This is a genomic window from Oceanibaculum sp., assembly GCF_022449305.1.
In the GTDB taxonomy this organism is placed as follows: domain Bacteria; phylum Pseudomonadota; class Alphaproteobacteria; order Oceanibaculales; family Oceanibaculaceae; genus Oceanibaculum; species Oceanibaculum indicum.
In genome coordinates, this window is the sequence record NZ_JAKUSO010000025.1 from 1 (window position 1) to 44,837 (window position 44,837).

The following is a 44,837-nucleotide window of genomic DNA, read 5'->3' on the forward strand; positions in this document are numbered from 1 at the left end:
TGACGCGCACGCCGGGCGGTTCCTCCGGCGGTTCGGCGGCATCGCTGGCTGCCGGCTTCTGCGGCATTGAGGCGGGCAGCGACATCGGCGCCTCGATCCGCAACCCGGCGCATTATTGCGGTGTCTTCGGGCACAAGCCGACCTATGGCATCTGCCCGCCGCGCGGTCAGGCGCTGCCGGGCCGGGTCTCGGCCTCCGATATCTCGGTGATCGGCCCGATGGCGCGCAGCGCCGCCGACCTTGCCCTCGGCCTGGATGCGATGGCCGGGCCGGACGATATCGAAGGGGCGGGCTACAAGCTGACCCTGCCGGCGCCGAAGAAGAAGAACCTGAAGGACTACAAGGTCGCCCTGATGCTGACCGACCGCAATGCGGAGGTCGATAAGAGCGTGCAGGACCGGCTGCTGGCGCTGGCGGATTTCCTGCGCAAGGAAGGGGCGACGGTGGACGAGCGTGCGCGCCCGGACATCGATACCGACGAGGCGATGGCAATCTATGTCGCACTGCTGCGCGGGGCGACCTCCGGCCGGCAGACGGCGGAACAGTACAAGGCGAACCTGGCGCTGGCGGAGAAGCTCGACCCGAAGGATGAAAGCTATGCCGCCCGCATGCTGCGCGCCGTGACCATGCCGCACAAGGACTGGCTGGCCTTTAACGAGCGCCGCCACCAGCTGCGGCTGAAATGGGCGGAATTCTTCACCCAGTACGATCTGCTGCTGTGCCCGACCGCGACCACGGCGGCCTTCAAGCAGAACCAGAAGGGCGAGCGCTGGGAGCGCATGATCCCGGTGAACGGCAAGGACCAGCCCTCGACCGACCAGCTGTTCTGGGCCGGCTATACCGGTGCCTTCTACCTGCCCTCGACCATGGCGCCGATCGGTCTGACGCCGGAGGGCCTGCCGGTCGGCGTGCAGATCGTCGGCCCGCAATATGGCGACCGCACCTGCATCGCCTTCGCCGGGATGATCGAGAAGGGCTATGGCGGCTTTATTGCGCCGCCCGCCTACGCGGCATAAGAACACGCATTCTTTTGCGCGGAAGTGTCGCGGATACAAGAAAAGGCTTGACCAAGCCGGGCTGAAAAATGCTCCACTCTTGAACCGCGCTGCGAAAGGGTGATTCGCGGCGCTTTGATCCATGACCAGCAGCCGAGAAGAGACGCGATGACACAGGTTAAGAGGGGCAAGGGCTTCCTGAACACACCGGGGCCGACCAATGTGCCGGACCGCGTGCTGAATGCGATGCACACCCCGGCCGTGGATCTGAACGATCCCCGCCTGCTCGACACTGTCGCGTCCTGCTTCGAGGATATGCGGACGGTCTTCCGCACCAGGGAAGGCCGTATCTTCATGTACATCACCAACGGCCACGGCGCCTGGGAAGCAGCGCTGGTCAACGTGCTGAGCCCCGGCGACAAGCTGCTGGTGCCGGAAACCGGCAATTTCTCCGCCGGCTGGCGCGATGTGGCGACCGCCTATGGCGCCGAGATCGAGGAGATTCCGAACGACTGGCGCAAGGCCATCCAGCCGTCGCAGATCGCCGAGCGTCTGGCCGCCGACAAGGACAAGAAGATCAAGGCCGTGCTGCTGGTCCATACCGACACTGCCGTCGGCATCACTGCCGATGTGAAGGCGGTGCGGGAGGCCATGGACAAGGTCGGCCATCCGGCGCTGCTGATGGTCGATACCATCGCCTCGCTGGGGACGGTCGATTTCCGCATGGACGACTGGGGCGTGGACGTGGCTGTCGCCGCCTCGCAGAAGGGGCTTATGATGCCGCCGGGCCTGGGCTTCGTGGCCGCCGGCCCGCGCGCCATCGAGGCGCACCGGAAGGCGACCGCGCCGCGCCGTTACTGGGACTGGGGTGCCAGGCTGGAGCCGGAAAGCTATCGCCGGTTCTGCGGCACCGCGCCGGAGCATCACATGTTCGGCATGCGCGCGGCGCTCGACATGCTGCTGGAGGAGGGGCTGGAGAATGCCTTCCGCCGCCACCAGATGCTGGCCGACGCCACCCGCGCGGCCATCGAGGTTTGGAGCAAGGCCAATGTGCTGTCCTTTAATGCGGTCAATCCGGCTGAGCGCTCGAACGGTGTGACCACCATCCTGGTCGCCGATGGCTTTGACGGGGCCGCGATCCGCGAGGTTGCCCGCGAGGTCTTCCAGACCGGTCTCGGTGGCGGCCTAGGCAAGCTGCAGGGCAAGGCGTTCCGCATCGGCCATATGGGCGACATGAACGAGCCGATGCTGCTGGGCGCGCTCTCGGCGGTCGAGGCGTCGCTGTCCTATCTCGACATCCCCTACGAGCGCGGCGGCGTCGATGCGGCGATCCGCAGCATCGCCGCGTCGCGCAAGCGGATGGATCAGGCCTCGTCGCCGATCACCCTGGTCAAGCCGGGTGCAAAGCCGGCGGCGTAGGTCATCGTCAGGTCGCCGACCGAATCGGGACTTTTCTCGAAAACCTGCGTGCCGATGAAATGATCGACCCTCTCGCCATCCTGGGCGAGGGGGCAGATCAGCCGCTGGGTGCGGCCCTTGGCAACCTCCAGGGCGCCAATGAAGACCGATTCGGACAGCAATGGCAGGCGCGCGATCCTTGCCTGTTCGTACAGGCCGGTGATGTAGCGCGCATAGTCCTTGTTGGGGTTCAACTCGTCCACATAGGCGCCGGTCAGGTCGAGGCCGGCGGCCTTGGCAAGGCCGGTGCCGCACAGGCGGAAGCGCAGCCGCCCCCCGTCCAGTTCGACGATGCTGACATAGGGCAGCAGCTTCGGCCCCAGCTCCAGCGGATCGAAATCCTGCCGGCGGGGCAGGGCGCCGCCGTGCCGGTCCCGCTGCGCACGCCAAAGGCGCAGCAGCCTGCGGATTGTGGGCCGCATCTCTGTCTCGGCCTTGGCGTTACCCGTTTGATCCGTCACTGACACTCCTTTGCTTAAAAGCCAGCGTAAAGACATAGGTGGCGAAGCGAAAGAAAAAGGCCCGGCAGAGACTGCCGGGCCTTCGCGTTGAGGGGTTGCGTGCCGGTCAGGCGGCGTTCACATCCCGCAGGAAGCCGCTGACTTCCCGCTGCAGCGTGCCGGCCTTGTCGCCCAGCTCGACCGAGGAGGTCAGCACCTCGTTGGCCGAGGCACCAGTGACCTGCGCGGCGGAGCTGACGCTGCCGATGTTGCTCGACACCTCGTTGGCGCCGGCGGCGGCCTGCTCGACATTGCGGGCGATCTCCGAGGTGGCGGCCTGCTGTTCCTCGACGGCGGCAGCGACCATCGTGGTGATGCCGTTCATCTCGTTGATGCGCTCACCGATCCGGCGGATCGCCTCGACAGCCGAGTTTGTCGTGGCCTGGATCGAACCGATCTGGCTGCCGATATCCTCGGTCGCGCGGGCGGTCTGGCTGGCCAGGCTCTTCACCTCGGAGGCCACGACCGCGAAGCCCTTGCCGGCATCGCCGGCCCGTGCGGCCTCGATGGTGGCGTTCAGCGCCAGCAGGTTGGTCTGCTCGGCGATGTCGTTGATCATGCTGATCACCTCGCCGATGCGGTTGGCGGCTTCCGCCAGTTCCTGCACCACATTGTTGGTCTGCTCGGCTTCCTTGGCGGCCTCGGTCGCCAGGGTCGTGGACTGCGACACCTGCCGGCTGATCTCGGCGATGGAGTTGGCCAGCTCTTCCGCAGCGGCGGAGACGGCGTTCACATTCTGCGAGGCCTGCTCGGCGGCGGCAGCCACGGAGGTGGCGCGTTCGGTGGTCTCGACCGCGGTGTCGCTCATCGAGCGGGCGGTCGCCTGCATGCTCTCGGCGGAGTGCGAGACGTTCTCCAGCAGCGCTTCCACGCTGGTGCGGAAGCTGTTGGTCAGCTGCTCGATGCGGGCGGCACGGGCATTCCGCTCCTCCTGCTCGCGGGCAGCAGCGGCGGCCATCTCCTCATTGCGGATCAGATTGTCCTTGAAGACCTGAACCGCCTCGGCCATCTCGCCGACCTCGTCCTTGCGGCCGACCGCCGGAATCTCGATGGTCTTGTCGCCACCGGCCAGACGGGTCATGGCGTCGGTCATGCGGCTGATCGGGGTGACGATGCCACGGGACAGCATCAGGGCCAGCGTGATCGCCACCGCGAGGGCGATAACACCGCCAATGATGATGGCTGTATAGGTGGTCGAGATCGCGGCATATTCGATTTCGACGGCGCGTGTAACCTGCGCCTGCTCGGTCTGCGACATCTCTTCCTTCAGGGCGCGGATGCCATCGATGAAGCGCTTGCCGGCGCCGACCGCTTCCAGGGTGCGGGCATCCTCAATGGTATCGACGTCGCGCATGGCCGCGATCTGGCGTGAGGCGACGGTATCGATCCAGTCCTTATGAAGGGTGGTTAGCTTTTCCAGCCTTTCACGCTGCTTGGGATCGTCGTCCACAACGAGGTCAGCCTTGAGGGCCTCAATAGCAGCAGCATAGCGTTTCGTACCGTTTTCATAAGGAGCGAGATAGGCAGGATCGCCGCTGATCAGATAGCCGCGGATACCGCTCTGCTGGTCAACGATGGCGGCAGCCATGTCATTGATATCATCGAGCATCTTGTTGGCATGCTCGGCGTCACGGATGGCGCTCTGAACGACCGACACCTGCCAGAAGGCCACGGCGCTGACCGCGAACATGATGGCGACGATGACCGCGAAGGCGAGGGGCAGCTTCGCGGAAATTCGAAGATTGTTCAGCATGGGAAGTGTTCCTTCGCTACTAGGCGGGTTCAGCGAGCGGCCTGCTGGCGGCGCATCGCCAGCATGTCGAGATCGACTTCGACGGTGATCGCACCGACAGGCTTGCCGTCGGCCGGGTCCTTGATGGCTAGGTTCACCTGCTGCAGGCGGTGGCCGGTATCCTTCTCGACCGCGACCTTGTCGGGGAACACCGCATCCGGGCCGACCAGGAAGGTCTTCTGGTACTTCGCCTCGTCGCCCTGCCAGTAGTCGCTAGTGATGCTGCTCTGGCCGACATTCAGGCCCTTGTTGTCCATCACGAACATTTCGACGAACAACCCGCGGGACTCCGCCATCTTGCGGACCAGATAGCTCGACAGCGGCGACCCCAGAACCTGGGCGATCAGCGGCTGGTCATCCGACTTGCGCTGTTCGACCCATTTCTTGTCCAGCGCATCGATATCGGCCTGGGTCAGCGTCTTGTGGCGCTCATTCTGCGCCTTGATCGAGATCAGCACCGTCGAATGGCTGGCGATCTCGCGCATCTGTTCGATCAGAGCGTCATCGACCTGGGCCGGCGCGACATCGGAGGCGTGCGCCACGCCCAGGAAGGGGGCGGTAAAGAGGAAAGTCGCGGTAAGGGTCGCGGCAATGCGGGATGTCATCGGTACATGCTCCTGTATGCTTGCGCGTCTGCGCATGGCCGGAACATGCTCCCAAAAAATTAATAAAACCTTTCTTCAAAGTTAATCAGATATTACGCATGCCATTGAATATATGGAGAAATTGCAAATGCGAATTCATGTCATCAGAAATGACTCAAATTTTCCATAAACTTAGGACTGATATTGGAATCATTTTGGCGCGGAAATAATTACCGCGACACTGAAAAATAGCCGAAAATTTTTTGCGTATTTCGGTAAGGCGCGGATCAGTCCGCCGCATTCGCCCGCGAGACGGTGGCCGGCAGATAGGTTTCCAGGCTGGCCTTTACTTCAACAAGACGCGGGCCAGTCGCCTGGACCGCCTCGCGCAGCACAGGGCGGATATCCTCCTCGCGCTCGATGCTGTAGCCGGCGGCGCCATAGGCCCGTGCCAGCGCCGCGAAGTCGGGGTTCACCAGATCGGTGGCGACCACGCGCCCCGGATAGTGCCGTTCCTGATGGATGCGGATGGAGGCATAGCTGCTGTTGTTCGACAGCAGGATCAGCAGCGGCAGCTGGCGCGCCACAGCCGTCATGAACTCCGAACCGGTCATCATGAAGCCGCCATCGCCGACCAGGCAGATCACCTGCCGCCCGGGATGGCGCAGGGCGGCGGCGACCGCGCCAGGCACGCCATAGCCCATGGCGCCGGAGATCGGCGCCAGCAGGCGCTGCGGATGGCGGAAGGGGACATGGCGATAGACATGGCTGGACAGCGTGCCGGCATCGGCGACGACGATGCCGTCTTCCTCCAGCACCTCGTTCAGCGCATGGACGACATTGCCGAACACCACACCGTCCGGCGCCGCCTTCACGGTCCAGGTTGCATAGTCCTCGTAGAGCGCGCGAACCATACCCGACCAGTCGCGCGCGGGCAGAGCCGTACCGTCTGCCAGTGCCTCCGCCAGCGCCTTTGGCGAGGCCGCGATACCGACATCGGCGATGAAATGCTGGCCGATGATGCGGGAATCGTCATGGCAATGCACCAGCGCCTGACGAGGACGCGGGTAGTCCGGGAAGCTGTAATTCTGCGTGGTGATGTCGCCCAGCCTTGTGCCCAGCGCCAGAATCAGGTCGCTGTCCTGGAAGGCAGCGATCTGCTGCTTCGGGTTGGCGAGGCCCAGATCGCCAGCATAGAGCGGATGCGCGTTGGGGAACAGATCCTGCCGGCGGAAGCTGACCGCGACCGGCACGTTCCAGCGTTCGGCGAAGGCCAGCAGCGCCTCGCGCCCGCCCGGCACATCCAGTCCGCCGCCGGCGATGATCAGCGGGCGCTGTGCCTTTTCCAGCAGGGCGCGGACTTCCGCCACATCGCCCGGCGCCGGAACAGACGGGCGGCGCTGCTGTACCACGCCGGCCGGCATCGGCGCTTCCGGGAACTGCAGATCTTCCGGCACCACCAGCACGACCGGGCCCGGCGTGCCGCTGGTGGCGATACGCACCGCCTTGGCGGTCAGCTCTGGCACCTGCTCGGCGTCGATGGCCTCGGCCACCCATTTGGCGATGCCTCCATACATGCGGCCATAGTCGATTTCCTGGAACGCCTCGCGCCGCAGATCCTTCTTCTCGATCTGGCCGACGATCAGGATCAGCGGCACCGCGTCCTGCTCCGCCGTGTGCAGGGCAATCGCGGCGTTGGTGGCGCCGGGGCCGCGGCTGACCAGCAGCACGCCCGGCCGGGCGGTCAGCCTTGCATCGGCGACCGCCATGAAGCCGGCGCTGGCCTCGTGCCGGGCCGTCACCACATCGATGGGGGAGTCGTGCAGCGCGTCCATGATGCCAAGGAAGCTTTCGCCCGGCACGCAGAACACCCGGTCGATGCCGTTGCGGTGCAGAATTTCGACAAGGGCCTGGGCGGCGTTCGGCATGGGGGCATTCCTGCGCTGCTGTAAGTGTATCCAGATGTGTACAGAATGGCTAAAGCCTCACCCTGTTATGGGCAAGACCCATATGGGGAAGCCTGTCATGCAGGAAAGGGGGCATGCCTTGCACCGGCCGCCTGTTGACCGTGCCAGCCAGGACGGGTAATTATATTTCCATGATGTATCCGGTCCGGAGCAACGCGATTCGAATTATCGCCCCGGCGTCTGTCGAGACGCCGGGTGTCGTCGAGTCGCGTTCTGTTACCGTTTTTGAGGGTACATCCCATGTCTGTTTCGCCCATGTCAGTTTCGAGCGTTCTTTCGACTGATCTTTCTGCTGGCGCCGACCATCCGGCTGCCGGTGATCCCGTCCTCGCCCATTTCCGTCTGACCGCCCTGGCCGACCCGAACATGCTGTCGCGCCTGTTGGAGCATTTCGCCAAACGCAGCCTGGTGCCGGAGCGCTGGCTGAGCCAGCGCGTGGACGATACTGACGGCGACCTGTTGCAGGTGGAGGCGGAATGCCATCTGCGCGACGCCGATACGGCCCAGTATGTCGGCCGCTGCCTCGCGCAGATTCCCGGCGTCACCGGCTGCGTGGTCCTGACCGGCTGAGGGCTTCCTCAGCCGGCATTACGCTGGCGGCGCCAGGCGATGGCGACCGCCGCCAGGATCAGCAACCCGCCAAGCCCGGTGCGGAACCAGCCCTCCATCATCAGCAGCGGCAGGCCGATGGCGGCCATGAAGGCCGCTCCGTAATAGCGGCTCCAGGCATGGCCCTTCTCCCGTGCGCGCTGGTACAGCGGGAAGCAGATCGAGAACACCGCCATCACCGTGAAGAACAGCGCCCAGGGGCGGGTGACGAACAGGGTCAGATCGTCGCTGGTGGATAGCGCGCGTGAAAGGTTCAGTTCCGCCACCGGCCCCAGCACCACGCCCAGCACCATCGGCGTCAGCGGGAAGCCGCGCTGCTGCATGACGAAGCCCAGTATGCCGAACATCAGCAGCGTCCAGATGTCGGAGATCACGTTGCTCAGCGTGAACACGCCGATGGCGCAATAAGCCAGGATGACGACGCCCAGAATGTAGAGCGGTACCCGCGTGACCAGCATGAAGATGCGCAGGCAGCCGGAGGTCAGCGCCAGCGTCATGAAGTTCGCCAGGAAATAGGCGACCATGATGGCGTAGGCCAGCTGCGGCTGGGTGGAGATGAAGGTGGGGCTGGGTGCGATATTGTGGATGGTCAGCGCGCCCAGCATCACTGCCGTCACCGCGTCGCCGGGGATGCCGAGCGCCATCATCATGATGAGCGCGCCACCCGCCGTGGCGTTGTTCGAGGCTTCGGAGGCGATCACGCCTTCGGGAATGCCGGTGCCGAATTTCTCGGGATGCTTCGAGGCCTTCTTTTCCTGGTCATAGGCCAGGATGTTCGAGATCGAACTGCCGGCCGCCGGCAACAGCCCGATGAACAGGCCGATGGCGGAGGACCGGACCACCGTGAGCCAGTGCCGGAAATTGAGGCGGATGGATTCCAGATGCTCCATGCGCACGGCGGCATGCCTGCCGGACAGCATCGGTTTCCGGGCAGCCTCCGTATCCTGCATGTCGGACAGCAGCTGGCTGAAGGCGCACAGCCCGCTCAGCACGGGCAGGAAGTCGAAGCCCGCGCGCCAGCTCTCGATGCCGAAGGTCAGTCGTTCGGCGCCGTTGATCGCATCCTCGCCGACGGCGGCAAGCACCATGCCGAACACGCCGGCGATCAGCCCCTTGACCAGCGCGCCGTCCGACAGGCTGGCGGCGATGGTCAGCGCGAAGCAGACCAGGGTGAAGAAGTCCCAGGGGCCGAATTCCAGCCCGATGGCGGCCAGCGTTGGCGCCATGACGACCAGAACGATGGCCGACAGGATGCCGGCCAGGAAGGACGACCACAATCCAAGCCCCAGCGCCAGGCCGGGCCGGCCGGCGCGCGACATCGGGAAGCCGTCGAAGGTCGTCGATATGGCGGATGGTGTGCCGGGAATACCGATCAGCGCCGAGGCGAACATGCCGCCGGTCAGGCCGCCAACATAGACGCCCAGCATGGTGGACAAGCCCTCGACGGAACTCATCCCGAAGGTGAAGGGCAGAGTCAGCACCACCGCCATGGTGATGGTGAAGCCGGGGATCGAGCCTGCAATCAGGCCGCAGGCCACGCCGGCAGCCATCAGCCCCAGATTATGCAGGGCGAAGACAGCCTCGAAGGCGGAGAACAGATTCTCGAAGATCATCGTTCAGCCCCTGCCTTACCGGAACAGCTCGCCGACGGGCATGGCGACGCCAAGCCCGTAGCGGAAGATCGCCCACATGCCGCCAACGGCGACGATGGAGATGATTGCGTGCAGCAGCAGGCTGCGCGGGTCGCGCCGGCCGATGATGCCCTGCGTCAGGAAGACGAACAGCGCGCCGCTGACCAGCATGCCGAGATAGGGCAGGGCCAGCAGGAACAGGAAGAACATGCCGAAGCAGGTGATCGCACTGCTGTAGCCTTTCAGCCAGGCGCGCAGGCTGCGGCGTTCGCCCTCTGCGGGCGGCGTGGCGACCGACTGCACCAGATAGATCATCACCAGGACGAACATGAGCGTCAGCGCGAAACGCGGCCAGACGTCCGAGCCCATGGTGGAGAAGGGAATTTCGCGGATGTAGAAGGTCTGCCAGAAGAAGGCTCCGCAGACGAGCAGCAGCACGATGGCGGTGATCGTGTCGCGGTTGAGGCGGTTCATGGGCGCACCGATAGAAGGGGAATAGCCGCAGGCGGGCCGCGGATATCCGCAGCCCGCCCCGTTGTCTAGATACTGCCGGGAAGGCCGGTTTACGGCTTCTTGTACATCCCGATCTTGATCGCCAGCCTTTCATGCTCGGCGAAGCTCGACTTCAGGAAGGCGGCATAGTCGGCGGCATTCTTGTACATGACGACCGAGCTGGCGCCGGTGATCGCCTTGGTCAGCGACGGGTCCATGGCGGCCTTCTCGAACACGCCTTCCCAGAAGCGGATGATCTCCGGCGGGGTGCCCTTCGGCGCCATGACGCCGCGCGCCAGGCCGTAGGTTACCGGGACGCCCTGCTCCTTCAGGGTGGGGATGTCGGCGACCTGCTCGTCGCGCTTCTCCGTGGCGATGCCGAGCGCCTTCAGCGAGCCCTCGGAGATATACTGCTTGGCGGTCAGGATGTTGGTCTCGCCAAGCATCACGTTGCCGGCCAGCAGGGCAGTGTTGCGCTCGCGCGTGCCTTCGTAGGAGACGTAGCGGAACTCGGCGCCGGTCGCGTCCTCGACCAGCAGGAAGATGAAATGGCTGGTCGAGCCCAGGGTGACACCGGCGGTGATGCTCTTGGGCTCCTTCTTCGCGGCGTCGATCATCTCCTTCATAGTGGCGTAGGGGGCCTTGGCGTAGGCACCAATGATCGACGGGGTGTAGGTCACCAGCGAGATCGGCTCGAACGCGTCATAAGTGTAATCGACGCGGCCGGTCAGGAAGCTGGTGATGACGCTTTCATGGATTGCCACCAGGGTGCAGCCGTCGGGCTTCGCCTTGCGGGCCTCGCCGGAACCGCGGTTGCCGCCCTGGCCGCCGATGTTTACGACCTGCAGCTCGGGCTTCACGCCGCTCTTGTTGATCGCATCGACGAAGGTGCGGAACACGATGTCGGTATCGCCGCCAGCACCCCAGGGCACGATCAGCTGCGCGGTCGAGCAATCGGGCGCTGCCGCGCGGCTTTCGCCGGGGAAGAACGCCGTTGCGGCCATCAGAGCCGCGGCAGCGGTGGAGAGAAGTGTGCGCTTATACATATTCGGACCCCCTTGTTGTGTCCTTTTGGTTTATCGGACCGGATGAAGCGCCTTCGATGCCCGCGCGCCGCAGGGGCGCTTGGACACTCTGCAATTCCTCTTGTTCGTTTCCGCGGGAGCGGGTTGTTTTTATAGTTCTGGACAAACTTCCGGGCAGGAAAGTAAGGCATTGTTACTAGTTTTGCCAGCCATGCCCTGACGGCACCGGCATCAAACGCCCGACCACAGAACAGGAAGAGGTTTTCATGTCCGTTTCAAGCGCTCCCCTGCGTGTTGCCGTTGGCGGTTTCGGGGCCATCGGCTTCGCCCTGGCGAAGGCCCTGGATGACGGCATCGACGGGCTGGCGCTGGCGGCGGTCTCCGCCCGCGACAAGAAGAAGGCGGCCGAGAAGATGGAAGGTTTCCGGGCGCCGGTCCCGGTGGTCGATCTGGAGGCGCTGGCGGAACTTGCGGATATCGTCGTGGAGTGCGCGCCCTCCACCGTGTTCCGTTCCATTGGTGAGCCGGCGCTGAAGGCAGGCCGCATCTTCGTGCCACTCAGCGTCGGTCAGCTGCTGGTGCATGACGATCTGAAGGACATCGCCATCGCCCATGGCGGCCGCATCATCGTGCCGACCGGTGCGCTGATCGGGCTGGATGCGGTGCGCGCCGCCGCCGAGGGCAACATTGAGAGCGTGACCATGGTGACGCGCAAGCCGCCGCGCGGACTGATGGGCGCGCCCTATCTGGCGCAGAACAACATCTCGCTGGAAGGGCTGAACGAGGCGAAGCTGATCTTCGACGGCTCCGCCCGCGATGGCGCCAAGGGGTTCCCGGCCAATGTGAATGTTGCTGCCGCGCTCAGCCTCGCCGGCATCGGGCCGGACCGCACGCGGCTGCAGATCTGGGCCGACCCGGCGGTGACGCGCAACACCCACCGCATCGAGGTGGAGGCAGACAGCGCACGCTTTGCCATGAGCATCGAGAATGTGCCATCCGAGGAGAATCCGAAAACCGGCAAGATCACCGCGCTCAGCGCCATTGCCTGCCTGCGCGGGCTGGTCGCGCCGATGCGGGTCGGCACCTGAGCCCCCGGCCCAAATCCCCAGCCTGAAGAAAATTTCACTTTGCTGATGTTTTTTGTTTGACAGGCAGGCGCGGAAAGAGCATTTATTCTGATAGCTGGCATTTTACGCAATCAAAACGAAGGCGTGGCTAGCATATCGGCTAACCCTTAGAAAAAGGAATTTGATCATGGCCGCAGGTAATAACTCCATCAATACCAATGTCGGCGCTCTCGTCGCCCTGCAGAATCTGAACAGCATCAACAGCCGTTTGGATACGACGCAGAACCGTGTTTCGACCGGTTTCAAGGTGACTGGCGCTGTCGATGACGCTTCCAGCTTCTCGATCGCTCAGGGTCTGCGCGGCGAGATGAAGGCCTACGGTGCCGTCTCTCAGGGCCTCGCCAATGCGCGCGGTGTCATGAAGGTTGCCGAAGCCGGCGCCACGGCGGTGTCCGATCTGGTCGGCGACATCAAGAAGAAGGTCGTTGAGCTGGCGAACGCCGCCATCACGACGGCACAGCGCTCGATCCTGACTTCTGACTTCAATCAGCTGGTCGATCAGGCCCGTGCCTTCCTGAACCAGGCGACGTTTCAGGGCAACAACCTGCTGAACTCCGGCGCGGCGACGACCAACGTCATCTCGGACATCGATGGTTCGACCATCGAGCTGCGTCCGAATGACCTGATCGGCGATCTGGACACCTTCTCGGGTGCCGCGGACGTCAGCAGCGCCTCGGCGGCGACCTCGACGCTGGATGCGCTGGCCACCTTCGAGTCGGCGGTCAACACGGCGCTCGGCAACATCGGTGCCGATACCCGTAAGCTGAACTTCCAGGACGATTTCATCGGCAAGATCGCTGATGCCGTGGAAGTGGGCCTCGGGTCTATCGTCGATGCCGACCTGGCAAAGGAATCGGCAAGGCTGCAGGCCCTGCAGATCCAGCAGCAGCTGGCTTCGCAGTCCCTCAGCATTGCCAACCAGCGCCCGTCGGTGCTGCTCAGCCTGTTCCGTTAATCACGGAAACCGGTTTTACCGGAAGGGCGGGACCGCAAGGTCCCGCCCTTTTTCTTTGTCTGTTGTTCCGTCCGCCGCGTTTCATTCTCGCCGGCGGCTTCTGCCTTGTTGCGAGAAGCGTTTACGGCTTGGGAAAGGCTGCTGCTAACTGCCTGCGGTACCGGGCAGTTTTGTGCATGGCCGGCCAGCGACTAGGAACTTCTTGCCGGGACAATCCTGCGCGGTTTCATTCGTTGGCCTAAAGCGTCAAAAGAAATTGTTTAAAAACAAATAGTTATGTTGATTTTCTGTTATGGCACGCCGGTTGCTCTGGAATGCCCGTAGTCATCTACGGACAGGAGCCTCGCTATGCCAGCAGGTCAGAATTCGATCAATACGAATGTCGGCGCGCTTGTCGCGCTGCAGAACATGAACAGCATCAACAGCCGCCTGGATCAGACACAGAACCGTGTCTCGACCGGTTTCAAGGTCACGGGTGCGGTCGATGATGCCTCCAGCTTCTCCATCGCCCAGGGTCTGCGCGGTGAGCTGAAGGCCTACAGCGCCGTCTCCCAGGGCCTTGCCCAGGCGCGCGGCGTGATGACCGTTGCCGAGGCGGGCGCCACGTCGGTGTCTAACCTTGTCGGCGACATCAAGAAGAAGGTCGTCGAGCTGGCGAACGCCGCTATCACGACGGCGCAGCGCTCGATCCTGACGGCTGACTTCGATCAGCTGGTCGATCAGGTCCGCGCCTTCCTGAACCAGGCGACCTTCCAGGGCACCAACCTGCTGAACTCAGGTGCGGCCACGGTCAATGTCATCTCCGATATTGACGGTTCGACCATCGAGCTGCGGCCGAACGACCTGATTGGCGATCTGGACACCTTCTCGGGTGCCGCGGACGTCAGCGACGCCTCGGCGGCGACCTCGACGCTGGATGCGCTGGCCACCTTCGAATCGGCGGTGAACACGGCGCTGGGCAATATCGGTGCGGATACACGCAAGCTGAACTTCCAGGACGATTTCATCGGCAAGATTTCCGATGCCGTGGAAGTGGGCCTGGGGTCCATCGTCGATGCTGACCTTGCGAAGGAATCGGCGAAGTTGCAGGCCCTGCAGATCCAGCAGCAGCTGGCTTCGCAGTCGCTCAGCATCGCCAACCAGCGGCCGTCGATCCTGCTCAGCCTGTTCCAGTAACGCCAGTTCTGGTAAGGTAAAGGCCGGGATTGGACGATCCCGTGCTTTTTTCAAGTGGCGCAAGCGGCCAAACCCGAGGATGTGGACATGGCACTGAAAATCAATGTCAAGCCTGGCGAAAAAATCGTCATCAATGGCGCGGTCATCACCATGGGTGAGGGGGCGAGTTACATCGTGCTGCAGAACCAGGCGACCTTCCTGCGCGAGAAGGACATCATGCAACCGGAGGAAGCGAATACGCCGGTCCGGCGAATTTACTTCTCCTTAATGCTTATGTACTTAGATCAGGAAAATTACCAAAGCTACTACAACGAGTATATGGATCGGATGATCGAACTGCTGCGCACGACAACGCTGCCGCAGGTCCGCGATACGCTGATGGTGATTTTCCGGGATGTTCAGGAAAAGCGATTCTTCCAGGCCATGAAAGCCTGCAAGGCACTGATGAAGTTCGAGGAAGAGCTGTTGAAATCCTTCGGCGGCGAGGTCGAACCATCGGACCTGGAAATGGCTGTAAAGCCGACGTGAGAAAGGTGAATACTATGGTAGGGAATTACGGCGCTTATCAGCGCGCGAACTCCGTGACGGAAAATCCGCGCGCCCTCGAATATCGTCTGCTCGGCATGGTGACGGCGGCAATGATCGAGGCGGAAAAGAAGCCCGATGCTGCGCGCTTTCCGGCACGGGTCGATGCGGCCTACTGGAACAAGCAGATCTGGGATCATCTGATGGTCGATCTGACCCATGATGAGAACAAGCTGCCGAAGGAGCTGAGGGTCTCCCTGGTCAATATCGGCGTCTGGGTGAACAAGGAAGTCCGCAGCGTCATGGACCGCAAGACGGATTGCAGCACGCTGATCGAGATCAACCAGATCATCATGCAGGGCCTGAAGCCGCCGGCGACGGGCGTCGATGATGAAAAGGGCGCGACAGCGTCTTCCATGCCGGCTCCGACATCCTCCTCGGCAAGCCCGCAGCGTATGCCGGAAGAGGCGCTGGCAGCGGCCGTTCCCGCCAATACGCCGATCCGCGGCTATGGCACCAGCCAGGGCGGCAAGGCCTACGGGATGTCTATCCGCTCCTAGACGATGCCCCCGCGCTGGCTGTAAGCTGGTATGCAATACCGGCTGGCCAGTGCGGGAGAATCGCCGGGGCAGAGAAGGGGGCGTCGCGTGACCGATGAATTCAAGACCGTGCCCTTGCGGCCGGGTCAGAAGCTGGTCGTGAACGGCGTGGTGGTCCGCATGGGCCCGGATGGCCAGAGCCTTGAGCTGGACCTGAAGACCCCGGTCCTCACCGAAGACGAACTGATGAACGAGGACGAGGCGACAACCCCGGCCAAGCGCATCTATTTCCTGTTGCTGGTGATGTATCTTGATGCGTCGAGTTTTGACGCAACCTACCTGCCGTTTATGGACCGGATGATCGAACTGTTGCAGGCGACGACCATCAAGGAAGTCCGTGAGAATCTGCGCATCATCATGCAGTGCGTCGATAGCGGGCGGCTCCATGAGGCGCTGCAGGCCTGCCGGGCGCTGGTGCTGTTCGAGAAGGAGGTCCTGTCGCTCGCCGAGTCGTCTTCCGGGGCTGCCAGGGCGGGGTAATCCATGTACGGCTACAGTGCCTATCAGAAAGCCGCCAGAACCACGATCAGCCCGCGCAGCGCCGAGCACCGGCTGCTGGGAGAGGTGACCGCAGCCTTGATTGCGGCCGACCAGAACCCGGATGCGAAGCAGCAGATGGTTGACGCCCTGCTGTGGAACAAGAAGGTCTGGGACAATCTCATCATCGAATTGAAGGCCGACGATAACCAGCTGCCGGCCGATCTTCGGGCCTCCATGGTGAAGGTTGGCGTCTGGGTGCTGCGCGAGACCTATCGCGTTATGGATGGCGACAGCGACATCAAATCCCTGATTGAAATCAATACCATCATCATGGAAGGGCTGCGCTAGAGCCGCCTGCCCATACGTGAATGACAAGCCGTTGATGCCCGTCCTTGAAAAAGGGGCGGGCATTGTTGTTTCGGACTGCTTTCGACAGTCTGCGCCGCCCGTCTGCACGCCCGGCACATTCTCCCCCTGAGGTACCCTGATGGGGCGGCAAGAATTGCCGGGAGCGTGCGACATGCTTCCTCGCCGTTGCCTGTTTTCAATAAATTATTATTCAAAAACATATAGTTATGTTAATTCGCCGAACTGGCATCGCGTTTGCTCTCTCCCTAGCCAAAGAGAACATGGCATCGGTTTGGGAGTTCAGACATGCCGGTCAATTCGATCAACACCAACACCTCGGCTCTGGTCGCCCTGCAGGCGCTCAATGCGACGAACCGGGAGCTGGATACCGTCCAGGACCGCATTTCCACTGGCCTTAAGGTCACGGGTGCTGTCGATGACGCTTCCAGCTTTTCCATCGCGCAGGGCATCCGCAGCGACCTGAAGTCCTATTCGGCGGTGTCGCAGGGCATTTCCAACGCCAAGGGCCTGCTGACGGTGACCCTGGCCGGCGTCACGACGATCTCGGACCTGCTGGGCGACATCAAGAAGAAGGTGATCGAGGGCATGAACCCGGCTAACACCTCCGAGCAGCAGGCGATCCTGGCCGCCGACTATGTGGAGCTGATCGCGCAGATCGAGCGGCTGATCGAGAATTCCACCTATAACAGCCGCAACCTGCTGGTCAGCGGTGCCACCGACGTGAATGTCATCAGCAATATCGACGGCGCCACCATTCCGGTGCGCGCGAACGACCTGGCGGCCGGCCAGGACGACCTGGCGACCAACACCAACCTCGACTCTGTTGCCAATGCGACGTCGGCGCTGGACGCCATCAACACCTATATCGGCACGGTCAACACGGTGCTGGGCAATCTTGGCGCCGACAGCCGAACAATCAGCTTTCAGGACCAGTTCATCAGCGTGCTGGACGATGCGACGACGACTGGCCTGGGCGACATCGTCGATGCCGACCTCGCCAAGGAATCGGCGCGGCTGCAGGCCATCCAGGTGAAGCAACAGCTCGGCACCCAGACTCTCAGCATCGCCAACCAGCGTCCGCAGGTGATCCTGCAGCTGTTCGGCGGCTGATGAGGGATATGGCCCGTTTCTTGCTTGGATGTCTTTGCGGTAGTTCCTGCCCGGTTTTGACCGGGGACATTAGGAGAAGTCAGCGATGAGCCTCGATATCGCCCTGCAAAATTCCCTCAGCGGTCTGCGCGTTGCGCAGGGCGGGCTGGATATCGTCGCGCGCAACGTCACCAATGCGAATACCGAAGGCTATACCCGCAAGAGCGCGCAGCAGCTCCCCACCGTCATCCGTGGCGAAGGGGCGGGCGCCTATCTGGCGGAAATCCGCCGCACTGTGGATGCCGGGCTGCGCCGCGAACTGGAAACCGCGATCTCCAACGAGGCGCGGCTGACCGTTGTGGACAAGGCGCTGGCGGAGCTGGAGTTGTCCTTCGGCAAGCCGTCGGAGAATGATTCCATCGCCGGCCGGCTGAACCTGCTGCGCAACAGCTTCGAGCAGCTGTACGCCAACCCGGAGAATCTGACCACGCAGCAGAAGGTGCTGGGCGAGGCGCAGAACTTCATCGACACGATGAGCGACCTGTCGCAGCAGATCCAGGATCAGCGCGCCCGGGCCGATGCCGAGATCGCGACCGCGGTTGCCGATACCAACGCCGCGCTGGCCAATATCAAGTCGCTGAACGACGAGATCGCGCGCCGCCAGGCACAGGGCAAGAGCACGGCGGACCTGGAAGATCTGCGCGACATGGAGTTGCAGACGGTCGCGGAGAATATCGGCATCCGCTATTTCGAGCAGAGCGACGGCAAGATGGTCATCATGACCGAAAGCAGCCGCTATCTGGTCGAGTATGAGGATTTCGCGCTGGAATTCTCCACCACGGCAAATTTCGATCCATCCTCGCGCTATCCCGCCAATGTCGGCGGCCTCACGCTGAACGGCGTCGATATCACGGCGGAGACCACCAGCGGCAAGATCGGTGGCCTGCTGGAGATGCGCGACAGCCGGCTGGTGCAGGCGCAGGGCCAGCTCGACGAGCTGGCCGCGACCATGGCCGAGGCGTTCCAGGGCACCGGCACGCCGCCGCCGGCGGCACCGCCCTACGATAACCGGGTCGAGCTGTTCATGGACAATGGCGCGACCTTCGTGCGCGGCGCCGACGATGTGAATGTGGTCGGCTTCTCACAGCGCATGACGATCAATCAGGACATCGTGGACGAGCCCTGGCGCCTGCGCGAAGGCTCCGACCCGGCGACGGTGGTGGCGGAAAGCCTGAACACCGGTGACACGGCCGTCCTGCAGTCGATCCTGACCATGTTCGAGACGCCGCGCGCCTTCACCACGACCGAGCCCGGTCTTGCGGGGCCGGGTGCCGGCCTGAACCTGGATGTCGGCACCGGCGTGACGCTGCAGAGCTATTCCGCCGGTATCGTCGCCTTTCAGGGCCAGACCCGGGCCAGCGTGCAGGCGCAGCTGAACTTCGAATCGGGTTTGAAGCTGTCGCTCGACCAGCGGCTGAAGAATGAGAGCGGGGTCAATATCGACGAGGAAATCTCGACGCTGATCCAGCTGCAGACATCCTATGCCGCCTCGGCGCGGGTGATCTCCACCATTACCGAGGCGTTCGACCAGCTGATCAACATCCGGCGCTGACGCCGGATAGGCTGAATGAGACGGACTGAAAGAGGAAGAGAGCCATGAGGATCGCCAACCTCGCCCAGACCCTGCTTATCCGCAACCAGACGCTGGAAACCCAGGCGCGGCTGCAGACCGTCGAGCAGCAGATCGCCAGCGGCTACAAATCCCAGGTCTTCAGTGGCCTTGGCGGCGAAGCCAAGAAGCTGCTCGATTTCGACCAGGCGAAGAGCAGCCTGGCGACCTATGTGGACAGCATCGTGGCGGCCGAACGGCGCGCCAAGGTGATGGATGCGGCGATGCTGCAGGTCAGCGACATCGCCAAGGATCTGCGCGCCGACAATATCGCCACCTTCCCCTATATGAACGATACGTCGGTTCGGCAGAATGTGCTGACCCGCGCGGAAGAGGCCATCGGCACCACGATCAGCGCGCTGAACACGCAGTTCGAGGGGCGCTTCCTGTTCTCCGGTTACGAGCTCGCGACCAAGCCGGTTGACGATACCGCGGCGGATATCATTGCCGATGCCGAGGCGGTGCTGGTCGCTAACGGTTTCCCGGTCGGTACCCAGCCGATCACCCCCGCCGATATCGAGGCGGCGGTGGACGAATATCTCGGCATCGCCCCGGCGGGTGCTGCCACCTATTACCAGTCCGGCTCCAGCGACCAGGTGGCCGTGCGGATCGACGCCAACCAGGAACTGACCTATGGCGTGACCGCCGATGACGATGCCTTCCGCACCGTGCTGAAGGGCTATCTGATGACGTCGCTCTCGGTGTCGCGCTACGACGATCTGGAGGGCACGGCGCAGGGCAGTTTCGATACGGCCTACGCGAATGCGCGCGGCTTCATCGAGCAGGGCGACGACGCGGTGAATGGCGCGGTCGGCCAGCTGGGCATCCAGCGCCAGAAGATGGAGACCACCCGTCTGGGCCATGATTCGACCATCGATATCCTGACCCAGAGCATTTCCGAGATCCAGGATGCCGACGTCTATGAGGCGATCACTGAACTGCAGCGCCTGCAGGTGCAGCTTCAGGGCTCCTACCAGGTGACGGCGCAGCTCGCCAATCTCAGCCTGGTGAACTTCATCTAAGGCCTTCCGGCTTTATCGCTATCTGCGCCTTTACGCATCGTCCGCTTCGATTTATCGGGCGGACGATGTTTGATTTAGGAAAGGTGCGCGCAGGCGGTGAAGTCCCCTCATTCGTCATTCCCGGGCTTGTCACGGGAATCCAGGGTTCAGCCTGCTCAGGCGGATATCCAGCAAGCGGAAGCCTGGACCCCCGGTACAAGACCGGGGGTGACGGTCAGGGTTTTGTCCCCCGTCAGAGCTTGCTATAGCGCCGCCTCCTCAGTGGGGGCGGCGCTGCCTGTTGTGATCTGCTGTCTTTCGCTTATATATAAAAAGCGTCCTTTAACAGGAAGTGGCGAGAGCAGGAGAGACAGGCGTGATCAGCGGCATCGGATCAGGCGGGACTTTCGGCGCCGGCACCCAGCCGGCGGCCCGGAACAATGCTGAGCCGCTCCGCACCAATAGCGCCCGTATTCCTGCCAATGCAGGCCCGTCAGAGGAACCGCTCTCCCGGCCGCGTCCCCCGGGGCCGACCGAGGTGGACGGTCCCCAGGTCTGGGGCAATGGCTATCTCAGCCCGGTCTATCGCTTCGACGACAGTACCAGCACCCTGTTCTTCGAGCAGCGCGCCTTCGTCTCCGGCGACACCACCCGCCAGGTGCCGCTCGAAAGCGCGGTGAAGCTCTACAGCCTGTTCGAGCAGGTGCGCCAGAGCACCCTGCCGGGGCAGTCCGGCGAGGCTGAGACAGCAGGCCAGGGCGATCCGGCCCCAGTGCCGACAGCATCTGGTCGGGAGACACCTGAGGCTACGGCCACGGGTCAGACGGAAGCCGCCACTGCAACGGGTGGCACCCCGCAGCCCGCCCCGGCGGAAACGGCACCGATAAGGCAGCCATCCAGCGCTACAGCAGGGCCTGTGGGCCAGTTGCTCGACATCGAGGCCTGAGCGCGGTCGGACTTTTTCAGCAATCCAAACGATAACGGCCCGGTCCGCGTTCTGCGGTCCGGGCCGTGTCTCCTGCCCCTGCTGGCTAACGAGAGGGGCGGGAAGGGCGTGTGTCAGATCTCGCGGTTGACGGCGATCGACACCTTGTCGTGCTTGGGCGTGCTGACGCCGTAGCTGAAATTGCCGGTGGCGGTATAGCCGCCGGTTTCCGCGCGCCTGGTCTGCACGGCGTCCTTGATGACCTTGAAGACGCGCTCGCCGGCTTCAACGGCGCTGGCGAGTGCCATCATGTTGCGACTGACCAGCGCCTGCAGTGCGTCCATCTTCTCGCGCAGCAGGCTGCGCTGCTCCTCCGGCGCCTGGTTCACCGGCGCGGGGTTCTGCTGCAGGGCGGTCTGCAGCTTCACATAATCGTTCGACGCCATGGTCTTTTCCGTCTGCAGCGTCGCGATCTCCTTCAGCAGCCGCTTTTCCAGCAGCTGGGTCTCGCGGCTGAGCACCTCGATCAGACGGTCGATGATCTCGACGAAGCGGTTCAGGTTGACCGGCGGGGGCGGTGCCTCCTGGGCCAGCGTCATGGCGGTGAATGCGGCGTTCATTTGCCTGTCTCCTGTAGTCTCAGCATTTCGGCCTGCACATTGTCGGCGATGCCGAACCCGCCGCGCCTGGAGATTTCCTTGCCCATCTCGGTGACGAGCAGGGAGCGCCAGATGCCTTCGGACGGGCCGCCGCCGAAGGGGCCGTCGGTCGGCAGCGATTCGAACATCGGTTTCAGCATTTCCGAGATGAAGACGGCCTCGAATTCCTCCGCCGCCTTGCGGGCCTTGTCGGCGGTCATGCCGGGGCCGGTCGGGATGGTCGGGCGCCCGCTGGTCGCCTGGCTGGTGGCCAGCGACAGGTCGATCGGGCTGGAGGACGCGGTGCTCATCAGATCACCTCGATTTCGGCCTGCAGCGCGCCGGACGCCTTGATCGCCTGCAGGATGGAGATCATGTCGCGCGGACCGACGCCCAGCGCGTTCAGCCCATCGACCAGCTCCTGCAGCGTGACGCCGGAGGGCATGACGGTCAGCCGGCGGTCGGCCTGCTCGTCCACCTCGATCTGGGTGCGCGGCACGACCACGGTCTGGCCGCCATCGCTGAACGGGTTGGGCTGCGAGACCTGCGGCGTCTCGGTGATGCGGATCGTCAGGTTGCCCTGGGCGATGGCGACGGTGCTGATGCGCACATTCTCGCCCATCACGATGACGCCCGACTTCTCGTCGATCACCACCTTGGCGATATAGTCCGGCGAGACGCGCAGCTGTTCGATATCGGTGATCAGGCCAACCGCGTTGTTGGCGTACTGCTGCGGCAGCGCCATGCGCACGGTCGCCGGGTCCAGCGGCTGCGCGATCGGCTGGCCAAGGAAGGCGTTGATCGCCTGGGCCACGCGCCGCGAGGTGGTGAAATCCGGGTTGCGCAGGGAGATCTTCACCGACTCCATCTCGGTCATCTTGAAGTCGATCTCGCGCTCCACGATGGCGCCATTGGCGATCCGGCCTGCGGTCGGCACGCCACGGGTGATGGAGGCGGCGGCGCCCTGCGCGGAGAAGCCGGAGGCGGCCACCGGGCCCTGCGCCACGGCATAGACCTCGCCATCGGCGGCGATCAGCGGCGTGACCAGCAGCGTACCGCCCAGCAGGTTGGAGGCATCGCCGATGGTGGAGATGTTCACGTCGATGCGGGTGCCCTGGCGGGCGAAGGGCGGCAGCGTGGCCGTGACCATCACGGCGGCGATATTATCCACTTCCAGCCCGTTATCGCGGGCATTCACGCCCAGGCGCTCCAGCATGCCGACCAGGCTTTCGCGGGTGAAGATCGACTTGGTCAGATCGTCACCCGTGCCGTTCAGCCCGACCACGAGGCCGTAGCCGACCAGGATGTTGTCGCGCACGCCCTCGAAGCTGGCGATGTCCTTGATCCGCGAATTGGCGGCGGCAGGCTGCGCGGCAGCCAGCAGGAACGCGGCCACCACCAGCAGGGGGGCGGCGAGCGCCGTCGAAAACAGGGTCTTCCGGATTGATCGCAGCATGTCGCTTCCTCGTGCGTGCAAGCCTGGCGTAATGTCTCGCCACCTCATATGCGAAATGCGTGCCAGCCTTCGGGGCTTGGCGGTCGGCGGCGTCAGGGCCCGGAATTCCGCCACTTCGCGCGGATCAGGGCCAGGACCGGGCCAGGCCGGGCGCGGGTCGGCGGGCAAGGCGTTCCCGGTATCGGGTTACAGGCGGAAAAAATTGCCGACCCCGCCAATATGCCTTGCGGTACCAGTGTAATTTGTTGATCCGCCGGCTTATATGGCCATATATAGAGGCATTGGGACGGAGAGAAAATGAAAGTCGGTTCAACAGGCCCCATTCGGTCCGACGCCGCCCGCCGGTCTGACAAGGCCAAGGGCCGTGGCGCCGAGTTCGCGCGTCATCTGAGCGCGACGGAGGAGTCCGGCTCCGCCCAGCCCGTCTCCGGTGTGTCTGGTGTTGATTCCCTGCTGGCTGTCCAGCAGGTGGACGAGCGGCCCGAGCGCCGCGCGCGCCAGCATGGCGAGGATCTGCTGAGCCGGCTGGACGAAATTCGCCATGGCCTGCTGCTGGGTGGAATCCCGCTCTCCCGCCTGGAACAGCTGTCCGACATGGTGAAGCGGCAGCGGGAGCGCGATCTCGATCCGCGTCTTGCCGGAATCCTGGACGACATTGAGCTCCGGGTGCGCGTCGAGCTGGCCAAACTGGGCCGCGACAGCTAGCGCTTCTATATTATTAAATACTGAAATTCATTACTTTATTTCGATTTTTCGCCGGCTTTCCATTTAATAAAACTTACTCTTGTTCAGGGGCAATGCGATCCCTATACTCCGCGCGCTTTCGGTTCTGCGTAGCGTGGAGTGGAGTATGTCAGCATCGCCTTTGCTGCCCCCCGACTACCGGCCGTCCGAGGACGAGCCGTTCATGAATCCGATGCAGCGGGAGTATTTCCGCCAGAAGCTGTTGCGATGGCGACAGGAGATTCTGGTGGAAGCGGGGCAGACCCTCGACCATCTCAGCCAGGAAAATTTGCAGCAGCCGGACATGGCTGACCGCGCCTCGCTGGAGACCGAGCATGCCATCGAGCTGCGTACCCGGGATCGCGAGCGCAAGCTGCTCGCCAAGATCGATGCCGCGCTGGAGCGGATCGACGATGACAGCTACGGCTATTGCGAGGAGACGGGCGAGCCGATCAGCCTGCGCCGGCTGGAGGCACGGCCCATCGCCACGCTGAGCCTTGAGGCGCAGGAGCGGCACGAGCGGATGGAACGCACCCACCGCGACGACTGATCCCGCACCCGGATCGGACAATTACAAAGGCCGCATCGCAGGGTGCGGCCTTTGCTTTTCTTGCCCGAAAACAAAAAGACCGCCTGGCCCCGGTTTCGGGAGGCGGTCTTTCGGTTCAGCCTTCTGCCGGCCGTCGCTTGCCCTTTAGCTACTTGCCTTTCGGCGGGGCGGGCCAGAACCTTCTGCCCTGGGCCTTCTGCTTCCGCTTGCCGCCTGTCCGGCCTTCTGCCGGCAAAATTTGCTGCCGTCTTTAGAACGGCATGATGATGTCCATCACCTGCTGACCGTAGCGCGGCTGCTGCACGTCGGTGATGTGGCCGCGGCCGCCATAGGCGATGCGCGCCTCGGCCAGACGGTCATAATCGATGGTGTTGGTCGAGCTGATATCCTCCGGCCGGATGATGCCGCCGACGATCAGTTCGCGGACCTCGAAATTCACCCGCACTTCCTGCTTGCCATAGACCACCATATTGCCGTTCGGCAGCTTCTGGGCGACCACGGCGGCGACCCGCAGATTGATCGCCTCCCGGCGGTTGATAGTGCCGGTGCCGGTACTGCTGCTGCCGCTTTCCAGACCCAGCAGATTGCCGGGGTTCACGGCGTCGGGCAGCACCTTGCCGAGTTCGGCTTCCAGGCCGAAGAGGCCGGTCAGCCCGGCATCCTCGCTGTTGGCGCGGGTGCGCGCGGTTGTGTTCGAGAGCTGCGCGTTATCGGCAATCTCGATGATGACGGTGATCAGGTCGCCGACCTGGGACGCGCGCTGATCCTTGAAGAAGGCCCGCGAACCCATGCTCCACAGCGAATTCGCCTGGCGCACCTGCGGCCGCATCTCCGGCATCGGCATGCTGACCGGGGTGTAGTTGCTGGAGTGGGTCGGGTTGTCGATGCCGCCGAGGCCCGGCGCCTTGCCGACCTGGCTCAGCCGCTCGCCGGCACCGCAGGCCGACAGGCTGAGCGCGGCAAGGGCGGTGCAGGCGAGCAGGAGCGCGCGGTTACGCTTCGGGCTGTGGGGTTTCGTGGTGGTCATGGCAACTATCCTTCTTCAGGCAAGCTAGGGGCAGTCAAAGGGGCGGTAAGGGCGGCCGCCCGTTACTTTTCGTCTTTTCAGTTCAGGGCCACCTGGCCGCGGGTGACGACCTCGACGAGGTTCGGCCCGACGACCTTGCCCTGGATGATCTTCTTCGAGCCGGTATTGGTGACCTGGATCAGGTCGCCCTCGGCGCCGTTCTGCATGGCGATGCCGGTGGCGGTCAGCCGCATGTTGGCGGTGGTGGCCACGATGGTGACGCGGTCGCCGCGCGTGGTCAGCAGGTTCGGCTTCAGGTCGGTGCTGCGCAGCGGGCGGTTCGCGGCCAGCGGGCGGCGGGTGACCGTGCCGATGATGTCTTCCGGCTGGGCGACGATATTGCCGGCCAGGCTGGCCTGCCGCACCTTTTTCCAGGCGATGTCGCTCTGCTGGATCACCGCACCCGGCAGCACGGCGCGGGCCAGCACCGGCACATCGATCAGCGTATAGACGCGGCCGGTGACCTGCACGCTCTGCGCCTCGGGATCGTTCGCCGGCGCGGTGATGGTGGCCTGGAAGCGCTGCGAGCGCTTGTCGTAGCTCAGCTGCTCGACCCGCATGGTCATCGGCCGGTCGGTCGCGATATGCAGCTGGACGCTGCGGTTGAACAGATCGACGTCAATCTCCTCGAACCGGTCCTGGGTGATCAGCGCGTCGCGGATCTCGCGCTCGATCTCCTCCGCCGGCACGACCACGCTGGCGCGTTCGATGGCGACCTTGTCCAGCGGGCTGTTCGGCCGCCAGTCGAGACCATGCTGCTGCGCCAGGGCATAGAGATGGCTGGCGGTGTAGATACGGCGCTCGCCGGGCATCGGGGCGTGATCGATGATGCTGTTCCGGTCGTCGGAGATGCCGGCGAACAGGTGGCCGAGGCGCACCTCGCGCCCCTGCACCATGGTGACGTTCTGCAGCGCCACAGGCAGCAGGGCGGCGGCCGGCGCCAGCACACGGTCGCGAGTCTGGTACTGCTGCGCCGATGCGGGCAGCGTGGCCAGACCCAGCAGGGGAGCCACAAGCATGGGGGCCAGGACGGCGAGACCCAGGCCGCGCATCCGAAGCTGTCCAGAAGTGTTCCGGGTGGCGGTCTTGTGGTTGGCTCGCATGATGTCTGCTCCTTCTTCCGCGTGTGTCGCTTAATTGCTCGCGCTATCCGGCGCTCGCGCCTGATCCGGGATCAGCGCAGGCGGGTGACGGTCTGCATCATCTGGTCGGTGGCTTCGATGACCTTGGAGTTCATCTCGTAGGCGCGCTGCGCGGTGATCAGCGAGGTGATCTCGGTCACCGGGTTCACGTTCGAGGTCTCAAGGTACCCCTGCAGCAGCGTGCCATAGCCCGGCTCGCCCGGATTGCCGGCGATTTCCGCGCCGGAGGCCGGGGATTCCACCAGCAAATTGTTACCGATGGCCTCAAGGCCGGCCATGTTCGGGAACACCGCCAGATCGATCCGGCCGAGATTCTGCAGCTCGACCTGGTTGTCCAGCTTCGCCAGAACCTCGCCGCTGGCATTGATGGTAACCGACACGGCGTTCTGCGGCACCGCGATGGCCGGCTGCACCAGGAAGCCGTCGGCGGTGACGAGCTGGCCTTCCGGGTTCAGCTGGAAGGAACCGTCGCGGGTATAGCCGATCTCGCCGTTCGGCAGTTCGATGCGGAACAGCCCTTCGCCCTGGATGGCGACATCGAGCTGGTTGTCGGTCAGCATCAGGTTGCCCTGCTCGTTGATCCGGTAGGTTGCCGCGGCGCGGACACCGACACCGATCTGCAGGCCGGAGGGCACGACATTGCCTTCCTGGGCGGACTGGGCGCCGACCCGGCGCAGATCCTGGTAGAGCAGGTCCTGGAATTCCGGCCGCATGCGCTTGAAGCCGACCGTGCTCATGTTGGCGATGTTGTTGGAGATGACCTCCACATTGATCTGCTGCGCCTGCATGCCGGTGGCGGCAATATTAAGGGATCGCATGATTTCTACTCCGTATCTGGCTTATGGCCGTTAAGTGCGTGCGGTCAGGTCTTAGGCGCCGTTATTCGGCTTGCCGAGCCGGCGGATACCATCGCGCATCCGGTCATGCTCCTGCTGGATGAGGTTGGAGGTGCGTTCATAGCTGCGGTGAATGTCGATCATCCGCGTGATCTCGCCGACCGCATTCACGTTGGAGCTTTCCAGCGCGCCCTGCACGACCCGCGAATTCTGCGGCTCAATCGGCTCCTCCAGGGAGACGAACAGGTTGGTGCCGGCGCGCTGCAGCGTCTGCGGGTTGTCGAAGCCGACGATCTGGATCTGGCTGATCTCGACACCGTCCTGGGTGCGGATGAAGCCGAACTCATCGACCAGCAGCGGCCCCTGATCCATCGGGATCGAGACCGGGTTGTTGTTGCTGTCGAGCACCGCATAGCCCTCGGTGGTGACAAGCTCGCCATTCTCGTTCGGCTTGAAGCTGCCGGTGCGCGTATAGCGCGGGCCCGCCGGCGTCTCGACGACGAAGAAGCCATCGCCAGTCACCGTCAGGTCATAATCGTTCGCAGTGGTCTGCAGCGCGCCTTCTGACATGTCGAAGGCAATCGCCTTGTCGATCACATAGGACAGCTTCTCACCGAAGCGGGGCTGCTCCAGATATTCGGCGAACAGCACGCGCTGCCCTTTGAAGCCGGCCGTGTTCACGTTGGCGATATTGTTCGCGATCGTGGACATCTCGCGCTGCAATGCGCTCTGACGTGACAAGGCGATGAACGAAGTGGCTTCCATGATCGTGTCTCTCCTGCCTGGTTCGATGGCCGGTAACGGTCCAGCACCTCGGGCTCGCCAAACCAGATGCAGGAGGTGTGCCAAAACGAAAACGCCAGGAAATCCGCCACTTTTCTGGAGAGAATCCGGTTCTGGGGACGGCGTGGGCATGTTGCGGCAGGCTTTGCCCGGCAAATCTTGCCAAGCCGTATCGCACAGCGTGGCAGGGGGAGGGGTACTCTTTGCCGGGCGCTGCCGCCGCGGCGGTGTGGGACCACAAGATCACGCGGTCGGCATTTAAAAAACGACAAGGTATGGGGTTACGCGGCAGCCAATCCTTTCAACACAGACGTGATTCCGCTAAACTGCAAAAAGCGTTATGTATGAAGCCATGCCGGATCGCCGGACACGATGCGGCCTGGCGTATGGCCAGGGAAGGCACGATTTTTGCTCCATCGGTTTTCAGGCGTCCAATCCGGGCGTCGCACCCAAGGCGCAGGCCGCCCGCTCCGGGCGGCTCCGCAAGAGTGACGGACAGGTAGAAGAAGATGGCGGCTGACGCGGTCGGCGAGGATTTTGAAGAAGGCGGTGAAGGCCCGCCGAAGAAAAAGTTCAGCGGTAAGAAGCTGATCCTTTTCATCGTGCTGCCGCTGCTGCTGCTGATCGGCGCGGCCGTCGGCGTCTATTTCTCCGGCCTGCTCGGCTCCGACCCGGCGCCGGTGGATACCGCCCAGGAGGCACCGCCGCCGCCGCCGCCGGCGCAGGCCGTGTTCTTCGATCTGCCGGAAATCATCGTGAATCTGAACAGCACCGGCCGGCGCTCCACTTTCCTGAAGATGAACATCAGCCTGGAGCTGCAGAACCCGTCCGATATCGCCCGGATCAACGAGGTGATGCCGCGCATCATCGATAATTTCCAGGTCTATCTGCGTGAATTGCGGATCGAGGATCTTCAGGGTTCCGCCGGCATGTACCGCCTGCGCGAGGAGCTGCTGCGGCGGGTGAATCTGGCGGTGCGGCCGGCGCGCGTGCGTGACGTGCTGTTCCGCGAGATGCTGGTGCAGTAGCGGATGCGGCGCCGGGACAAGACGGAGGCAAGATGAGCAACGACCAGGATGCCCTGGCTGACGAATGGGCCGCCGCGGGCGAGGATGACGAGGATATGGCCGCCGCCATGGGCGGCGATGAGGATGAGGCTACAGCCCGTGTCCTGAACCAGGCGGAGATCGATTCGCTGCTCGGCTTCGACGAGGATGGCGACGGCTCGGGCGACAATTCCGGCATCCACGCCATCGTCAATTCGGCGCTGGTATCCTATGAACGCCTGCCGATGCTGGAGGTGGTCTATGACCGCCTGGTGCGCATGATGTCCACCAGCTTGCGCAATTTCACCTCGGACAATGTCGAGGTCTCGCTCGACAACATCAACTCGATCCGCTTCGGCGATTATCTGAACTCGATCCCGCTGCCCGCCATGCTGGGCGTGTTCAAGGCCGACGAATGGGACAATTTCGGCCTGCTGGTGGTCGATTCGGCGATGATCTATTCCATCGTCGACGTGCTGCTGGGCGGCCGGCGCGGCACGGCGGCGATGCGTATCGAGGGCCGGCCCTACACCACCATCGAGCGCAATCTGGTCGAACGGCTGATCAATGTCGTGCTGTCCGACCTGTCGGCGGCCTTCGACCCGCTGTCGCCGGTGACCTTCCGCTTCGAGCGGCTGGAGACCAACCCGCGCTTTGCCACCATTGCCCGGCCGGCGAACGCCGCCATCGTCGCGCGCCTGCGCATCGACATGGAGGATCGCGGCGGACGGCTGGAGCTGCTGCTGCCCTACGCGACGCTGGAGCCGGTACGCGAGCTGTTGCTGCAGATGTTCATGGGCGAGAAGTTCGGCCGTGACTCGATCTGGGAAGGCCATCTGGCGACCGAGCTGTGGCACACCGATGTCGAGCTGGAAGCGGTGCTGGACGAAGTGCCGGTGCCGCTGGGCGACGTGCTGAACTGGAAGGTCGGCAGCCGCATGTTGCTGAACACCGAGGCGGATTCGACCATCGATCTGCGCTGCGGCAACGTCACCCTGTTCGGCGGCCGCATGGGCCGCAAGGGAACCGATATCGCCATTCGCATCGAGAAGCGTCATCGCAAGATGTAGCATGGAGCCGCCGGCACGCCGCCGGCCGCCACGGGAAGGGATGGGCGCATGATGGGCCTGGAAATGTCGCTGCTGCTGGAAACGCTGGTGGCTGCCTTGCTGGTCGCCACCATCGTCTATGCCGCCATCCTGAACCGCAAGCTGGGCCGGCTGCGCGCCGACCGGGCGGAGCTGGAGGCGCAGATCGCCCGATTCGTGGAGTGCACGCATCGCGCCGAAGCCAGCATCAAGCATCTGAAGGCGGTTTCCGAAGAGGCCGGCCGGTCGCTGCAGCAGCCCATCGACAGGGCCATGGCCGTGCGCGACGAGCTGGTGTTCATGATCGAGCGTGGCGACACGCTGTCGGAGAAGCTGTCGGGCCGGATCTCGGCGGCGCGCGAGCCGCGCGCGGAAGAGACGCCTGCTGCCATGCCCAGGCGACCGCGCCCGGCCGCGCCAGTTCAGGACCGGGCGCAGGCCGCGTCGGCTCAGGACAGGATGGCGGGACCGGCGCCCGAGGAGGATGACGATATGGCCGGCCGTTCCAAGGCGGAGCGCGACCTGCTGCGTGCCCTCCGCGAAGCCCGCTAGAGACTGCTGAGATATGAAGGGGCGCGTGGCGCCCGCCTGAAAGAACCGAGTGGAATAGTGATGCTGTCGATCCCACGCCTGTTGCCGGTTACGATTCTGGCCGCCCTGCTGCTGCTGACCGTGAAGCTGGGCGGTATCTGGGACGGTGTCTCCCGCCTGCAGGCCGGGATCGGCACTGCGCCGGTGCGTGCCCAGCAGGCCCAGCAGCCGGCGCCCGCAAACCAGCAACCGGCGAACCAGCAGCAACCGGCCAATCAGCAGCCCGCAGGTCAGCCTTCCACAAATCAGCAGAACGGGGCCAACCAGGGTGGTACGGGCCAGGGTGGGGCTTCGTCGGGCGGCACCGCCGTCGATCCGATCCTGTTCAGCCGGTCGGAAATCGAGCTGCTGCAGGAATTGTCGCGCCGCCGCGATGAGCTGGACCAGCGCGAGCAGACGCTGGTGCAGAAGGAGGGGCTGCTGGCAGCCGCCGAGCAGCGTATCGACAAGAAAATTGCCGAGCTGGATGCGATCCGCTCCGACATCGAGGGGCTGATCAAGAAATATAACGAACAGGAAGAGGCGGAGGTGCAGCGCCTCGTGAAGATCTACGAGGCGATGAAACCCAAGGATGCGGCCCGCATCTTCGACCAGCTGGACATGAACATCCTCCTCCAGGTCGTGGAGCGCATGGCCGAACGCCGCGTCGCGCCGATCCTCGCCGATATGAGCCCGAAACGGGCCAATGAGCTGACTGCGGAAATTGCATCGCGTCGCCAGATGCCTGATCTTGGCGCGCAACCGACCCAGTAGCGGTAACAGTGGCGGAATTACAGCGGAACCGGCGCCGCCTGGCGCTTAAAAAAAGATCGTGATCGTTTTAACTCTTGTTTAATTAACGGCGACTAGAGTGACCCCCGTCGCCCGTTAACCACACAAACCTACGCTTTAAACCGAGGTGATGAATGAGCGTCGATATGAACATGGATATCCTCATCGTCGATGATTATCGCACGATGCTCCGGATCATCCGCAATCTGCTGAAACAGATCGGCTTCGATAATGTCGATGAAGCCACCGATGGCAGCATGGCGCTCAAGAAAATGCGCGAGAAGAGCTATGGGCTCGTCATTTCCGACTGGAACATGGAGCCGATGACCGGCCTGCAGCTCCTGAAGGAAGTGCGCGCGGACGCCAAGCTGAAACATACGCCCTTCATCATGGTGACGGCGGAAAGCAAGACCGAGAACGTGATCGCCGCCAAGCAGGCCGGCGTGAACAATTACATTGTGAAGCCGTTCAACGCCGCCACGCTGAAGATGAAGCTGACGGCTGTCATCGGGAACTTCTGACAGAGGGTTCTGCCATGGCCGTTCCGTCGAAATTTTCGGCAAAGCAGCCTGCCGGCGAGGCCGCTGCCGATTCGTCCGCCGGTCCGGCCGTGACCACGGAAGAGGTGGTCTCCGTTGTCGAGCAGATGCTGTCCAACCTGCGCGGCGACCTGTCGCCGGGTGCCATGCAGCTCTATGGCGAGCTGGAGGATCTGGCGCGCTTCATCCGTGATGCCCGCAAGGACCTGGCGGAAATCCGCCCGGAAGACATCCGCGACCATCATATCCCGAGTGCCACCGACGAGCTGGATGCGGTGATCGGCGCCACCGAGGAGGCGACGGGCCGTATTCTGGATGCCTGCGAGGTGTTCTCCGAAGTCTCCGGCAAGCTGTCGGAAGAGGATTCGGAGCGCACCATGAATGCGGTCACCGAAATCTACGAGGCCTGCAACTTCCAGGACATTACCGGCCAGCGCATCGCCAAGGTGGTCGGCACGCTGAAGCATATCGAGGACAAGATCGAGCAGCTCCTCCAGGCTTTCGGCGCGGGGGTCAATAACGCGAAGGACGGCGCTGCCAAGAAGCCGCCGGCCGCGGAAAAGCCCAAAGGCAAGGATGGCCGGCCGGATGCCGATCTGCTGAATGGCCCGCAATTGCCCGGCAATGCGAATTCGCAGGAAGATATCGACGCAATTCTCGCGAGTTTCGACTAGACTGTCGCCAGTTAGGTTAACGGGCGGCCGGAGTCGATGCAGGGCGAAGACGGGCAGAACGAAACGAAGAATCCCGCAGCGGCCAGTGCCCAGGCTCTGTTGAGCCTGTATCTTCTCCTGCTGGCCTTCTTTATCCTGCTGCAATCCATCTCCACCTTCGAGGATCAGCGCGCCGGCGAGGTGATGGAAGGGGTGAACCGCAGTTTCCCCTCCTTCCTGAGATCCGGCACGGTCGGCGGCGACCGCATGACCAGCGGCGGCCTTGCCGAAGGCGCCGAAGCCTCGGCCCGGCTGGGTCCGCTTTTCGAAAGCCAGTTCACCCTGTCGCCGACGGCGCGCATGACGCCGGCCGACAGCTTCCGCGCGACCGTGCCGCTGGCGGAACTGTTCGAGGGGCCGGGTGAGGGGCTGAATCCGCAAATCGCCCCGTTTCTTGATCAGCTTGCCGATATTCTGCAGCGCCCGCCTGCCGGTGCACGGATTGAGCTTGAACTGCTGATTCCCGAGAAACCGGCTGCCATCGGCGCCAGCGGAAATGCCGAGACACCAACCATGCGGCGGCTTGCCAATCTGGTGCAGGCGCTCGTTCAGGCCGGCGCGCCGGCCAGCGTGCTGTCCATCGGCTATGCGCTTGGCAACGGAAACGGCAATGGCGATGGCCAGAAGATGAGCTTCCTGTTCCATGTCCGGAGCAGTGCCAGCACTGCCGTTACCTTCGGACCGGAGAGCCGCTGATGCCCTCTGATCCGCTTTTTGGCCTGAACAGCGGCCCGCATGGTGGTGCGGGCAAAAAAACCGAGACGCCGGAATCACCGCCGCAACACAGCCCGTTCCATATCCTGCCCAAGGTCGGCGGGCCGTTCTGGCTGCTGACCTTCCTCGACGTTATCAGCCTGCTGCTGGCCTTCTTCATCATGCTGTTTGCCATGTCGAACCCCAGGACAGCGGACTGGGAGGAGCTGTCGGCCACCCTGGCCGACCGTCTGGCACCCAATGTGGAGACCGTGAAGCCGGCGCCGCCGACCGCGCTGACCATCGACGAAGACAAGACCGTACCGGGCCTGAACCTCGATTATCTGGTCTCGCTGCTGCGCGGCCATCTCGACAGCGATCCGCTGTTGGCACGAACCGTGCTTCACCGTTTTCCGGACCGGTTGATCCTCTCAATGCCGTCCGACCTGCTGTTCGCGCTGAACAGTGCCGCCCTCAACGACCAGGCCCGTCGGGCCCTGTTCGAGCTGGGCGGCCTGCTCGGCAACCTGAGCAACCGGACGGATGTGTATGGTCATACCGATCCCGCGCCGATCCGCTCCGGTCCCTATCGCAGCAATTGGGAGCTTTCGTTGGCGCGTGCACAGTCCGTAGCGACGGCGCTGCTGGAATCAGGTTATGATAAGCCTATGATCGTTCAAGGATTCGCCGATACGCGCTTCGTCTTTCTCGCCCGTGATATCCTCTCGCCCCGGCGTGAGGCGCTGGCGCGCCGCGTCGATATCGTGCTCTACCCGTCGCAGGCCGCGATCCTGCCATGAGGCGCGCCGCGATCCTTTCCCTGCTGGGGGCCCTGCTGGCGGCCCTGACTGGCGCGGCGTATCTCGCGCCGCTGCCGGCGCTTGCTCAGCAAACCGAACAGCCAGCCAGCAGCCCGGCACAGACGACGGCACCGGTGCAGGTGCCGGTGCGTGGTGGCCTGCATGAAGGCTATGGAAGGCTGGTGTTCGACTGGCCCGGTAATGTGGAATATACGGCGGCAGTCGAGGATGGTTCGCTCATCATCCGGTTCGACCGGCCGCTGCGCACGGATATCTCCGGCGCGCTCGCCAATCTGCGCAGCTTCCTGTCCGGCGGATCGCTGGAACCGGACGGCCGCACCCTGTCCTTCGTGCTGGCCAATGGCGATTTCGGGCTGCGCAGCTTCAAGATCGGCACCTCGGTCGTGCTCGACCTGCTGCGCCAGGGCGGGGCAGAGACGGCAGAATCCGCGCCGCCGCCCAGCCCGCTACCGGCCAATACACAGCAACCGGCGCCAGCCAGTGTGCGAGCCAGCCCGGCGGCCACCGACCTCAGGGTGCGGGGCGCCGATCATGACGGCTATTCCCGTCTGGTGTTCGACTGGAACCAGCCGGTCGATTACACGGTGGACAGCCGGAACGGGCAGGCGACCCTGCGCTTCGACCGCCCGGCCAGCTACGAGATTGGCACGCTGAACAGCCGGCCGCTGCGCAATGTCCGGCGGGTGGAACCGACAGGCGGCGACGGGCGCGGCGTGACCCTGCAGATCGCCCCCGATTCGCGGCTCAGGCATTTCCGCAGTGGCACGCGTGTCGTGGTCGATGTGCTGAATCCGGCCCCCGGCGGTGCAGCGGAAACCCGTCCGGCTACCCAACAGGCATCTGCACCGACGTTCGCACCCACACCGACGCCCAAGCCGCCGGCCGGCGAGCGCGGCCAGCCGGCAGCGGCGCCCCAGCAGGCACCGCAGGCTCAGGCACCGCAGGCTCAGACTCCGGGCCAGCCTCCCTCCGCCGCACCCGCCAGCCCACAGGACCGCCCGCCGGGTGAACGCGGCCCGTCGCTGCCGGCGCAGCCAGTGACGCCGGTTACCAGCCAGCAGACGGCGGATGCCCGCCCGATCCCGGGAGCAGGGCCGGCGGCGCAACCCCTGACCTCATCCCTGGCGCCGTCGCGAATCCAGGCTCCGGTACCGCTGGAGCAACTGCAGGGCGCGCCGGTGCCGGTGACGCTGCGCCGCGAGGGCGACATGGTGGCGCTGCGCTTCCAGTTCGAGGATTCCAATGCCGCGGCCGTGTTCCGCCGTGCCGCGCATCTGTGGATCGTGTTCGATGGTGCACGGCGCTTCGACTTCTCGGCGGTGACGGATACCGACGCGGGCATCTTCTCTGAACTAACGCAGGTTCCGGTACCGAATGGCTCGCTGGCACGCGCGCGTCTGGTCCCCGGCGTCAATCCCCGGATCTGGCGCGACGGGCCAAGCTGGGTGATCGAGCTGCGCGCACAGCCGCTGCGCCCCGACGTGGCGCTGGCGACCGAGGTGCAGCCGGTCAGCCCGCAGGGGCCGCGCCTGTTCATTCCCGTTACCGGCATTGGCGAGACCGTTGTCGTGCGCGACCCGGAGGTCGGTGACGAGCTGCATATCGTGCCGCTGTCGATGCTGGGGCGCGGTATCGAGGGCGACCGGCGCTTTGCCGAGTTCGAGCTGCTGGCGACGGTGCAGGGCATCGCCGTGGTACCGCTTGCCGATGGCGTGGCGGTACGGCAATTGCCGGATGGTGTCGCAATCACCAGCGGCGACGGTCTGGTGCTGTCGCGCGACCTGCCGGAACGGTCGGAGACCTTCGGGGAAGTCGCGTCGGACAGCGATATCCGCAAGGGCAAACCTTTCGCCATGCAGGAATGGCGCGGCAACCAGGCGCCCGGCCAGGGTTTCTATCCCAAGCGGCAGCAGTTGCAATTCGCCCTGGCCGATGCCACCAGCATCGCACGCACCAAGCCGCGCATGGATCTCGCGCGCTTCTACTTCGCCAACGGCCTGGCGCCGGAGGCGATGGGGCTGCTCCGGATCATCGCGGAGGGCGATGCGGACTATGCGAACCTGCCCAGCTTCAAGGCGCTGCGCGGCGCTACCCTGTTCATGATGGGCCGCCACGAGGACGCGTTGAAAGACCTTTCCGACCGGGCGCTGGATGGTATCCGCGAGGTGGCGCTGTGGCGCGGCGCGGCCTTCGCGGCGCTCGGCAAGTGGAACGAGGCGGTCGAGCAGTTCGCCCGTGCCGGCGAGATTCCGGCCGACTATCCGCGTAACTACACGACGGAGATCGCGCTGCTGGCGGCCCAGGCGGCCATCCGCGTCGGCGACAACCGTGGTGCTGGCCAGTTCCTGAACGTGGTGGCGGCCGGCACGCCGACCGACAGCGAACAGGCGCGCATCAACTATCTGCGCGGGCTTGTGCTGCAGGCGGCGGGCGATACCGATGCGGCGTTCGAGCTGTGGCGTCCGCTGGCCGAGGGCGCGGACCGCTGGGCCCGGGTGCGGGCGGCACGCGCGATCATCGAGCAGGAGCTGGCGCAGGGCAAAATCTCCAACGCCGATGCGCTGCAGCGGCTGGAAAGCCTGCGCTTCGCCTGGCGCGGCGACGATCTGGAGTTCGACCTGCTGCGCCGGCTGGGCGACCTGTATCTGGCGGAGAATGATTACCGGAACGGTCTGGCGACGCTGCGCGAGGCGGCGACCCTGTTCCCGAATCATCCGGAAACGCCGACCCTGGCGCGCACCATGACCGACGCCTTCGCCAAACTCTATCTGGAAGGCGGTGCGGAGCGCATGCCGCCGCTGACAGCGCTGGCGCTGTACGATGATTTCCGGGAGCTGACGCCGCCCGGCGCGCGCGGCAACGAGATGATACAGCGTCTGGCTGACCGTCTGGTGACGGTCGATCTGCTGGACCGTGCCGCCAACCTGCTGGACCGTCAGGTGAAGTTCCGCCTGGAAGGGGTGGAGAAGGCGCGGATCGGCGCCCGGCTGGCGCTCATCCGGCTGCTTGACCGGCGACCCGAGGCGGCGGTCGGCGCGCTGGACGAGAGTGCTGTGCCCGGCATTCCGGTGGAGCTGGCGCGCGAACGCAACCGTCTGCGGGCGCGGGCACAGTTCGACCTCGGCAATCCCGAGCAGGCCATCACCCTGCTGCAGCCGGACACCAGCCGCGAGGCCGACCTATTGCGTGCCGATATCCTGTGGCGGCAGCAGGATTGGGCCGGCGCGGCCGAAGTGTTCGCCCGGCTGGCCGATCCGCTGGCCGACAAGCGCGACCTGACGGAACGCGAGGCGACGCTGGTGCTGAACTGGGCGATTTCCGCCTCAATGAGCGAGAACACCCCGGCGGTGGTGCTGATCCGGCAGAATTTCGCGCAGGCGATGGACGCCACCCGCTTCCGCGAGGCCTTCCGCCTGATCACCAACACGACCTCGGGCGACCTGAACGACCTGCGGACGCTGACCCAGCGGTTCCAGGAAGTGGAGCGCTTCCAGTCCTTCCTCAGCGACTATCGCGAACGGCTGAAGGCCAGCCAGCTCAGCGCCATCAACTGACGCGTCTCTAGAGCGGCCCGAAGCTCTGCACCAGGCTGCCGGCGATCATGTACCAGCCGTCCAGCAGCACGAAGAAGATCAGCTTGAAGGGCAGCGAGACGATGACCGGCGGAATCATCATCATGCCCATCGACATCAGGACCGAGGCGACCACCATGTCGATGATGACGAACGGGATGTAGATCAGGAAGCCGATCTCGAAGGCGCGCCGCAGCTCGCTGATCATGAAGGCGGGGACCAGCGCGCGCAGCGGCGTGTTCTCCCCCACCTGATCCGGCGTGGCCTTGGCGATGCCGAGGAACAGGTCCAGATCCTGCTCGCGCACATGGGTACGCATGAAGCTGTGGAACGGGGCGATCACCCGCTCCAGCGCCTCGGCCTCGTCAATCTGCTGGTCGAGCAGCGGCACCACACCCTCGTTATAGGCGCGCTCCAGCGTCGGCTGCATGATGAAGAAGGTCAGGAACATCGCCAGGCTGATCAGCACGATGTTCGGCGGGTTCTGTTGGGTGCCGAGCGCGAAGCGCATGAAGGACAGCACCACGATAATCCGGGTGAAGGAGGTGACCATCACCAGGATGCCCGGTGCGATGGACAGCACCGTGAACACCGCCAGCAGCTGGATGATGCGGGCGGTGGTGGAACCGTCCGGCGCGCCCAGGTCGAGATTGAAGCTCTGCGCCACCGCCATCTGTGGCAGCAGCAGTAGGGCCAGCGTCAGCAGTGCGGGCATCGCAAGCAGGCGGCGGCTCATTCGGCCGTCTCCGTGCCGGGGCGGCGGCCAAGGCGCGGTTCGCGCGGGCCAGCCGGTGCTACTGTTGCCTTGGTTGCGGGTTTTGCGGCGGGGGGCGTACGGTCCAGCACGGCATCGAAATCGGCGGTGCCGTCCGGCTCCTCCTCATCCAGGGATTCGATCAGCAGGTCGCTTTCCGGCCCCAGCAGCACCAGATGTTCCCGCCCGTCGCGACGCAGCAGCACCAGCCGCCGCTTGGCATCCACCGGCAGCACCTCGACCAGCCGCAACCGCCGCTCGCCGCGCGTGCGCGGCAGGGCACCACCGATCCCGAGCCGGCGCATGACCAGATAGAACAGGCCGAGCAGGGCCAGGACGAAGACCAGCGCAAGAACGGCGTAGAGATAGCTTTCGATGTTCATGTGCCGGCCTTTCCGGGGAAATTCATCGGAAGCCTTTACCATAGGCGCGCGCAGCATGCAGCCTTTGCGCGCTGGCCGGGTCCTGCCTTGTCTCGCCGGCCTTCTGCTCCACTCCGCCGCCCAGCTTTCCCGCCAGCTTTTCCAGTGCCTTGATCGCCTGTTCCATCGCCGGCAGCAGCGTGCGGGCCTCGGCGGCGGGCAGGGCGGTCGCCCCGGCGCAGGCCGCTGCAATGGCGCTGGTCAGGCCGGCCAGCTGGACAGGCCCCCCGGCGTCGAGCGCCTGGGCAGCGGCCTCTATATCGGCCTGGATACGGGCGAGGTTTTGGCGGGCTTCGGCGAGGGTCATGAGGTCGCAGGGCTGGCGGAGGACGGGCCGGTGTGGAGCGGGTTAGTAGGGGCCGCATCCTCGGCCAGCTGGTTGTTCGCGCGGTACACATAGGACAGGATTTCCGCGACAGCCGCGAAGGCTTCGACCGGAATTTCCTGATTGGCTTCCACCGCCATCAGCACCTGGGCGAGTTCCGGGTCGCGGCGAACCTTCACATCATGGTCGAAGGCGAGGCGCAGGATCTTCTCGGCCACCGAGCCATAGCCCTGCGCCACCACTACCGGCGCCCGGTCGGCACCGCGTTCATGATGCAGGGCAACAGCAATCTGCCGTTCGCCCTTCTTGCCACCGGACTCCGTGGCCGGCGACGGCACCTCAATCTCGTCGATGATGTCGAACAGCCGCTCGCCGAGCGAAGGCTTGTGGTGGCGCAGCTGCGGAGGCTTTTTCGGCTCCATGCGGTATCCCGTATGAATTCTGTCCGTCATCTTAACGCATTTTCCGGGGGCAGGACACTCCGCGCGGCGATGCGGCAAATCTTGCCGGGGCGGCAGCGGACAGGCCGGAATCTCCTGCCGCGCCGTGCCGCCCTGTTTAAATAATTATGTGTTTTCAATGCATTGAGTTTCGGCACGTTGCTTGCTTTCATTCGGGCAAGGCAAACGGCCGATCCGGATGCGAGTTTAGGAGACGACGCGATGAGCATGGGCAATCTGGCACTGTTTCAGGGCATGAAGCAGAAGATGGACTGGCTGACCCAGCGTCATACCGTGCTGGCGGAGAACATCGCCAATGCCGACACGCCGGGCTACCGGGCGCGCGATCTGAAGCCGCTGGAATTCCGCTCGCTGGTGAAGGAAACCCCGCGGGTGAACATGGCCGCCACCTCTTCCAGCCACCTGACCGGCCTGCGCCGCGAGCCGGAGTTCCGCGTCAATGAGGAACGGCCGCGCAACGCCTATGAGGTCAGCATCAACCAGAATGCCGTGTCGCTGGAAAACCAGCTGACCAACGTGTCGCAGAACCAGGCCGATTTCCGCCTCGCCAGCAGCCTGTACCGGCAGAACATCACCTTGATGAAGCTGGCCATCGGCCGCCAGCCGGGCGCTTAAGATCGGGCGCCTGAGGTCAGCTAGCGGATAGAAGGAGAGAGCAGGATGTCACAGGATCTGATGCGCGCGATGACCGTCTCGACCTCGGGCATGAAGGCCCAGGGTCTGCGGCTGCGGGTGATCTCGGAAAACCTCGCGAACGCCGATTCGGTGGCGCAGGGGCCGGGGCAGGAGCCGTACCGGCGCAAGCTGGTGATGTTCCGCAACGAGCTGGACCGGGCCGACAATCTGCACAAGGTGTCGGTCAGCCGCGTGACGAACGACCCCTCGCAGTTCCAGACCAAGTACGATCCGACGCATCCCTATGCGGATCAGGATGGCTATATCATGACGCCGAACGTCTCCTCGCTGATCGAGACGATGGATATGCGCGAGGCGCAGCGCAGCTACGAGGCCAATCTGAACGTCGTCGAGACCTCGATGTCGATGCTGACCAGGACCATCGATCTTCTGCGCATTTGATGATAAATAGGAAGCGTTGAGCGCGAAGGAGGAAGTGCCATGGTTGCCCGGATCGGTGATGCGATCGCTGCCTATGCCAAGACCGGCCAGATCGATAGTGGTCCGTCTGGTGGCAGCGCGGTTGCGCCTGGCAAGGATTTTGCCAGCTTCCTGCGCGACAGCGTCCAGGAGGCGCACGAGGTCATGAAGGGCGGCGAGCAGATGAGCATGAAGGCCATCACCGGCAAGGCCGACCTCAATGATGTGATCGTCGCGGTGAATGATGCCGAGGTGACGCTGCAGACCGTCGTCGGCCTGCGCGACCGGATGGTCCAGGCCTATCAGGAAATCCTGCGCATGCCGATCTGATGGCCCGGTTCCACTAGGAAAAGGGCCGCGGCATGAACCCGAGCGATGTCATCGATGTTTCCCGCGAGGCGCTGCTGGCCACGCTGGTGATCAGCGCCCCGGCGATGCTGGTCGGGCTTGTCATCGGCCTGATCATCGCGCTGTTCCAGGCGTTGACGCACATCCAGGAAATGACACTGGTCTTCGTGCCGAAGATCATCGTGGTGTTCGCCAGCCTGTTCGTCTTCATGCCCTTCATGCTAAGCACGCTGCTGGATTTCTCGGCGACGCTGGTGGACCGCATCATCGGGCTGAATTAGCGGAGGCTGCTGCCGGCCGATGCCTTTCGAGCTGTTCCTTCCCGCCCAGTTCTTCGCGTTCTTCCTGGTGTTCTCGCGCGTCGGCGCGGCGCTCTCCATGATGCCCGGGCTGGGCGAGGGGCTGGTATCCATTCGGGTCCGGCTGGCCTTCGCCATGCTGGTCAGCTTCCTGACGCTGCCGATGGTGCAGGACACGCTGCCGGCAATGCCGCCGACCGCGCCGCAGCTGACCCTGCTGGTGGCCGGCGAGGTGGTGATCGGCCTGTTCATCGGCACCCTGTCGCGCATCGCGCTGACCATCCTGGAAATGGCCGGCTTCATCATCTCCATGCAGATCGGCCTTGCCTCGGCGCAGGTCTTCAACCCCAGTCTGGGCGCGCAAGGCTCGCTGCCGGGCGCATTGCTCAGCACCATCGGCGTGCTGCTGATCCTGGCGACCAACCTGCATCACATCTTCATCCTGGGGGTGGTGGACAGCTACACGCTGTTCACGCCCGGCGCGCCGCTGCCGGTGCAGGATTTCTCCATGGCGGTGACACGGGCGGTGTCCGATGGGTTCCGGATCGCGCTGCAGATCGGTGCGCCGCTACTGGTGATCGGCGTTCTGTTCCAGGTCAGTGTCGGTGTGCTGTCGCGCCTCATGCCGCAGCTGCAGATTTTCTTCATCGTGCTGCCGTTCCAGCTGCTGCTGGGCGTTTTCCTGTTCTCGCTGATATTGTCGGCCTCGATGATGTGGTTCCTGCGCTATTATGAAAGCGTGGTGATGCGCATGCTCGCACTTTGACTTAAGGTGCGGATAGGCAGGCAAGGCAGCGCCAGCCTGTAAGTTTCATGAAGCGGAGCAGGCCCCCGGCGGGAACCCGGCTCCAGACGGCGGAGGCCATGTCCGACGATCAGGACGAAGCGTCCAAAACAGAAGACCCGACAGACAAGAAACTGTCGGATGCCCGGGAGAAGGGCCAGGTCGCCGTCTCGCGCGAGATCGCGAGCTGGCTGGCGCTGGTCGGCGGGCTGCTGATCGTCAGCCTGTTCGCCAGCTTCATTTCCAAGCAGGTCTACACCACCATCCGCCCCTTCATCGAAAAGCCGCACGAGCTGATCCTGGATGCGGCCAGTGTCGGCAGCGTCTTCGGTTTTGCGCTGGCCGGCACCGCCATCGCCCTCGCCATTCCGTTGCTGCTGTTCCTGTTCCTGGGGGTTGCCGCGAACGTGATGCAGAATGGCGTGCTGTTCGCGCCGGAGGCGATTGCGCCGAAGCTGGAGAATATCTCGCCCCTTAAGGGGCTGAAAAAGATGTTCTCTTCCAGCGGTCTGGTCGAGTTCCTGAAGGGCATCTTCAAGATCGTGCTGGTGGGCGCGCTGCTGGGCGTGATCCTGTATCCGGAGTTGTCGCAGCTGGAAGAGATCATGCAGCTGGACCCGGTTTCCATGCTGGAGGAAATCCGCTGGATGCTGATCCTGCTGCTGGGCGGCGCCGTGGCGCTGATGGCGGTCATCGCCTTCGCCGACCTGGTCTATCAGCGCTACTCCTTCAACAAGCAGATGCGCATGACCAAGCAGGAGGTGCGCGACGAATACAAGCAGACTGAAGGCGACCCGATGATCAAGGGCCGCCTGCGCAATCTGCGCATGCAGCGCGCCCGCCAGCGCATGATGGCCGCCGTGCCGCAGGCCACGGTGGTGGTCACCAACCCGACCCATTATGCGGTTGCCATCAAGTATGAGCGCGACAGCATGCAGGCGCCGATGGTGGTCGCCAAGGGCATCGACGCGGTGGCGCTGCGCATCCGCGAGATGGCGGAGGAACACAAGGTGCCGGTTGTCGAGAATCCGCCGATTGCCCGCATGCTGTATGCCACGGTTGAGATCGACCAGGAAATCAAGCCGGAGCAGTATCAGGCCATCGCCGAGATCATCTCCTACGTCTTCCGCCTGAATCAGGGGCGTAATCCGAACATCAACCAGGGGCGCAATGGCGGATCCATCCGGCAATAGCCCCGCTACCGGCGGCCTGTTCGGCGACCTTGCCCGGCTGTTCGGCAAGGGCGGCGGTTCTGACGCTGCCCCGGATACCGGCCCGGTTACGGCGCCCGCAGGCATTGAGTCTCGCAGCCCTGCTGGGGGTGGCCCTGTTGGCGGCAGTTTGGCCGGCATCGGCAGCGACCAGCTGTCACAGGCCTTCGAGAATGCGCCTCTGGCCATCGTCTTCGCCGACCGTGCGGGGCGGGTGCTGGCTGGCAACCGCATGTTCTGCGAACTGGCCGGTCTCGACAGCGTCTCGCCGCAGGCCGGGCTGGCGCTGTCGGACCTCGTGATGGCTGAGGATGCCGGGCTGCTGGCCGAGGCCACCGGTCAGGCACTCGCCGGGTCGCCGCCCGGCCATCCGGTGGAGCTGCGCATGGCGCGCGATCCCGAACTGGTCGCCGCCGGCTTCGTCCGCGTCCTGCAATGCCCTGACGAGAAGGCGGAGGAAGCGGAAAGTGCGCCCAGCCTGATGCTGCATCTGATCGATGTCAGCCAGCGCAAGAAGCTGGAGGCGCAGTTCGTGCAGTCGCAGAAGATGCAGGCGGTCGGCCAGCTGGCCGGCGGCGTGGCCCATGATTTCAACAATCTGCTGACCGCGATGATCGGCTTCTGCGACCTGCTGCTGCTGCGTCACTCGCCGGGCGACCAGTCCTTCGCCGACATCATGCAGATCAAGCAGAACGCCAACCGGGCGGCCAATCTGGTGCGCCAGCTGCTGGCCTTCTCGCGCCAGCAGACGCTGCGGCCGCGCGTGCTGGACGTATCGGAGGTGCTGTCGGAACTCTCCCACCTGCTGCGCCGGCTGATGGGCGAGAATATCCGGCTCGACATGCGCCATGGCCGCAATCTCGATCTGGTGAAGGCCGATCAGGGGCAGATCGAGCAGGTCATCCTGAACCTCGCCGTGAATGCGCGCGATGCCATGCCGGAGGGCGGCGCGCTGAGCATCGCGACGGAGACCATCGAGATCATCCGCGCCCAGCAGATTGGCTCGGAGGAGATCCTGCCCGGCCGCTATGTGAAGATCGAGGTGGCCGATACCGGCACCGGCATCCCGCCCGAAGTGGTGCCGCGCATCTTCGAGCCCTTCTTCACCACCAAGGCGGTCGGATCGGGAACGGGGCTCGGCC

Annotated in this window: 50 protein-coding genes; 32 read left to right on the forward strand and 18 right to left on the reverse strand. The window is 64.1% G+C overall.

The window, feature by feature from the left end; genetic code table 11:
• Positions 1-1,016: amidase family protein (locus MK313_RS09455; protein ID WP_287781113.1), on the forward strand; the 1,016-nt coding region annotated here is incomplete at its 5' end.
• A 147-nt stretch (positions 1,017-1,163) separates the two neighbouring features.
• On the forward strand, positions 1,164-2,414 hold the full coding sequence (locus MK313_RS09460; protein WP_287781116.1) for a pyridoxal-phosphate-dependent aminotransferase family protein: 1,251 nt from the start codon (positions 1,164-1,166) through the stop codon (positions 2,412-2,414).
• Here the strand turns inward: MK313_RS09460 and MK313_RS09465 are convergent.
• The 4 genes from MK313_RS09465 to MK313_RS09480 form a co-directional block, all read right to left on the reverse strand.
• Complete coding sequence (locus tag MK313_RS09465; protein ID WP_287781118.1) at positions 2,360-2,914, reverse strand: PAS domain-containing protein; 555 nt, start codon at positions 2,912-2,914, stop codon at positions 2,360-2,362. The two genes, MK313_RS09460 and MK313_RS09465, sit on opposite strands and share 55 nt — an antisense overlap.
• A 106-nt stretch (positions 2,915-3,020) precedes the next feature.
• Complete coding sequence (locus tag MK313_RS09470) at positions 3,021-4,706, reverse strand: methyl-accepting chemotaxis protein (protein WP_121217205.1); 1,686 nt, start codon at positions 4,704-4,706, stop codon at positions 3,021-3,023.
• A gap of 29 nt (positions 4,707-4,735) precedes the next feature.
• Positions 4,736-5,350, reverse strand: coding sequence for a hypothetical protein (locus MK313_RS09475; RefSeq protein WP_121217207.1), 615 nt, complete (start codon positions 5,348-5,350; stop codon positions 4,736-4,738).
• 266 nt (positions 5,351-5,616) lie between these two features.
• Positions 5,617-7,257 carry a thiamine pyrophosphate-dependent enzyme gene (locus MK313_RS09480; RefSeq protein ID WP_121217209.1) on the reverse strand — a complete coding sequence of 547 codons (1,641 nt, stop codon included), beginning with the start codon at positions 7,255-7,257 and terminating at the stop codon, positions 5,617-5,619.
• A gap of 294 nt (positions 7,258-7,551) precedes the next feature.
• Between MK313_RS09480 and MK313_RS09485 the strand changes: the two genes are divergently transcribed.
• Positions 7,552-7,866, forward strand: a complete 315-nt coding sequence (locus MK313_RS09485; RefSeq protein ID WP_121217211.1) for a hypothetical protein — start codon at positions 7,552-7,554, stop codon at positions 7,864-7,866.
• An 8-nt stretch (positions 7,867-7,874) separates the two neighbouring features.
• Here MK313_RS09485 and MK313_RS09490 read toward each other — a convergent pair whose 3' ends face one another.
• From MK313_RS09490 to MK313_RS09500, 3 genes are all read right to left on the reverse strand, one after another.
• Entirely contained in the window at positions 7,875-9,518 is a 1,644-nt protein-coding gene (locus tag MK313_RS09490; protein ID WP_287781123.1) for a tripartite tricarboxylate transporter permease, read from the reverse strand.
• 15 nt (positions 9,519-9,533) lie between these two features.
• A complete protein-coding gene (locus MK313_RS09495) occupies positions 9,534-10,010 on the reverse strand; it encodes a tripartite tricarboxylate transporter TctB family protein (protein WP_008945809.1) in 477 nt (158 codons plus the stop codon).
• An 89-nt stretch (positions 10,011-10,099) separates the two neighbouring features.
• A complete protein-coding gene (locus MK313_RS09500; RefSeq protein ID WP_008945808.1) occupies positions 10,100-11,074 on the reverse strand; it encodes a tripartite tricarboxylate transporter substrate binding protein in 975 nt (324 codons plus the stop codon).
• A 245-nt stretch (positions 11,075-11,319) separates the two neighbouring features.
• On the opposite strand from MK313_RS09500, the gene MK313_RS09505 reads away from it, so the two are divergent.
• The 11 genes from MK313_RS09505 (at position 11,320) to MK313_RS09555 (ending at position 20,989) form a co-directional block, all read left to right on the forward strand.
• A complete protein-coding gene (locus MK313_RS09505; protein WP_287781126.1) occupies positions 11,320-12,141 on the forward strand; it encodes an aspartate dehydrogenase in 822 nt (273 codons plus the stop codon).
• A gap of 166 nt (positions 12,142-12,307) precedes the next feature.
• Complete coding sequence (locus tag MK313_RS09510; protein ID WP_121217219.1) at positions 12,308-13,135, forward strand: flagellin; 828 nt, start codon at positions 12,308-12,310, stop codon at positions 13,133-13,135.
• 348 nt (positions 13,136-13,483) lie between these two features.
• On the forward strand, positions 13,484-14,311 hold the full coding sequence (locus MK313_RS09515; protein ID WP_121217221.1) for a flagellin: 828 nt from the start codon (positions 13,484-13,486) through the stop codon (positions 14,309-14,311).
• Positions 14,312-14,398: 87 nt separating this feature from the next.
• Positions 14,399-14,839, forward strand: a complete 441-nt coding sequence (gene flbT / locus MK313_RS09520) for a flagellar biosynthesis repressor FlbT (RefSeq protein WP_008944781.1) — start codon at positions 14,399-14,401, stop codon at positions 14,837-14,839.
• A 14-nt stretch (positions 14,840-14,853) separates the two neighbouring features.
• On the forward strand, positions 14,854-15,396 hold the full coding sequence (flaF, locus tag MK313_RS09525; RefSeq protein ID WP_121217223.1) for a flagellar biosynthesis regulator FlaF: 543 nt from the start codon (positions 14,854-14,856) through the stop codon (positions 15,394-15,396).
• An 87-nt stretch (positions 15,397-15,483) separates the two neighbouring features.
• Positions 15,484-15,915, forward strand: a complete 432-nt coding sequence (locus MK313_RS09530) for a flagellar biosynthesis repressor FlbT (protein WP_008944783.1) — start codon at positions 15,484-15,486, stop codon at positions 15,913-15,915.
• 3 nt (positions 15,916-15,918) lie between these two features.
• On the forward strand, positions 15,919-16,263 hold the full coding sequence (gene flaF, locus MK313_RS09535) for a flagellar biosynthesis regulator FlaF (protein WP_008944784.1): 345 nt from the start codon (positions 15,919-15,921) through the stop codon (positions 16,261-16,263).
• Between the two features lie 306 nt (positions 16,264-16,569).
• The gene (locus MK313_RS09540; RefSeq protein WP_008944785.1) at positions 16,570-17,394 is read left to right on the forward strand and encodes a flagellin; all 825 of its coding nucleotides are present in this window, start codon (positions 16,570-16,572) and stop codon (positions 17,392-17,394) included.
• 85 nt (positions 17,395-17,479) lie between these two features.
• Positions 17,480-18,985, forward strand: coding sequence for a flagellar hook-associated protein FlgK (flgK, locus tag MK313_RS09545; protein ID WP_008944786.1), 1,506 nt, complete (start codon positions 17,480-17,482; stop codon positions 18,983-18,985).
• Positions 18,986-19,029: 44 nt separating this feature from the next.
• Positions 19,030-20,064 (forward strand): flagellin, encoded by a 1,035-nt coding sequence (locus MK313_RS09550; protein ID WP_287781132.1) that lies wholly within the window; start codon positions 19,030-19,032, stop codon positions 20,062-20,064.
• Between the two features lie 355 nt (positions 20,065-20,419).
• A complete protein-coding gene (locus MK313_RS09555; RefSeq protein ID WP_287781134.1) occupies positions 20,420-20,989 on the forward strand; it encodes a hypothetical protein in 570 nt (189 codons plus the stop codon).
• 113 nt (positions 20,990-21,102) lie between these two features.
• Here the strand turns inward: MK313_RS09555 and MK313_RS09560 are convergent, their stop codons facing one another.
• From MK313_RS09560 to MK313_RS09570, 3 genes are read right to left on the reverse strand one after another with little or no spacing between them, the layout of a single operon-like run.
• Positions 21,103-21,588, reverse strand: coding sequence for a hypothetical protein (locus tag MK313_RS09560; protein ID WP_287781137.1), 486 nt, complete (start codon positions 21,586-21,588; stop codon positions 21,103-21,105).
• Positions 21,585-21,917 (reverse strand): rod-binding protein, encoded by a 333-nt coding sequence (locus tag MK313_RS09565; RefSeq protein ID WP_008944790.1) that lies wholly within the window; start codon positions 21,915-21,917, stop codon positions 21,585-21,587. The genes MK313_RS09560 and MK313_RS09565 overlap by 4 nt, the downstream gene beginning before the upstream one ends.
• Positions 21,917-23,062: a flagellar basal body P-ring protein FlgI gene (locus MK313_RS09570; protein ID WP_287781139.1), complete on the reverse strand. Its 1,146-nt coding sequence runs from the start codon at positions 23,060-23,062 to the stop codon at positions 21,917-21,919. Before MK313_RS09570 ends, MK313_RS09565 begins: the two co-directional genes overlap by 1 nt.
• 297 nt (positions 23,063-23,359) lie before the next feature.
• Between MK313_RS09570 and MK313_RS09575 the strand changes: the two genes are divergently transcribed.
• Both MK313_RS09575 and dksA read left to right on the forward strand, forming a co-directional pair.
• Positions 23,360-23,767 (forward strand): flagellar assembly protein FliX, encoded by a 408-nt coding sequence (locus MK313_RS09575; protein WP_121217233.1) that lies wholly within the window; start codon positions 23,360-23,362, stop codon positions 23,765-23,767.
• A 145-nt stretch (positions 23,768-23,912) separates the two neighbouring features.
• The gene (dksA, locus tag MK313_RS09580; protein WP_008944793.1) at positions 23,913-24,335 is read left to right on the forward strand and encodes an RNA polymerase-binding protein DksA; all 423 of its coding nucleotides are present in this window, start codon (positions 23,913-23,915) and stop codon (positions 24,333-24,335) included.
• A gap of 250 nt (positions 24,336-24,585) precedes the next feature.
• On the opposite strand, the gene flgH is transcribed toward dksA, so the two are convergent.
• The 4 genes from flgH to flgF all read right to left on the reverse strand — a co-directional run bounded on the left by flgH (position 24,586) and on the right by flgF (position 28,144).
• Entirely contained in the window at positions 24,586-25,362 is a 777-nt protein-coding gene (gene flgH, locus MK313_RS09585) for a flagellar basal body L-ring protein FlgH (RefSeq protein ID WP_287781143.1), read from the reverse strand.
• A gap of 77 nt (positions 25,363-25,439) precedes the next feature.
• Positions 25,440-26,504, reverse strand: a complete 1,065-nt coding sequence (gene flgA / locus MK313_RS09590) for a flagellar basal body P-ring formation chaperone FlgA (RefSeq protein ID WP_287781145.1) — start codon at positions 26,502-26,504, stop codon at positions 25,440-25,442.
• A gap of 71 nt (positions 26,505-26,575) precedes the next feature.
• Positions 26,576-27,361: a flagellar basal-body rod protein FlgG gene (gene flgG / locus MK313_RS09595; protein WP_008944796.1), complete on the reverse strand. Its 786-nt coding sequence runs from the start codon at positions 27,359-27,361 to the stop codon at positions 26,576-26,578.
• 51 nt (positions 27,362-27,412) lie between these two features.
• Positions 27,413-28,144, reverse strand: a complete 732-nt coding sequence (flgF, locus tag MK313_RS09600; protein ID WP_008944797.1) for a flagellar basal-body rod protein FlgF — start codon at positions 28,142-28,144, stop codon at positions 27,413-27,415.
• Between the two features lie 527 nt (positions 28,145-28,671).
• Here flgF and MK313_RS09605 point away from each other — a divergent pair.
• The 9 genes from MK313_RS09605 (at position 28,672) to MK313_RS09645 (ending at position 37,978) form a co-directional block, all read left to right on the forward strand.
• A complete protein-coding gene (locus MK313_RS09605; protein ID WP_008944798.1) occupies positions 28,672-29,190 on the forward strand; it encodes a flagellar basal body-associated FliL family protein in 519 nt (172 codons plus the stop codon).
• A 32-nt stretch (positions 29,191-29,222) separates the two neighbouring features.
• Positions 29,223-30,278, forward strand: coding sequence for a flagellar motor switch protein FliM (gene fliM, locus MK313_RS09610; protein ID WP_008944799.1), 1,056 nt, complete (start codon positions 29,223-29,225; stop codon positions 30,276-30,278).
• A gap of 48 nt (positions 30,279-30,326) precedes the next feature.
• Complete coding sequence (locus MK313_RS09615) at positions 30,327-30,848, forward strand: DUF6468 domain-containing protein (protein WP_287781150.1); 522 nt, start codon at positions 30,327-30,329, stop codon at positions 30,846-30,848.
• Positions 30,849-30,908: 60 nt separating this feature from the next.
• Complete coding sequence (locus tag MK313_RS09620; RefSeq protein ID WP_008944801.1) at positions 30,909-31,640, forward strand: MotE family protein; 732 nt, start codon at positions 30,909-30,911, stop codon at positions 31,638-31,640.
• 152 nt (positions 31,641-31,792) lie between these two features.
• Positions 31,793-32,179: a response regulator gene (locus MK313_RS09625; protein WP_008944802.1), complete on the forward strand. Its 387-nt coding sequence runs from the start codon at positions 31,793-31,795 to the stop codon at positions 32,177-32,179.
• Positions 32,180-32,193: 14 nt separating this feature from the next.
• Complete coding sequence (locus MK313_RS09630; RefSeq protein ID WP_287781154.1) at positions 32,194-32,871, forward strand: protein phosphatase CheZ; 678 nt, start codon at positions 32,194-32,196, stop codon at positions 32,869-32,871.
• A 36-nt stretch (positions 32,872-32,907) separates the two neighbouring features.
• Positions 32,908-33,606 (forward strand): hypothetical protein, encoded by a 699-nt coding sequence (locus MK313_RS09635; protein ID WP_287781156.1) that lies wholly within the window; start codon positions 32,908-32,910, stop codon positions 33,604-33,606.
• On the forward strand, positions 33,606-34,403 hold the full coding sequence (locus MK313_RS09640; RefSeq protein WP_287781158.1) for an OmpA family protein: 798 nt from the start codon (positions 33,606-33,608) through the stop codon (positions 34,401-34,403). Before MK313_RS09635 ends, MK313_RS09640 begins: the two co-directional genes overlap by 1 nt.
• The gene (locus MK313_RS09645) at positions 34,400-37,978 is read left to right on the forward strand and encodes a tetratricopeptide repeat protein (protein WP_287781160.1); all 3,579 of its coding nucleotides are present in this window, start codon (positions 34,400-34,402) and stop codon (positions 37,976-37,978) included. Before MK313_RS09640 ends, MK313_RS09645 begins: the two co-directional genes overlap by 4 nt.
• 7 nt (positions 37,979-37,985) lie before the next feature.
• Here the strand turns inward: MK313_RS09645 and fliP are convergent, their stop codons facing one another.
• From fliP to MK313_RS09665, 4 genes are read right to left on the reverse strand one after another with little or no spacing between them, the layout of a single operon-like run.
• Positions 37,986-38,732: a flagellar type III secretion system pore protein FliP gene (gene fliP, locus MK313_RS09650; RefSeq protein ID WP_008944807.1), complete on the reverse strand. Its 747-nt coding sequence runs from the start codon at positions 38,730-38,732 to the stop codon at positions 37,986-37,988.
• The gene (locus tag MK313_RS09655) at positions 38,729-39,133 is read right to left on the reverse strand and encodes a flagellar biosynthetic protein FliO (RefSeq protein WP_008944808.1); all 405 of its coding nucleotides are present in this window, start codon (positions 39,131-39,133) and stop codon (positions 38,729-38,731) included. The genes fliP and MK313_RS09655 overlap by 4 nt, the downstream gene beginning before the upstream one ends.
• A gap of 22 nt (positions 39,134-39,155) precedes the next feature.
• On the reverse strand, positions 39,156-39,479 hold the full coding sequence (locus MK313_RS09660) for a hypothetical protein (RefSeq protein WP_121217251.1): 324 nt from the start codon (positions 39,477-39,479) through the stop codon (positions 39,156-39,158).
• Positions 39,476-39,919, reverse strand: a complete 444-nt coding sequence (locus MK313_RS09665) for an EscU/YscU/HrcU family type III secretion system export apparatus switch protein (protein ID WP_287781162.1) — start codon at positions 39,917-39,919, stop codon at positions 39,476-39,478. The genes MK313_RS09660 and MK313_RS09665 overlap by 4 nt, the downstream gene beginning before the upstream one ends.
• Before the next feature lie 240 nt (positions 39,920-40,159).
• On the opposite strand from MK313_RS09665, the gene flgB reads away from it, so the two are divergent.
• The 7 genes from flgB to MK313_RS09700 form a co-directional block, all read left to right on the forward strand.
• Positions 40,160-40,573 (forward strand): flagellar basal body rod protein FlgB, encoded by a 414-nt coding sequence (flgB, locus tag MK313_RS09670; RefSeq protein WP_008944811.1) that lies wholly within the window; start codon positions 40,160-40,162, stop codon positions 40,571-40,573.
• 45 nt (positions 40,574-40,618) lie between these two features.
• Positions 40,619-41,035 (forward strand): flagellar basal body rod protein FlgC, encoded by a 417-nt coding sequence (gene flgC, locus MK313_RS09675; protein WP_008944812.1) that lies wholly within the window; start codon positions 40,619-40,621, stop codon positions 41,033-41,035.
• Positions 41,036-41,074: 39 nt separating this feature from the next.
• A complete protein-coding gene (gene fliE, locus MK313_RS09680) occupies positions 41,075-41,383 on the forward strand; it encodes a flagellar hook-basal body complex protein FliE (RefSeq protein WP_008944813.1) in 309 nt (102 codons plus the stop codon).
• A 32-nt stretch (positions 41,384-41,415) separates the two neighbouring features.
• Positions 41,416-41,682 carry a flagellar biosynthesis protein FliQ gene (gene fliQ / locus MK313_RS09685; RefSeq protein ID WP_008944814.1) on the forward strand — a complete coding sequence of 89 codons (267 nt, stop codon included), beginning with the start codon at positions 41,416-41,418 and terminating at the stop codon, positions 41,680-41,682.
• A 19-nt stretch (positions 41,683-41,701) separates the two neighbouring features.
• A complete protein-coding gene (gene fliR / locus MK313_RS09690; RefSeq protein WP_008944815.1) occupies positions 41,702-42,466 on the forward strand; it encodes a flagellar biosynthetic protein FliR in 765 nt (254 codons plus the stop codon).
• A gap of 98 nt (positions 42,467-42,564) precedes the next feature.
• Positions 42,565-43,677 (forward strand): flagellar biosynthesis protein FlhB, encoded by a 1,113-nt coding sequence (flhB, locus tag MK313_RS09695; protein ID WP_287781169.1) that lies wholly within the window; start codon positions 42,565-42,567, stop codon positions 43,675-43,677.
• On the forward strand, positions 43,655-44,837 hold a 1,183-nt coding region (locus MK313_RS09700), incomplete at its 3' end, for a two-component system sensor histidine kinase NtrB (RefSeq protein WP_287781171.1). The genes flhB and MK313_RS09700, both read left to right, overlap by 23 nt.

Coding starts and splice junctions, on each gene's coding strand:
- MK313_RS09515 (WP_121217221.1), top strand. CDS start 13,484: ATGCCAGCAGGTCAGAATTCGATCAATACGAATGTCGGCGCGCTTGTC.
- MK313_RS09550 (WP_287781132.1), top strand. CDS start 19,030: ATGAGGATCGCCAACCTCGCCCAGACCCTGCTTATCCGCAACCAGACG.
- MK313_RS09490 (WP_287781123.1), bottom strand. CDS start 9,518: ATGATCTTCGAGAATCTGTTCTCCGCCTTCGAGGCTGTCTTCGCCCTG.
- fliP (WP_008944807.1), bottom strand. CDS start 38,732: ATGAGCCGCCGCCTGCTTGCGATGCCCGCACTGCTGACGCTGGCCCTA.
- MK313_RS09495 (WP_008945809.1), bottom strand. CDS start 10,010: ATGAACCGCCTCAACCGCGACACGATCACCGCCATCGTGCTGCTGCTC.
- MK313_RS09565 (WP_008944790.1), bottom strand. CDS start 21,917: ATGAGCACCGCGTCCTCCAGCCCGATCGACCTGTCGCTGGCCACCAGC.
- MK313_RS09480 (WP_121217209.1), bottom strand. CDS start 7,257: ATGCCGAACGCCGCCCAGGCCCTTGTCGAAATTCTGCACCGCAACGGC.
- flaF (WP_121217223.1), top strand. CDS start 14,854: ATGGTAGGGAATTACGGCGCTTATCAGCGCGCGAACTCCGTGACGGAA.
- MK313_RS09630 (WP_287781154.1), top strand. CDS start 32,194: ATGGCCGTTCCGTCGAAATTTTCGGCAAAGCAGCCTGCCGGCGAGGCC.
- MK313_RS09615 (WP_287781150.1), top strand. CDS start 30,327: ATGATGGGCCTGGAAATGTCGCTGCTGCTGGAAACGCTGGTGGCTGCC.
- MK313_RS09570 (WP_287781139.1), bottom strand. CDS start 23,062: ATGCTGCGATCAATCCGGAAGACCCTGTTTTCGACGGCGCTCGCCGCC.
- flbT (WP_008944781.1), top strand. CDS start 14,399: ATGGCACTGAAAATCAATGTCAAGCCTGGCGAAAAAATCGTCATCAAT.
- MK313_RS09575 (WP_121217233.1), top strand. CDS start 23,360: ATGAAAGTCGGTTCAACAGGCCCCATTCGGTCCGACGCCGCCCGCCGG.
- MK313_RS09470 (WP_121217205.1), bottom strand. CDS start 4,706: ATGCTGAACAATCTTCGAATTTCCGCGAAGCTGCCCCTCGCCTTCGCG.
- MK313_RS09640 (WP_287781158.1), top strand. CDS start 33,606: ATGCCCTCTGATCCGCTTTTTGGCCTGAACAGCGGCCCGCATGGTGGT.
- dksA (WP_008944793.1), top strand. CDS start 23,913: ATGTCAGCATCGCCTTTGCTGCCCCCCGACTACCGGCCGTCCGAGGAC.
- MK313_RS09655 (WP_008944808.1), bottom strand. CDS start 39,133: ATGAACATCGAAAGCTATCTCTACGCCGTTCTTGCGCTGGTCTTCGTC.
- flgC (WP_008944812.1), top strand. CDS start 40,619: ATGTCACAGGATCTGATGCGCGCGATGACCGTCTCGACCTCGGGCATG.
- MK313_RS09510 (WP_121217219.1), top strand. CDS start 12,308: ATGGCCGCAGGTAATAACTCCATCAATACCAATGTCGGCGCTCTCGTC.
- MK313_RS09665 (WP_287781162.1), bottom strand. CDS start 39,919: ATGGAGCCGAAAAAGCCTCCGCAGCTGCGCCACCACAAGCCTTCGCTC.
- flgA (WP_287781145.1), bottom strand. CDS start 26,504: ATGCGAGCCAACCACAAGACCGCCACCCGGAACACTTCTGGACAGCTT.
- MK313_RS09625 (WP_008944802.1), top strand. CDS start 31,793: ATGAGCGTCGATATGAACATGGATATCCTCATCGTCGATGATTATCGC.
- MK313_RS09500 (WP_008945808.1), bottom strand. CDS start 11,074: ATGTATAAGCGCACACTTCTCTCCACCGCTGCCGCGGCTCTGATGGCC.
- MK313_RS09540 (WP_008944785.1), top strand. CDS start 16,570: ATGCCGGTCAATTCGATCAACACCAACACCTCGGCTCTGGTCGCCCTG.
- flgB (WP_008944811.1), top strand. CDS start 40,160: ATGAGCATGGGCAATCTGGCACTGTTTCAGGGCATGAAGCAGAAGATG.
- flhB (WP_287781169.1), top strand. CDS start 42,565: ATGTCCGACGATCAGGACGAAGCGTCCAAAACAGAAGACCCGACAGAC.
- flgK (WP_008944786.1), top strand. CDS start 17,480: ATGAGCCTCGATATCGCCCTGCAAAATTCCCTCAGCGGTCTGCGCGTT.
- fliQ (WP_008944814.1), top strand. CDS start 41,416: ATGAACCCGAGCGATGTCATCGATGTTTCCCGCGAGGCGCTGCTGGCC.
- fliM (WP_008944799.1), top strand. CDS start 29,223: ATGAGCAACGACCAGGATGCCCTGGCTGACGAATGGGCCGCCGCGGGC.
- MK313_RS09475 (WP_121217207.1), bottom strand. CDS start 5,350: ATGACATCCCGCATTGCCGCGACCCTTACCGCGACTTTCCTCTTTACC.
- MK313_RS09620 (WP_008944801.1), top strand. CDS start 30,909: ATGCTGTCGATCCCACGCCTGTTGCCGGTTACGATTCTGGCCGCCCTG.
- flgF (WP_008944797.1), bottom strand. CDS start 28,144: ATGGAAGCCACTTCGTTCATCGCCTTGTCACGTCAGAGCGCATTGCAG.
- MK313_RS09660 (WP_121217251.1), bottom strand. CDS start 39,479: ATGACCCTCGCCGAAGCCCGCCAAAACCTCGCCCGTATCCAGGCCGAT.
- MK313_RS09505 (WP_287781126.1), top strand. CDS start 11,320: ATGTCCGTTTCAAGCGCTCCCCTGCGTGTTGCCGTTGGCGGTTTCGGG.
- fliR (WP_008944815.1), top strand. CDS start 41,702: ATGCCTTTCGAGCTGTTCCTTCCCGCCCAGTTCTTCGCGTTCTTCCTG.
- MK313_RS09460 (WP_287781116.1), top strand. CDS start 1,164: ATGACACAGGTTAAGAGGGGCAAGGGCTTCCTGAACACACCGGGGCCG.
- MK313_RS09635 (WP_287781156.1), top strand. CDS start 32,908: ATGCAGGGCGAAGACGGGCAGAACGAAACGAAGAATCCCGCAGCGGCC.
- MK313_RS09645 (WP_287781160.1), top strand. CDS start 34,400: ATGAGGCGCGCCGCGATCCTTTCCCTGCTGGGGGCCCTGCTGGCGGCC.
- flaF (WP_008944784.1), top strand. CDS start 15,919: ATGTACGGCTACAGTGCCTATCAGAAAGCCGCCAGAACCACGATCAGC.
- MK313_RS09485 (WP_121217211.1), top strand. CDS start 7,552: ATGTCAGTTTCGAGCGTTCTTTCGACTGATCTTTCTGCTGGCGCCGAC.
- flgH (WP_287781143.1), bottom strand. CDS start 25,362: ATGACCACCACGAAACCCCACAGCCCGAAGCGTAACCGCGCGCTCCTG.
- MK313_RS09605 (WP_008944798.1), top strand. CDS start 28,672: ATGGCGGCTGACGCGGTCGGCGAGGATTTTGAAGAAGGCGGTGAAGGC.
- flgG (WP_008944796.1), bottom strand. CDS start 27,361: ATGCGATCCCTTAATATTGCCGCCACCGGCATGCAGGCGCAGCAGATC.
- fliE (WP_008944813.1), top strand. CDS start 41,075: ATGGTTGCCCGGATCGGTGATGCGATCGCTGCCTATGCCAAGACCGGC.
- MK313_RS09560 (WP_287781137.1), bottom strand. CDS start 21,588: ATGAACGCCGCATTCACCGCCATGACGCTGGCCCAGGAGGCACCGCCC.